Source organism: Virgibacillus carmonensis, from assembly GCF_057836705.1.
Genome location: NZ_JBYQFJ010000010.1, coordinates 1 through 56,756, shown reverse-complemented (window position 1 = coordinate 56,756; position 56,756 = coordinate 1). Strand labels below are relative to the sequence as shown.

At 37.2% G+C, this 56,756-nt stretch carries 61 protein-coding genes, 9 tRNA genes and 1 riboswitch (1 of these 71 running past the window's edge); of the genes, 49 read left to right on the top strand and 21 right to left on the bottom strand.

Features of this window, described 5'->3' with window-relative positions; translation table 11 throughout:
- On the bottom strand, positions 1-310 hold the start of the coding sequence (locus AC3G7N_RS10030; protein ID WP_489422009.1) for a PLP-dependent aspartate aminotransferase family protein. 1,436 nt of this gene lie to the left of the window's left edge; only the first 310 of its 1,746 coding nucleotides appear in the window; the start codon lies at positions 308-310; its stop codon lies beyond the left edge, outside the window.
- Between the two features lie 114 nt (positions 311-424).
- Positions 425-542, bottom strand: a riboswitch (SAM riboswitch).
- 152 nt (positions 543-694) lie between these two features.
- Here AC3G7N_RS10030 and AC3G7N_RS10025 point away from each other — a divergent pair.
- From AC3G7N_RS10025 to treR, 4 genes are all read left to right on the top strand, one after another.
- Positions 695-1,732, top strand: a complete 1,038-nt coding sequence (locus AC3G7N_RS10025) for a PQQ-dependent sugar dehydrogenase (protein WP_489422008.1) — start codon at positions 695-697, stop codon at positions 1,730-1,732.
- Positions 1,733-1,975: 243 nt separating this feature from the next.
- Complete coding sequence (treP, locus tag AC3G7N_RS10020) at positions 1,976-3,871, top strand: PTS system trehalose-specific EIIBC component (protein WP_489422007.1); 1,896 nt, start codon at positions 1,976-1,978, stop codon at positions 3,869-3,871.
- Between the two features lie 23 nt (positions 3,872-3,894).
- On the top strand, positions 3,895-5,550 hold the full coding sequence (gene treC / locus AC3G7N_RS10015; protein ID WP_489422006.1) for an alpha,alpha-phosphotrehalase: 1,656 nt from the start codon (positions 3,895-3,897) through the stop codon (positions 5,548-5,550).
- A 12-nt stretch (positions 5,551-5,562) separates the two neighbouring features.
- Positions 5,563-6,279 (top strand): trehalose operon repressor, encoded by a 717-nt coding sequence (gene treR / locus AC3G7N_RS10010; RefSeq protein ID WP_489422005.1) that lies wholly within the window; start codon positions 5,563-5,565, stop codon positions 6,277-6,279.
- A gap of 69 nt (positions 6,280-6,348) precedes the next feature.
- Here the strand turns inward: treR and AC3G7N_RS10005 are convergent, their stop codons facing one another.
- The 4 genes from AC3G7N_RS10005 to AC3G7N_RS09990 all read right to left on the bottom strand — a co-directional run bounded on the left by AC3G7N_RS10005 (position 6,349) and on the right by AC3G7N_RS09990 (position 9,099).
- Positions 6,349-6,531 (bottom strand): hypothetical protein, encoded by a 183-nt coding sequence (locus tag AC3G7N_RS10005; protein WP_489422004.1) that lies wholly within the window; start codon positions 6,529-6,531, stop codon positions 6,349-6,351.
- A gap of 389 nt (positions 6,532-6,920) precedes the next feature.
- Positions 6,921-7,871: an ABC transporter permease gene (locus AC3G7N_RS10000; protein WP_489422003.1), complete on the bottom strand. Its 951-nt coding sequence runs from the start codon at positions 7,869-7,871 to the stop codon at positions 6,921-6,923.
- Complete coding sequence (locus tag AC3G7N_RS09995) at positions 7,864-8,784, bottom strand: ABC transporter ATP-binding protein (protein WP_489422002.1); 921 nt, start codon at positions 8,782-8,784, stop codon at positions 7,864-7,866. The genes AC3G7N_RS10000 and AC3G7N_RS09995 overlap by 8 nt, the downstream gene beginning before the upstream one ends.
- Positions 8,785-8,952: 168 nt before the next feature.
- Complete coding sequence (locus AC3G7N_RS09990) at positions 8,953-9,099, bottom strand: YfhE family protein (protein WP_489422001.1); 147 nt, start codon at positions 9,097-9,099, stop codon at positions 8,953-8,955.
- Between the two features lie 237 nt (positions 9,100-9,336).
- Between AC3G7N_RS09990 and AC3G7N_RS09985 the strand changes: the two genes are divergently transcribed.
- The 6 genes from AC3G7N_RS09985 (at position 9,337) to AC3G7N_RS09960 (ending at position 16,085) form a co-directional block, all read left to right on the top strand.
- Entirely contained in the window at positions 9,337-9,903 is a 567-nt protein-coding gene (locus AC3G7N_RS09985) for an RNA polymerase sigma factor (RefSeq protein ID WP_489422000.1), read from the top strand.
- On the top strand, positions 9,893-10,684 hold the full coding sequence (locus tag AC3G7N_RS09980) for an anti-sigma factor (protein ID WP_489421999.1): 792 nt from the start codon (positions 9,893-9,895) through the stop codon (positions 10,682-10,684). The genes AC3G7N_RS09985 and AC3G7N_RS09980 overlap by 11 nt, the downstream gene beginning before the upstream one ends.
- 265 nt (positions 10,685-10,949) lie before the next feature.
- A complete protein-coding gene (locus AC3G7N_RS09975) occupies positions 10,950-12,302 on the top strand; it encodes a copper amine oxidase (RefSeq protein ID WP_489421998.1) in 1,353 nt (450 codons plus the stop codon).
- Between the two features lie 37 nt (positions 12,303-12,339).
- Entirely contained in the window at positions 12,340-13,017 is a 678-nt protein-coding gene (locus AC3G7N_RS09970; protein ID WP_489421997.1) for a class F sortase, read from the top strand.
- Positions 13,018-13,579: 562 nt separating this feature from the next.
- A complete protein-coding gene (locus AC3G7N_RS09965; RefSeq protein WP_489421996.1) occupies positions 13,580-14,869 on the top strand; it encodes a DUF2254 domain-containing protein in 1,290 nt (429 codons plus the stop codon).
- Between the two features lie 40 nt (positions 14,870-14,909).
- Positions 14,910-16,085, top strand: coding sequence for a CapA family protein (locus AC3G7N_RS09960; protein ID WP_489421995.1), 1,176 nt, complete (start codon positions 14,910-14,912; stop codon positions 16,083-16,085).
- Between the two features lie 37 nt (positions 16,086-16,122).
- Here the strand turns inward: AC3G7N_RS09960 and AC3G7N_RS09955 are convergent, their stop codons facing one another.
- Both AC3G7N_RS09955 and AC3G7N_RS09950 read right to left on the bottom strand, forming a co-directional pair.
- Complete coding sequence (locus AC3G7N_RS09955; RefSeq protein ID WP_489421994.1) at positions 16,123-16,722, bottom strand: DUF1129 family protein; 600 nt, start codon at positions 16,720-16,722, stop codon at positions 16,123-16,125.
- A 75-nt stretch (positions 16,723-16,797) separates the two neighbouring features.
- Positions 16,798-17,142 carry a PadR family transcriptional regulator gene (locus AC3G7N_RS09950; protein WP_489421993.1) on the bottom strand — a complete coding sequence of 115 codons (345 nt, stop codon included), beginning with the start codon at positions 17,140-17,142 and terminating at the stop codon, positions 16,798-16,800.
- A gap of 164 nt (positions 17,143-17,306) precedes the next feature.
- On the opposite strand from AC3G7N_RS09950, the gene AC3G7N_RS09945 reads away from it, so the two are divergent.
- Positions 17,307-18,122 (top strand): DUF368 domain-containing protein, encoded by an 816-nt coding sequence (locus tag AC3G7N_RS09945; RefSeq protein ID WP_489421992.1) that lies wholly within the window; start codon positions 17,307-17,309, stop codon positions 18,120-18,122.
- A gap of 69 nt (positions 18,123-18,191) precedes the next feature.
- The gene (locus AC3G7N_RS09940; protein WP_489421991.1) at positions 18,192-18,512 is read left to right on the top strand and encodes a thioredoxin family protein; all 321 of its coding nucleotides are present in this window, start codon (positions 18,192-18,194) and stop codon (positions 18,510-18,512) included.
- Between the two features lie 39 nt (positions 18,513-18,551).
- Here AC3G7N_RS09940 and AC3G7N_RS09935 read toward each other — a convergent pair whose 3' ends face one another.
- Positions 18,552-19,199: a VOC family protein gene (locus AC3G7N_RS09935; protein ID WP_489421990.1), complete on the bottom strand. Its 648-nt coding sequence runs from the start codon at positions 19,197-19,199 to the stop codon at positions 18,552-18,554.
- 251 nt (positions 19,200-19,450) lie between these two features.
- On the opposite strand from AC3G7N_RS09935, the gene AC3G7N_RS09930 reads away from it, so the two are divergent.
- The 3 genes from AC3G7N_RS09930 (at position 19,451) to AC3G7N_RS09920 (ending at position 22,194) form a co-directional block, all read left to right on the top strand.
- A complete protein-coding gene (locus AC3G7N_RS09930; protein ID WP_489421989.1) occupies positions 19,451-20,131 on the top strand; it encodes a response regulator transcription factor in 681 nt (226 codons plus the stop codon).
- Positions 20,128-21,477, top strand: coding sequence for a HAMP domain-containing sensor histidine kinase (locus AC3G7N_RS09925; RefSeq protein WP_489421988.1), 1,350 nt, complete (start codon positions 20,128-20,130; stop codon positions 21,475-21,477). Before AC3G7N_RS09930 ends, AC3G7N_RS09925 begins: the two co-directional genes overlap by 4 nt.
- 93 nt (positions 21,478-21,570) lie before the next feature.
- Positions 21,571-22,194, top strand: a complete 624-nt coding sequence (locus AC3G7N_RS09920; RefSeq protein ID WP_489421987.1) for a PepSY domain-containing protein — start codon at positions 21,571-21,573, stop codon at positions 22,192-22,194.
- Positions 22,195-22,380: 186 nt separating this feature from the next.
- Here the strand turns inward: AC3G7N_RS09920 and AC3G7N_RS09915 are convergent, their stop codons facing one another.
- The 5 genes from AC3G7N_RS09915 to phnD all read right to left on the bottom strand — a co-directional run bounded on the left by AC3G7N_RS09915 (position 22,381) and on the right by phnD (position 27,725).
- Positions 22,381-23,952 carry a bifunctional metallophosphatase/5'-nucleotidase gene (locus AC3G7N_RS09915; RefSeq protein WP_489421986.1) on the bottom strand — a complete coding sequence of 524 codons (1,572 nt, stop codon included), beginning with the start codon at positions 23,950-23,952 and terminating at the stop codon, positions 22,381-22,383.
- 231 nt (positions 23,953-24,183) lie between these two features.
- Complete coding sequence (gene phnE / locus AC3G7N_RS09910) at positions 24,184-24,984, bottom strand: phosphonate ABC transporter, permease protein PhnE (RefSeq protein ID WP_489421985.1); 801 nt, start codon at positions 24,982-24,984, stop codon at positions 24,184-24,186.
- Entirely contained in the window at positions 24,984-25,802 is an 819-nt protein-coding gene (gene phnE, locus AC3G7N_RS09905) for a phosphonate ABC transporter, permease protein PhnE (protein WP_489422103.1), read from the bottom strand. Before phnE (AC3G7N_RS09905) ends, phnE (AC3G7N_RS09910) begins: the two co-directional genes overlap by 1 nt.
- On the bottom strand, positions 25,796-26,572 hold the full coding sequence (phnC, locus tag AC3G7N_RS09900; protein ID WP_489421984.1) for a phosphonate ABC transporter ATP-binding protein: 777 nt from the start codon (positions 26,570-26,572) through the stop codon (positions 25,796-25,798). The genes phnE (AC3G7N_RS09905) and phnC overlap by 7 nt, the downstream gene beginning before the upstream one ends.
- A 223-nt stretch (positions 26,573-26,795) precedes the next feature.
- Positions 26,796-27,725, bottom strand: coding sequence for a phosphate/phosphite/phosphonate ABC transporter substrate-binding protein (phnD, locus tag AC3G7N_RS09895; protein ID WP_489421983.1), 930 nt, complete (start codon positions 27,723-27,725; stop codon positions 26,796-26,798).
- A gap of 248 nt (positions 27,726-27,973) precedes the next feature.
- Here phnD and AC3G7N_RS09890 point away from each other — a divergent pair, with 248 nt between their 5' ends.
- The 6 genes from AC3G7N_RS09890 (at position 27,974) to AC3G7N_RS09865 (ending at position 32,408) form a co-directional block, all read left to right on the top strand.
- Positions 27,974-28,876 carry a diacylglycerol/lipid kinase family protein gene (locus AC3G7N_RS09890; protein WP_489421982.1) on the top strand — a complete coding sequence of 301 codons (903 nt, stop codon included), beginning with the start codon at positions 27,974-27,976 and terminating at the stop codon, positions 28,874-28,876.
- Between the two features lie 93 nt (positions 28,877-28,969).
- Positions 28,970-29,818, top strand: coding sequence for a DUF1206 domain-containing protein (locus AC3G7N_RS09885; protein ID WP_489421981.1), 849 nt, complete (start codon positions 28,970-28,972; stop codon positions 29,816-29,818).
- A gap of 51 nt (positions 29,819-29,869) precedes the next feature.
- Positions 29,870-30,466: a DedA family protein gene (locus AC3G7N_RS09880; protein WP_489421980.1), complete on the top strand. Its 597-nt coding sequence runs from the start codon at positions 29,870-29,872 to the stop codon at positions 30,464-30,466.
- A gap of 341 nt (positions 30,467-30,807) precedes the next feature.
- Positions 30,808-31,095 (top strand): glutaredoxin family protein, encoded by a 288-nt coding sequence (locus AC3G7N_RS09875; RefSeq protein ID WP_489421979.1) that lies wholly within the window; start codon positions 30,808-30,810, stop codon positions 31,093-31,095.
- 78 nt (positions 31,096-31,173) lie between these two features.
- Positions 31,174-31,530 carry a YppG family protein gene (locus AC3G7N_RS09870; RefSeq protein WP_489421978.1) on the top strand — a complete coding sequence of 119 codons (357 nt, stop codon included), beginning with the start codon at positions 31,174-31,176 and terminating at the stop codon, positions 31,528-31,530.
- 176 nt (positions 31,531-31,706) lie between these two features.
- The gene (locus AC3G7N_RS09865; protein WP_489421977.1) at positions 31,707-32,408 is read left to right on the top strand and encodes an alpha/beta hydrolase; all 702 of its coding nucleotides are present in this window, start codon (positions 31,707-31,709) and stop codon (positions 32,406-32,408) included.
- 43 nt (positions 32,409-32,451) lie between these two features.
- Here AC3G7N_RS09865 and AC3G7N_RS09860 read toward each other — a convergent pair whose 3' ends face one another.
- Both AC3G7N_RS09860 and AC3G7N_RS09855 read right to left on the bottom strand, forming a co-directional pair.
- A complete protein-coding gene (locus tag AC3G7N_RS09860) occupies positions 32,452-33,303 on the bottom strand; it encodes a DegV family protein (RefSeq protein WP_489421976.1) in 852 nt (283 codons plus the stop codon).
- Positions 33,304-33,385: 82 nt separating this feature from the next.
- Positions 33,386-34,303 (bottom strand): DMT family transporter, encoded by a 918-nt coding sequence (locus AC3G7N_RS09855; RefSeq protein ID WP_489421975.1) that lies wholly within the window; start codon positions 34,301-34,303, stop codon positions 33,386-33,388.
- A gap of 239 nt (positions 34,304-34,542) precedes the next feature.
- Here AC3G7N_RS09855 and cshA point away from each other — a divergent pair, with 239 nt between their 5' ends.
- From cshA to AC3G7N_RS09840, 3 genes are all read left to right on the top strand, one after another.
- Positions 34,543-36,024 (top strand): degradosome RNA helicase CshA, encoded by a 1,482-nt coding sequence (cshA, locus tag AC3G7N_RS09850; RefSeq protein ID WP_489421974.1) that lies wholly within the window; start codon positions 34,543-34,545, stop codon positions 36,022-36,024.
- A gap of 336 nt (positions 36,025-36,360) precedes the next feature.
- Positions 36,361-36,840, top strand: coding sequence for a PH domain-containing protein (locus tag AC3G7N_RS09845; RefSeq protein ID WP_489421973.1), 480 nt, complete (start codon positions 36,361-36,363; stop codon positions 36,838-36,840).
- Complete coding sequence (locus AC3G7N_RS09840) at positions 36,833-38,251, top strand: PH domain-containing protein (protein ID WP_489421972.1); 1,419 nt, start codon at positions 36,833-36,835, stop codon at positions 38,249-38,251. The genes AC3G7N_RS09845 and AC3G7N_RS09840 overlap by 8 nt, the downstream gene beginning before the upstream one ends.
- An 84-nt stretch (positions 38,252-38,335) precedes the next feature.
- Here AC3G7N_RS09840 and AC3G7N_RS09835 read toward each other — a convergent pair whose 3' ends face one another.
- The 3 genes from AC3G7N_RS09835 to AC3G7N_RS09825 form a co-directional block, all read right to left on the bottom strand.
- Positions 38,336-38,491 (bottom strand): YqaE/Pmp3 family membrane protein, encoded by a 156-nt coding sequence (locus tag AC3G7N_RS09835; RefSeq protein WP_489421971.1) that lies wholly within the window; start codon positions 38,489-38,491, stop codon positions 38,336-38,338.
- 48 nt (positions 38,492-38,539) lie between these two features.
- Positions 38,540-38,698: a hypothetical protein gene (locus tag AC3G7N_RS09830; RefSeq protein ID WP_489421970.1), complete on the bottom strand. Its 159-nt coding sequence runs from the start codon at positions 38,696-38,698 to the stop codon at positions 38,540-38,542.
- A gap of 167 nt (positions 38,699-38,865) precedes the next feature.
- Positions 38,866-39,630: a rhomboid family intramembrane serine protease gene (locus AC3G7N_RS09825; protein ID WP_489421969.1), complete on the bottom strand. Its 765-nt coding sequence runs from the start codon at positions 39,628-39,630 to the stop codon at positions 38,866-38,868.
- Between the two features lie 144 nt (positions 39,631-39,774).
- Here AC3G7N_RS09825 and acpS point away from each other — a divergent pair, with 144 nt between their 5' ends.
- Positions 39,775-40,131, top strand: coding sequence for a holo-ACP synthase (gene acpS / locus AC3G7N_RS09820; RefSeq protein ID WP_489421968.1), 357 nt, complete (start codon positions 39,775-39,777; stop codon positions 40,129-40,131).
- A gap of 328 nt (positions 40,132-40,459) precedes the next feature.
- Complete coding sequence (locus AC3G7N_RS09815) at positions 40,460-40,564, top strand: NAD(P)H-hydrate epimerase (RefSeq protein ID WP_489422102.1); 105 nt, start codon at positions 40,460-40,462, stop codon at positions 40,562-40,564.
- A gap of 223 nt (positions 40,565-40,787) precedes the next feature.
- On the opposite strand, the gene AC3G7N_RS09810 is transcribed toward AC3G7N_RS09815, so the two are convergent.
- On the bottom strand, positions 40,788-40,925 hold the full coding sequence (locus AC3G7N_RS09810; protein WP_489421967.1) for a hypothetical protein: 138 nt from the start codon (positions 40,923-40,925) through the stop codon (positions 40,788-40,790).
- A 509-nt stretch (positions 40,926-41,434) separates the two neighbouring features.
- Between AC3G7N_RS09810 and AC3G7N_RS09805 the strand changes: the two genes are divergently transcribed.
- Positions 41,435-42,454 carry a LolA family protein gene (locus tag AC3G7N_RS09805; RefSeq protein ID WP_489421966.1) on the top strand — a complete coding sequence of 340 codons (1,020 nt, stop codon included), beginning with the start codon at positions 41,435-41,437 and terminating at the stop codon, positions 42,452-42,454.
- Between the two features lie 80 nt (positions 42,455-42,534).
- On the opposite strand, the gene AC3G7N_RS09800 is transcribed toward AC3G7N_RS09805, so the two are convergent.
- Positions 42,535-43,134: an STAS domain-containing protein gene (locus AC3G7N_RS09800; protein WP_489422101.1), complete on the bottom strand. Its 600-nt coding sequence runs from the start codon at positions 43,132-43,134 to the stop codon at positions 42,535-42,537.
- A gap of 409 nt (positions 43,135-43,543) precedes the next feature.
- Here AC3G7N_RS09800 and alr point away from each other — a divergent pair, with 409 nt between their 5' ends.
- The 12 genes from alr (at position 43,544) to AC3G7N_RS09740 (ending at position 52,961) form a co-directional block, all read left to right on the top strand.
- Positions 43,544-44,671, top strand: a complete 1,128-nt coding sequence (alr, locus tag AC3G7N_RS09795) for an alanine racemase (protein WP_489421965.1) — start codon at positions 43,544-43,546, stop codon at positions 44,669-44,671.
- A 184-nt stretch (positions 44,672-44,855) separates the two neighbouring features.
- Positions 44,856-45,140, top strand: a complete 285-nt coding sequence (locus tag AC3G7N_RS09790) for a CopG family ribbon-helix-helix protein (RefSeq protein ID WP_489421964.1) — start codon at positions 44,856-44,858, stop codon at positions 45,138-45,140.
- Between the two features lie 4 nt (positions 45,141-45,144).
- The gene (locus AC3G7N_RS09785; protein WP_089534079.1) at positions 45,145-45,495 is read left to right on the top strand and encodes a type II toxin-antitoxin system PemK/MazF family toxin; all 351 of its coding nucleotides are present in this window, start codon (positions 45,145-45,147) and stop codon (positions 45,493-45,495) included.
- A gap of 217 nt (positions 45,496-45,712) precedes the next feature.
- Positions 45,713-46,582: an RsbT co-antagonist protein RsbRA gene (locus AC3G7N_RS09780; protein WP_489421963.1), complete on the top strand. Its 870-nt coding sequence runs from the start codon at positions 45,713-45,715 to the stop codon at positions 46,580-46,582.
- A 7-nt stretch (positions 46,583-46,589) separates the two neighbouring features.
- A complete protein-coding gene (locus tag AC3G7N_RS09775; RefSeq protein WP_489421962.1) occupies positions 46,590-46,946 on the top strand; it encodes an STAS domain-containing protein in 357 nt (118 codons plus the stop codon).
- Between the two features lie 2 nt (positions 46,947-46,948).
- Positions 46,949-47,350: an anti-sigma regulatory factor gene (locus tag AC3G7N_RS09770; RefSeq protein WP_489421961.1), complete on the top strand. Its 402-nt coding sequence runs from the start codon at positions 46,949-46,951 to the stop codon at positions 47,348-47,350.
- A 68-nt stretch (positions 47,351-47,418) separates the two neighbouring features.
- Positions 47,419-48,423, top strand: a complete 1,005-nt coding sequence (locus tag AC3G7N_RS09765; protein ID WP_489421960.1) for a PP2C family protein-serine/threonine phosphatase — start codon at positions 47,419-47,421, stop codon at positions 48,421-48,423.
- A gap of 102 nt (positions 48,424-48,525) precedes the next feature.
- Positions 48,526-48,858, top strand: coding sequence for an STAS domain-containing protein (locus AC3G7N_RS09760; protein ID WP_489421959.1), 333 nt, complete (start codon positions 48,526-48,528; stop codon positions 48,856-48,858).
- On the top strand, positions 48,858-49,334 hold the full coding sequence (gene rsbW / locus AC3G7N_RS09755; RefSeq protein WP_489421958.1) for an anti-sigma B factor RsbW: 477 nt from the start codon (positions 48,858-48,860) through the stop codon (positions 49,332-49,334). Before AC3G7N_RS09760 ends, rsbW begins: the two co-directional genes overlap by 1 nt.
- Positions 49,306-50,091, top strand: a complete 786-nt coding sequence (sigB, locus tag AC3G7N_RS09750; RefSeq protein WP_489421957.1) for an RNA polymerase sigma factor SigB — start codon at positions 49,306-49,308, stop codon at positions 50,089-50,091. The genes rsbW and sigB overlap by 29 nt, the downstream gene beginning before the upstream one ends.
- Positions 50,092-50,093: 2 nt before the next feature.
- Complete coding sequence (locus tag AC3G7N_RS09745; protein ID WP_489422100.1) at positions 50,094-50,687, top strand: protein phosphatase 2C domain-containing protein; 594 nt, start codon at positions 50,094-50,096, stop codon at positions 50,685-50,687.
- Between the two features lie 102 nt (positions 50,688-50,789).
- Positions 50,790-52,961 (top strand): Tex family protein, encoded by a 2,172-nt coding sequence (locus tag AC3G7N_RS09740; RefSeq protein ID WP_489421956.1) that lies wholly within the window; start codon positions 50,790-50,792, stop codon positions 52,959-52,961.
- Between the two features lie 51 nt (positions 52,962-53,012).
- On the opposite strand, the gene AC3G7N_RS09735 is transcribed toward AC3G7N_RS09740, so the two are convergent.
- The gene (locus tag AC3G7N_RS09735; protein ID WP_489421955.1) at positions 53,013-54,473 is read right to left on the bottom strand and encodes a catalase; all 1,461 of its coding nucleotides are present in this window, start codon (positions 54,471-54,473) and stop codon (positions 53,013-53,015) included.
- A gap of 468 nt (positions 54,474-54,941) precedes the next feature.
- On the opposite strand from AC3G7N_RS09735, the gene AC3G7N_RS09730 reads away from it, so the two are divergent.
- The 10 genes from AC3G7N_RS09730 (at position 54,942) to AC3G7N_RS09685 (ending at position 56,671) form a co-directional block, all read left to right on the top strand.
- Positions 54,942-55,394 (top strand): SprT family protein, encoded by a 453-nt coding sequence (locus AC3G7N_RS09730; protein ID WP_489421954.1) that lies wholly within the window; start codon positions 54,942-54,944, stop codon positions 55,392-55,394.
- 317 nt (positions 55,395-55,711) lie between these two features.
- Positions 55,712-55,786, top strand: a tRNA-Asn gene (locus tag AC3G7N_RS09725).
- Positions 55,787-55,789: 3 nt separating this feature from the next.
- A tRNA-Ser gene (locus tag AC3G7N_RS09720) sits at positions 55,790-55,880 on the top strand.
- A 7-nt stretch (positions 55,881-55,887) separates the two neighbouring features.
- Positions 55,888-55,959: transfer RNA gene (locus AC3G7N_RS09715), tRNA-Glu, on the top strand.
- 110 nt (positions 55,960-56,069) lie between these two features.
- Positions 56,070-56,146, top strand: a tRNA-Asp gene (locus AC3G7N_RS09710).
- A 6-nt stretch (positions 56,147-56,152) separates the two neighbouring features.
- Positions 56,153-56,227 (top strand) — tRNA-Gln (locus AC3G7N_RS09705).
- Between the two features lie 22 nt (positions 56,228-56,249).
- Positions 56,250-56,322, top strand: a tRNA-Lys gene (locus AC3G7N_RS09700).
- A gap of 23 nt (positions 56,323-56,345) precedes the next feature.
- Positions 56,346-56,428, top strand: a tRNA-Leu gene (locus tag AC3G7N_RS09695).
- An 83-nt stretch (positions 56,429-56,511) separates the two neighbouring features.
- Positions 56,512-56,588 (top strand) — tRNA-Arg (locus AC3G7N_RS09690).
- 6 nt (positions 56,589-56,594) lie between these two features.
- A tRNA-Pro gene (locus AC3G7N_RS09685) sits at positions 56,595-56,671 on the top strand.
- The last annotated feature ends 85 nt before the right edge of the window (positions 56,672-56,756 follow it).

Here is a 56,756-nt window from a genome sequence, read left to right as displayed (position 1 = left end):
CACCTGCACCAGCAATATTTAAAATTGCGAGTGTTATTGCTGCCATTCCAGATGAAGTCGCTACTGCAGCAACACCATCCTCAAGTAATGCAACACGTTGTTCGAAAACATCAACGGTAGGGTTGCCAATCCGTGAATAAATGTTCCCAGGCTCCTTTAATCCGAATAAGTCTTGTGCATGTTCCGTATCGCGAAATGAATAGGAAGTTGTTTGGTAAATAGGTACAGCCCGAGATCCTGTTGCTGGATCAGGCTCTTGACCACCATGCAGTAGTACAGTTTCTGGATTGTGAAGATTGAAATTTGACATTAATAATTCCTCCTTTTGTAGTTGGCCTATTATTAATGGTCTGGTAGGTTAGAAAGGAGGGAAAACAAAAATCCCCCTTCCTAAGAAGAGGGCGTTTATGTAACGACGATCCTCCCCTTATCTTCCAGATCATAAATGACCTGTAGGATTTAGCACCTTTCAAGGCTAGAAATCTAGCTTGATGGTTGCCGGGCATCACAGGGCCTATTCCCTCCGCCACTCTTGATAAGAGTTATTTAAATTTAATGACAATTATATATCTAAAAATGTTCATCCGTCAACAGTTATTTGAAAAAATATTTAAATTTAGTTTAAGTTTAATTTGAAAGCAATCTAGATTATCGATAAACTGGAGCAAATAAGTCTGATAAGAGGTGTTCCAATATGCGAATGTTTTTAGTAATGTCTTGTCTGTTTTTCCTATTAGTTGGATGTTCTGAAAAACATAAAGTGAAAACCCCGACTCCTAATGAACAACGCAAGGTGGTTGCTCAAAATCTAGACGAACCCTGGGAAATACAACTTGCAAATGGTACGTTTTATATCAGTGAGCGAACTGGGGCAATTGTAACTGTAAAAAATGGAGAGCAATCGAAGAAAACCGTTAGCTTTGAAAAGAATATATCAAATCAGCCTGAAGCTGGTTTATTAGGCATTGCTATGCCAGCGAATTTTACAAAAACAAAAGAGGCTTTTGCTTATTATTCATACCAAGAAAATGGGGAATATTATCAACGTGTCATTAAAATGAAAGAAGCTTCGAACAATTGGAAGGAGATAGAAGTATTGCTAGATAAGATTCCAGGTGGGAAATTTCATCAAGGTGGCAGAATCGCGATTGGACCAGATGACAAGGTATATATTACAACTGGTGATGCCACTGTAGAAAGTAATGCTCAAGTCCTGGACAGCCTGTCTGGTAAAATTTTGCGAATGAACTTAGATGGATCTATTCCGAAAGATAATCCGTTTGAAAATTCCTATGTATATACGTATGGTCATCGTAATCCACAAGGACTTGCCTGGGATGAAGAAGGGGCGTTGTATGCAATGGAACATGGATCAAATGCTCATGATGAAATTAACCGAATTCAAAAAGGTAATAATTATGGATGGCCAATAATTCGTGGTGATCAATCAAGGGAAGGGATGATTGAGCCAGTTGTTCATTCAGGAGAATCAACATGGGCTCCCTCAGGTATGGCATATATAGATGGGGAATTTTATTTCGCTTCTTTACGCGGAGAAGGTGTACGTGAATTTGATCCTTTCAGTAATGAAGTGAAACTATTAATAGATAATCTGGGTCGTGTCCGTGACGTACTGGCTACAGAAAAAGGGTTGTATGTTATAACAAATAACACGGACGGACGTGGCGACCCTGCTGAAAATGATGACCGTTTAATCTTTATACAGCAATGAACATAGAAGAGGCTGTTCACTAGCAGTCTCTTTTTGCATTTAATAATAATTGATTTTGCCATTCTAAGATAAATCCCCTAATCCAAAAATTATTGTAAGCAGTAGTGAATGTTTTCAAAATAAATGGTTAAATTAAACAGTTGAATGTAAGCCCTTGCATTACATGTATATACAAGTTATACTATTTCAGTAAACATGTATATACAAGTTTAAAAGAGAAATAGAAATGAGGGAGCACTTACTATGAGTAACAATGAAATCATATATGCACCGCTTAGTGGTGAAATTAAGCAGCTTAATGCTGTTCCAGACCCAACATTTTCTGAAAAGATGATGGGTGATGGATTAGCAATAGAACCAAGTGACGGAAAAGTTGTAGCACCATTTGATGGTAAAGTTGTACAGATATTCCCAACTAAACATGCGGTAGGTCTTGAAAGCAAATCAGGTATTGAGGTTTTAATTCACATCGGTTTGGAAACGGTTTCTCTTGATGGAGAAGGTTTCGAAGCGCATGTAAAACAAGGCGATCAGGTTAAAACTGGAGACCCACTCGTAACTTTTGATTTAAATTTTATTAGAGAAAAAGCGAAAAGCACAATAACACCAGTAATTATGACAAATGGTGAAGCGCTTGAAATGCTTGATAAGACTGAGGACAATGTGGTGGAAGCAGGTAAATCAGTATTATTTCACACCGCACTGAAACGTAAAACCAAGAGCATCAAGGAAACTGGCTATGCAAAGGAAGCGCAGGATATTGTAGCTTCACTTGGTGGGGAAGATAACATAAATGTGGCAACACATTGCGTCACTCGTCTTCGTTTCGCATTAGTTGACCAGGATAAAGTAGATAATGAGGCATTAGAAAATCTTGATATTGTTAAAGGATCTTTCTTGTCAAGTGGTCAGTTCCAGGTCGTAATTGGTCAGGGTACAGTTGATAAGGTATATGCAGCAATACTTAAAGAAACAGGTATAGAGGAAGCAAGTAAAGATGAAGTGAAAGCAGCCAGTGCACAAAAACAAAACCCACTCCAACGTGGAATTAAAACGTTAGCGGATATATTCATTCCTATTCTTCCGGCTATCGTAACGGCTGGTTTATTACTTGGTATCAATAATATTTTAGTAGGAAAGGGAATATTTAGTGAGACACAGTCACTAATTGAAATGTACCCTGAATGGGCTGGTATTGCGAGCATGATTAATATTATCGCAAATACAGCATTCACATTCCTGCCAGCGTTGATTGGTTGGGCAGCAGTGAAGCGATTTGGTGGAAGTCCAATCCTAGGTATTGTACTCGGATTAATCATGGTACACCCCGATTTGTTAAACGCTTATGCATATGGTGACGCATTGAAAGCGGGAACTATTCCTACATGGAACTTATTCGGATTCGAAATTGATAAAATTGGTTACCAAGGTCAAGTTCTTCCAGTATTATTTGCTTCCTACGTATTAGCAAAAATTGAAATCTATTTGAGGAAAAAAGTAATGGATTCGTTACAATTGTTAATCGTGCCACCAATTGCATTACTTGTAACAGGGTTCTTGACCTTTATCTTAATTGGTCCAGTTATGTTTGCAGTAGGAAACTTTATTACGGATGGTATTGTTAATATATTCGATGCATTTCCTATTATCGGTGGACTATTATATGGAGCAATCTATGCACCACTTGTAATAACCGGTATGCACCATACATTATTAGCAGTAGACATTCAATTAATTGGTTCAACGGGAACCACATTCTTGTGGCCGATATTGGCACTTTCCAACATAGCGCAAGGTGCAGCAGTATTTGCAATTTGGGCAGCTGCTAAAAATGAAAAACTAAAAGGACTCTCGTTAACATCTGGAATTTCGGCGTGGCTTGGAATTACAGAACCCGCAATGTTCGGAGTGAATTTACGCTATAAATATCCGTTTATAGCTGCAGTAATCGGTTCTTCCCTGGCTGGTGCAATTATTATGATGCAAGGTGTAACCGCTCATTCAATTGGAATTGGCGGTGTTCCGGCTCCCCTTTCTATTGAGAGTGGATTGACAGCTTTCTGGATCGGAATGGCTATTGTAATAGTTATACCATTTTTGATTACGTATCTTATCGCTATACGTAAACTAAACAAATAAATCAATCAACGAGGTGTTTTCTTATGACAGAACCATGGTGGAAAAAAGCAGTTGTCTATCAAATTTATCCGAAAAGCTTTCAGGATACCACCGGAAATGGTGTAGGTGATATTCAGGGGATAATCAAACGACTTGATTATTTACAAAAGCTTGGGGTTGACGTTATTTGGTTAACGCCGGTTTACCAGTCACCACAGAAGGATAACGGTTATGACATCAGCGATTATTTTTCAATCGACAAGATGTATGGAACGGTGGATGACTTTGATCGATTGCTTCATGAGACGCATCAGCGTGGAATGAAGTTGATTATGGACTTAGTAATAAATCATACATCCACTGAAAATACGTGGTTTGTTGAATCTGCTAAATCAAAGGATAATCCGTATCGTGACTTTTATATCTGGAAAGATGCTGAGGGTGGTGAAGCGCCATCCAACTGGCAATCGAAATTTGGCGGATCAGCATGGCAATATGATGAAAATACGAATCAATATTATTTGCATCTGTTCGATCGGACACAAGCCGATTTAAATTGGGAGAACGAAGCGGTCCGTAAAAAGTTATATGACATGATGCACTATTGGGCGGAGAAAGGTATTGATGGATTTCGTTTAGATGTGATCAACCTTATCTCAAAAGATCAACGGTTCCCGGATGATTATGAAGGTGATGGACGGAAATTTTATACGGATGGTCCAAAAATTCATGACTATTTAAACGAAATGAATCAGGCTGTTTTCTCCAAGCATGACATGATGACGGTTGGAGAAATGTCATCAACTACGATTGAAAATTGCATCCAGTATACAAATCCTGAACGCAATGAACTGGATATGACCTTTCAGTTTCATCACTTGAAAGTGGATTATCCGAATGGAGAGAAATGGGCAACGTCTCCGTTCGATTTTCAGGCTTTGAAGCAAATATTATCCAACTGGCAGGTGGGGATTCATAAAGGTGGTGGCTGGAATGCATTATTCTGGTGTAATCATGATCAGCCCCGTGCCGTATCAAGATTTGGTAACGAAAACAAATACCGTGTAGAGTCAGCTAAAATGCTGGCAACCACGATTCATTTGATGCAGGGTACTCCGTATATCTATCAGGGTGAAGAAATTGGGATGACTAATCCTAAATTTTCAAGCATAAATGATTACCGTGATGTAGAGTCATTAAATGCGTATGAGTCATTAAAACAACAAGGTAAATCAGAGGATGAAATCATTGCTATTCTGCAACAAAAGTCACGCGATAATGCACGTACTCCTATGCAATGGTCGACTAGTGATCATGCGGGATTTACGAAAGGCACACCTTGGATTTCTGTAGCCAAAAATTATCCTGAGATTAATGCGGTGCAAGCCTTGCAGGATGAGAATTCTATTTTTTATCATTACCAAAAACTAATTGAACTTAGGAAAAAACAAGATGTAATCACATATGGCGATTATCAACTACTAATGGAAGATCATCCACAGGTGTTTGCATATACACGCAACTGGCACGGTAAAACATTGTGTGTTGTAAATAATTTTTATGAAAAAGAGGTAACAATTGAACTGCCTTATCCAGACGGAAATGTGTTACTATCTAATTATCAGGATTCGGATACGTGCCTCCAAGAACAAGAACTTACGTTAAGGCCATATGAATCGATTGTCTATGATATAAACTAATGGGGAATGAGTATGCAGAAAAAATACTTTACTATCTATCAGGATTTAGTTTTAAAAATACAAGATAATTACTGGCCAAAACAAACGATGCTACCATCAGAAAATGAACTTACCGAGATGTTTATGACATCAAGAGAAACCATTCGAAAGGCATTGAATTTATTGGCGCAAAATGGCTATATTCAAAAGATAAGAGGTAAAGGCTCTGTTGTAATTGATATCAATAAATTTGATTTCCCTGTCTCAGGGATAGTAAGCTTCAGCGAGTTAGCGAATAAATTAAATCTGGAGACTCAGACGATTGTGAATGAGCTGATTCTGTCTGAAGCAGATCAACGTCTTCAAAACACGTTACATCTAAACCCAATGGACAAAGTTTGGAAGGTAATACGATCGAGAGAAATTGATGGAGAAAAGGTTATTTTAGATAAAGATTTTCTGGATGAAAAAGTTGTACCGACACTTACAAAGGAAATTTGCGGGGAATCCATCTATCGTTATTTAGAAAATGAATTAGGATTGACAATTAGTTTTGCTAGAAAAGAAATTGTTGTTGAGGAACCAACTGAAGAAGATAGACGATTCTTAGATCTTGAGGGTTATTCAAACGTTGTTGTGATAAAGAGCTTGGTCTATTTAGATGATGCAAGTTTGTTTCAATATACGGAATCAAGACATCGACCTGACAAATTCCGTTTTGTGGACTTTGCTCGTCGGATCAAGGAATAACTCCTATTAATAAATAAGTAAACAAAAGCTGTATGCACCAATTTGGTCATACAGCTTTTATAACTAAATTTAATTATGATTTTTTTGTTTCTTCTCATTTGGAATATACTTAGTAAAATAAACCGCAAAAATTAAACTAACAAACGATAATCCCCATGATAGGATTCCATTCCAGCGGAAGTTGATTTGTAAACCAACAAATAAAATAATACCACTAAGTACAATAAACAAGGTTGTTAAATAACGCTTCATTCCTAACACCTCGAGTAATATGGTATAAACAGTATCCTTCTATGTTTAGCTGCAGCGGCCACTGTCCGAGGTTACTGAAAAAGTGGTGGATTTTTAAAATGTAACTTTTCACCTTAACTTAGCATCTCGAATATACGGAGACTCCTGCGGGAAGTAAGAGATCGGCGAGACCCCGCAGGACGGCAGTCCGAGGAGACTCGACACTCGCCCGCGGAAAGCGCAGTATATTCAAAGATGCGATGGTAGATCCACATATTTTGTACTATATTTAACTTTTTCAGCGGCCTTCCACTATCCTTCCTGTGGGCACTTATACTTATCTTATTTATATCATAGATATAGAAGAATTAGAATGCAAAATAAAAAGTTTTAACAATACCGTAATGTTATTAGTTTCCTGCAACGTCCCTTTTTGTGAAAAACAGCCATGTAATAGCAAGAAAAGCTACATAGTATACAAGTAATACTATGATCGAAAAGCCTAATGTCATACCTTCAATAAAAGGGGTTCCAGTTACATATTGACTTAAATCAGTGTTAGCGAACAGGATATATTTTGACCATGCCTTATCCGCAAAGTACCCTACAATGGAAGTACCTGCAAACATAAGGAAAATTGCTGTTCCGATTGCGAGTGCACTTTGACGGAAAATAGCGGATATCATGAAGGCAAAGGTTGCCATCATTAATAATGTAACTAGTTGAAGTCCATATCCTGCAATAATTTGTTTGATAACAGAAACCTGTTCATAAGAATCACCTTGATTTGTGACAATCTGTGGATCGAAGCTATTAATGCCGAAGAATATTGTTCCCACTATAAAAGATAATACTAATACGAATAGTAATGTCCATAATGCGAATAACAATACGGAAATATATTTAGATAGTAAGATTTTCGTCCGTGATATTGGGCGAATTAATAAAAGTTTGATAGTACCCCATTTAAACTCATTGGCAATAATACCCGCAGCAACAATGATTGTAAATAATGTTACTAATGATAATAGGAATTCATTTTCTGAAACGAACTGCCAAGCGTCATATCCAACCGGCATAATGTCCTGCTCCAGATGGTAATTGTTCTTTTCTATAAGAGATGAGTTATAACTAGCCATCATCTCTTCCTTTTTTATGTCCTCTGCATATTGTTGATTCTCTTCTTCAAGCGTTTGACGCCATGTGTCTTCATCATAAGTTGTTAAAGTTCCTTCGTAAAAGTTTGTCATAAAACCGATTCCCACTATAATCAGGGCTAATATAATATACATCGACCACGTAGACTTTCGTATATATGTTTTAATTTGTTCATTTATCAAAAGCTGAAAGAAGTTACTCAATTGTATTCTCTCCAATCAAATCAAAAAATTTATCTTCTAATGTAGTTTTGGATACACCAACTTGATAGATTGACAGTTGGTTTTCAACAAGCGTTTGAATGTATAATGGTATATTCTTTTTATCGCTCTGGAATGTAATGGCATCCCCGGCAATGGTTCCATCTATATCGTGATGTGTTTTTAGTAGTTCTTGGGCTTTACTTAATGGCTCTACCTCTATCTGAATTTGGTGAGATTGGGTTTCTCCAGATGCATCCTGTAAATGCTGTGTAGATATTAGTTCGCCATTTTTAATAATTCCGATACGATCACACATTTGCTCCACCTCTGCAAGCATGTGGCTAGAAATAATAACGGCAACATTTTCAGCTTGTGCTAGATTTCGTATGTATTTACGAATTTCCCGTATCCCTGCAGGATCAAGTCCATTAGTAGGTTCATCTAGGATTAACACAGATGGTTTATGTAATAACGCTTGAGCTATTCCTAAACGTTGGCGCATTCCAAGTGAATATTTTCCGGCCCTTTCTTTGATTGGCTTTTCTAACCCTACTAATTTAACAACCTCATCTATACGATCCTTTGTTACACCAGGGATCATTCGAGCATAATGTTGAAGGTTTTGCCATCCACTCATGAATGGATACATTTCTGGATTTTCAACAATTGCTCCCACTTCCCTAATTGCTGCCTTATGATCTGTTTTAATACTATTTCCTAAAATCTGAATGTCGCCTTCTGTTATGTTCATCAAACCAACCATCATTCGGATAGTTGTTGTTTTACCTGCCCCGTTTGGCCCGATAAACCCAAAAACTTCTCCTTTATTAATGGTAAATGTAAGACCTTTAATGATTTCTTTCTTGCCAATTGTTTTTTTGACATCCGTCAGTTGCATTGCTGGTTCTGTCATTCCTATGACCTCCTTTATCTCTCTATCCGTTTGTATTACGAAAACTGTATAAAAATGTTTCAGTTATTTATTATTTTCCCATATTGTTTAAGATGCAGGAAGTCATTTCACAAAATAAGCCCCTTTCATTTTTGTAAGAAAGGGGCTTTATATCTCCAAGTATTAGTATTAATTATCCTGTTTCGCTTGTTTCACTCTTGGCTTTCGATAGCCTCCAGCCATATCAGCATGCTTGAATTCCTTTGTATAGGAGACTTCTTGTGCATCTGAAAGCTGTTTGTTTCTTGTTGGCTGATACTGTTGCGTACTACGCATTAGAATCGATCCTTTCTACTACAATAAATTTTCATGCAACAAATCACTTTCCCGCTATGTATAGATTAAAACATGGAATTCTAATATTTTTACCATTAATAAGTGGAAAAGTGATCCATTGGTTATTTTCAACCGTATACTATATAGAAGCTTCATTTCAAATGAAAGCTTTACATCTCTCCATTTGGGGTAATTATGATATGATAAGTCTATATATCTTTTCAAAAGGAGAATGTTATGCGGGAGCAAGATATTGAACTATTCAATCGAACACAAGCACAAGATGAACAAGCGCTCGAACAGTTATATGATCGCTATGAAAAGCTGTTATTTTCTTTCTCGTTTCGCATGACCAAGAATAAATTTCTTGCCGAAGAAGTTGTGCAAGATGTTTTTACAAAAATTTGGTCAAAACAACGAAACTTTGATGAATCAAAGGGCAAGTTTTCTTCTTGGTTATTAACCGTTACGCGTAATGCAACGATTGATATGTTAAGAAAACAGAAGGAAACACCATATGAAATAGATGAACGGGATGCACTTCATGATTCAACTCCTTCTACTGAAGAACAGGTAGAATGGAAAGAACGTAGCGAAGAGGTTCGCGTGGCAGTTAAACAATTAACAGGTGAACAACAGGAAATAATCGAGTTGTTTTATTTCAAAGGGTTATCACAGTCTAAAATAGCTGAAACATGTGATATACCATTAGGTACAGTAAAAGGGAGAGTGCGTTTAGCATTGAAGCATTTACGCGGTATAGTGTCTCCTACGAATGAAAGGGGGGTTCAGGATGATGTCTAATACCTGTGATTTGTTGCTTGATTATTTTAATAACCAACTAACAAACGAACAAAAAGAAGAATTCGAATTACATCTGTTAGCGTGTGATGAATGTCAAGAAGAGCTTGAAGAGCTACAACAATTAACGGAAGACCTTCCATATAGCAGTGAAGCTATAGACCCGCCTAGTGGTATGAAGGAACGTGTACTATCTAGTATAGTGAATGGCACAAATATTTCTGAGACTGAAACTGAACCAGAAGTGGAACAAATGGAAAGTAGAAAGGTGACTTCTATAAAAAGCAGGAAGGAACCACGAAAGAAGAAAAAAGGATGGTATAAACCATTAATTGCAGCTGTTTTAACGCTATCATTAGTAGGAAATGGGGCAGCGCTAATTTATCTGTCTGACGAACCAGAGGCAACAAAACCTACTAAGGAACCGGAAGAAACTTCACTTGATACCATTCAAAAAACGCTATCATTAAGTCCTTCTGAAGGAATAGGTGCAGAAGCAACTGCAATGATGATCGAACAAAACAGTAAAACGAACTTGGTTATTCAAGCAAGTGATCTTCCACCACTTGAAGGTGAAGAAACGTACCAGGTATGGGTACTTGAAGATGGGAAGCCATATCGCGCAGGTACATTTGTCTCAAATGAAGAAGGTAATGGTGCTGTATCCTATATTATGAATTATGAAGGTGAACACAAGTGGGATACGGTCGCAATCACAAAAGAACCAAATGCAGATAGCCAAACACCACAAGGTGATATTTTATTAAGCTCACCGATTTCATAAGAAAAGCACAGGAATTTCAGCTAGACAAAAATAGAAACTGGTATGCATGATCATGCATACCAGTTTTTTTAATAGAAATTATTAAAAGTATTAAAAAATTGTTCTTTCTAAAAACGTTGGTGTGTAGGCCTTTAACACGGTTTCGAACTCTCTTAAAAGAGATACTATCAAAACTTTCCCTGAGAAAAAGTGATCCAAATAGAAATCATCTTCGTTAGCTTAGTAGAATCACATAATAAAAAAACTAAAAGGAGATGTTATTAAGATGAATTGGAAAAAAGCATTAGTAGTAGCACCAATGAGTGCGGCATTGTTATTCTCAGCAAACGGAGGTTTAGTTAGCGCAGAAACAGCAGAGAAACCGACAGTAACGAACGCAGCGGTTGATCTTAGAGCAACACTAGGTTCATTGTTATCTGAACACGGTAACTTGGCAATCATTACAATGCGTAAAGGAATCGAAGGAGCAGAAGATTTCGAAGCTGCAGCAGCTCAACTTGGTGAAAATACACAAGCATTATCTGATGCTATAGCTTCTGTATATGGCGAAAAAGCAGGTCAAGGATTTCATGATATGTGGAGTGCACACATTGGCTACTTTGTAGACTATGTAAATGGAACTGCAGCTGAAGATGAAGCAGCAAAAGAAGCAGCACTAGAAGAACTGTCTCAGTATCGTAAAGACTTCTCAGCATTTCTTGAAACAGCAACTGAAGGTCGTGTTGAAGCAGATGCTCTAGCAGAAGGATTACAAACACACGTTAATCAATTAGTTTCAGCATTTGATTCTTATGTTGCTGGAGATTATAAAACAGCATTCAGCAAACAAGCAGATGCAAGATCACACTTGTTTATGACAGCGAAGGGTCTTTCAAGTGCAATTACAGCTCAATTCCCAGAGAAATTTAATAATCAAATGGCTGTTACACCAGCAGCAGATCTTCGTTTAGCATTAAATGATATTCTTTCAGGACACGTAGCATTCGCTGTAACAGCTATGCAAAACGGAATTGAAGGCGAAGAATCAGCAGAAATCTTTGCAGCAAACGCAGCACAATTATCTGCAAATACAGATAAACTTTCTGCAGCAATCGGCTCTGTATATGGCGATGAAGCAGCAGCTAAATTTAAAGAAATGTGGGCTGGACACATTGGTTACTTTGTAGACTATGTAAAAGCAACTGCAGCTGAAGACGAAGAAGCTAAGCAAGCAGCACTTGATGAATTAGAACAGTATCGTGCAGACTTCTCAGCATTCATGGAAACAGCTACAGATGGTAATGCTCCTGCAGATGTAGTATCAGAAGAATTACAAGATCATGTTAATCAACTAATTGGTTCATTTGATGCTTATGCAGCTGGAAACTATGAAGAAGCTTATAACCAATTTCATGAAGCATATGCTTATGCAAATGACATTTCAAAATCACTATCTGGTGCTATTGTAACTCAATTCCCTGATAAGTTTGCTGCTGAAATGCCATCTGAAATGCCAGAAACTGGCTTCGCACCAGCAAATAATAACGACATGATGATGTTATGGATCTTAGGTGCAAGTGCATTTGCTTTAGCAGCAATTGTAGCAATCCGTAAGTATCAAACATCAGAAAATAAATAATAATAAAAGTGTCTGGAAAAGGTAGGGGGTCAGTGTGATGCGGAAGATAATGAGTTTACTAGTCTTAACAGTATTAGTTGGTTGTGGTCAGATGCAGAGCACTGACTCAACCCAACCTGAACCAAAAGATACACAAGAAACTGCTACTGAAAAACAAACGATAGAACAACCAGATAGGGAAACAAAAGATGCTAGCGTTAAAGAAGAGTCTAACAAAGTAAAAGAAGAGACTTTTTATTCAGATGCTTTCGATGAACCTGCAAAAGGCTTAGTCCCTGCTACGATTAAGATAGAGAGTATTGGAGTGGAAGCTCCGGTAGAACATGTTGGCTTACAAGCAAGTGGTAAGATGGATGTTCCGGAAGATTATCGTAATGCAGGTTGGTATAAATCGGGTGCTAAACCTGGTGAACAAGGAAGTGCAGTTCTTGCAGGTCATGTAAATGATCCAAAGGGTAAAGGTATATTTTGGGACCTGAATGAGCTTGAAGCTGGTGATGAAGTAAAAATATCCGATGAAAATGGAGACACACTAGTTTTTAAAGTTGTTGGTAAAAAAGCCTACGATCTTGGTGAAGCTCCTATTGAACAAATATTTGGGTATACCCCAAGAAGGATGCTTAATTTAATTACATGTACTGGTGATTATATTCAAGACATTGGTACTCACAATCAACGCTTGGTTGTCTATACTGAATTAGTAGATAAAAAATAGTAATAGGTTTATATAAAACTGGTCTGACACGACATGAACCGTGTAAGGCCAGTTTTTTAATGGTGTTAATTAAAGGAATGATTGAAGCTTGATATGTGGGAACGAGTGTTGATATTGAAAAAAGGTTGATACCCCAGCGGCAACCGCTGACTTTAATGCTTAATTATTTCAGATTATGAAATAATTAAGCATTAAATCGGTCACACTTTAAATATACTTAAAACTTCTTTATCGTTAAACATGTAAAAGGTATACTGAAAGCACAGGGATGAAAGCGATGCGTGAAGCTGTTATTGTTGATAGTTGAGAATATTAAATTGGAAGCAACAATCAGATCAATTGTTCTAAATGACTCAGTCAGCCGTACTAATGTAAACTAAACAGGTGTTGTGGATGTTATTCGCGATGGATAACACGAGTAAGGGAGCAAGATGGAAATATTGTACGGAAAGCTTTACGGATTTGCTGGTATCTCATGTACTGGGATAGCAATCTAATGTGGTTGAAGTCAGCAGGTTTACCCAATTTATGGGATTATCATATCATCAGAAGGAGCACTTGCATGAATCAAACTAAGTTTTTGATCAAGATTCGCGATAGCTTTTGGTTTATACCAGCACTATACGGGGTTATATCTATCCTATTAGTTATTCTCATAACCATTACAGATAGTTGGCTAGTTGATAGCTTTAAAAATAGTATACCTAAGCTATTGCTAACAACAAATAATATAGCTGTTGATTTATACGCATCACTTGTTACGGGTATTTTAACGATGACCACTATTAGCTTTTCCGTTATTATGGTAGTTTTAACAACGTATTCTACTCAATTTTCTCCACGGACCTTACAGGACTTTATGAAAAGTCGAACAACTCAACATGTCTTAGGAGTATATTGCCTAGGCTTTGTTTTTGCATTGATTCATTTATTGACAGCAGGGAAGGAATCCTCCGTAGTTGGCCCGATTGTCATGGTAATCGTTGCCATCATTAATCTTGCGTTTTTCGTTTATTTTATTCACCACTCTGCACGATGGATTCAAGTGAATAATTTAATTGCCAAAATTCGAAATGACGGTTCACAAGTAATTAAAAGTACTTATAAAGACTATAATTTTTTCGAGTATGACGACTGGGATGAAGTTGAACTAAAGGATTTGCAAACGAAAAGTAAACGGGTCATTTATGCTTATGATTCAGGTTATATCCAAAAAATTGATTGGGAAGAGCTTGTGAGACAGGCAATCAGACAGGGATGTACATTGCATGTTCACGCACAAATTGGTGATTTTGTAACGAAAGGTTTACCAGTTATGAGTGTAATTGAAACGGAAGAATGTGATGATAATCATGAGTTTAAACAGTTCCTAGTAATTGGCAATGAACGAACGGATCTACAAGATGTGGAATTTATACTTCAAAAACTGGTGGAAATTGCATTGCGGGCTATTTCACCGGCAATAAATGATCCTCACACTGCAATAAATTGTTTAAATCGAATCGGCGCATTACTAAGTGAGATTGGTTCTATTTATAATGAAAATCGATATTATGCAGATAATAACAAGCAACTACGACTTATCTGTGAGCCAAAACAATTTGAAGATTATCTTTATAAATCATTTTACCAAATCCGACATTATGGAAAAGATGATGTTTCCATGCTTTATGCGATGATTGAAGTACTCTATAAAACCGCAGTTGTCAGTGATAAACCAATTAAGCAAAAGATATGGAATTTTCATTATTACATAATGGATGTAGTAGATTGGGAAAGTTTATCTGATTTAGACCATGAACATCTACAAAAAATGTATAATAAATTCGAAACATATTGTGCTGTTCAGTAGCGAGTAAGGATGTACGATAGGAAAAAAGGAGCGACATTTCATGTTACATTATAAAGCCAGCATTCTATTATGCCTTTGTACTTTTTTGTTAACTGCATGTATGAATGCTGATAATAGTCGTGATGCGGTCGATCACGTAAAAAGTGAAATTGGTTTTCAGAATAAATCAACTAACACAGACTTTCTTACAACAGAAATACATGAAATTACACTTTCAGCGATTGGTGATTTATTAATACATGAAACGGTATACCAAGATGCCTTTAATGGAAATCACTATAATTTTAGTCCGATGCTTGATAAAGTTGCACCTTTTTTGCAGCAATCCTCGATTACAATGGCTAACCAGGAAACGATGATCGGTGGAGTAGACATTGGATTATCAACCTATCCTGCCTTTAACACCCCACAAAAAATGGGGAATGCACTGAAGGAAGCTGGGATTGATGTTGTGACCATTGCAAATAATCATACATTAGACCGTGGGGAGACAGCGATACAGAACGCTATCGCGCATTGGGAAACTATTGATATGATGTATACGGGTGCATACAAAAGTAAGGAAGATCAGAATGAAATCCGCGTATTTCAGACTAACCAGGATATATCGGTTGCCTTTCTAGCCTATACATATGGCACAAATGGGATTCCTGTTCCAAACGGGAAAGGGTATCTGGTGAATTTGATCGATAAAAATAAAATAGCTGCTGATATTAGCGAGGCAAAAAGGTTATCGGATGTTATTGTATTAAGTCTTCATTATGGAAACCAATATGAACGGATGCCTAGTCAGAAGCAAAAAGATTTGGTGCAATTTGCTGCAGATCAAGGCGTACAGGTTATCATTGGGCACCATCCACATGTTCTGCAGCCAGTTGGCTGGATTGAAGGCAAAAATGGGAATAAAACGTTTGTCGCCTACTCGCTTGGCAACTTTCTATCTGGTCAGGATGAATTTTACCGCCGAATAGGTGGGATGGTGCAGTTTACTATTCGAAAGACGGTTAGCGAAGATGCAGAAGATAAGATAGAAGTTGTTTCACCGAAGTTTTTACCAACCTTTGTGGATTACCAGCGCGGAGAAACGCATTTTGAGGTGATTCCCATGTATCAGCTGACAAACAAAACTCTTCCAAATGCGAAAGAGCATTACAAGGAAACCAAAGCACATCTGTCTCAGTGGATGCCTGAGCTTGAGTTTATTGAGGGAGAATAGGTTTTCTGCTGAAAAGAAAATCTATTCTCCGCACCAATTATTTTGTTAGTCTAAACTTCTTGTTTAACGGATAAGAAATGAGATACAAAAGTATTCCTATCCCAGCAAAGGCTATCGTTGGAAACGTGATTTTCGTTCCGAAACCTGGCATGAAATAGAAATCTGCAATGAATAATAGAATCATAACTACACTAATCAACCATAACTGAAGAAATTCTAGCCATTTGTTTGGCTTTTTATCTGTAGATCGCTTTATCCATTTAAATATAACAGTAATAAATAGGTATAGTAAAAACAGATTAATACAGACAATAAGAAATCCCGATCCAAGCGAAATGACTGTGGTAGTAGAGCCCAGTTCAAAAAAGTAATGCATTCCATAACCAACGACGCCGTTTACAAGACTAATAATGGCTAAGAATTGGATGATAATATATGCAATAAAAGGTATTCTTACTGTATTTGATTCATTTGGCACTTCTTGGATGATAGCATTAGAATAATCTTTAGAATCGTCCCCAAAAATAGCTGCAGCTGATTTTCCTGTTTCCTGAGCCTGTATCAAATGTTCAAGCAGTTCCAAGAGTACTTCCTCTGTAGCTTGTTCAGATTTCTTTGCATTTAGACGAATATACACAAGCATCTCCTCATAATACGCAAGGTTTTCCTCGTTCAGAAGTATCTTTTTTCATTATTCACCTTGATAATATCCTTAGAATTCATTATGACACGTTTCCCCCTTTTCAATAATTCGATCTACGGGACCTTTTAATCCATTCCAGTGATTCGTAAACTCAGCCAATGCAGAGCTTCCACTTTCTGTTAAGTGGTAATACTTGCGTTTAGGGCCCGTTTGCGAGTCTTTCATCACGCCTTCAATTAACTTTTCCTTTTGCAATCGTAATAGTATCGGATAAATTGACCCCTCGCTTACGTCGCTTAGGCCATCGTGTTGTAATTTAAGCGATAATTCATAGCCGTAAGTTGGTTCACGTTTAATGATGGAAAGAATACATCCTTCTAAGATGCCTTTTAAGAGCTGACTTTTTAATGACATTTCCACACCTACCTTGTTATGCAAGATACCTAGACTAAAAATGACCACCTTGCAATACAAAGTAGCTTGCTTCCAGTATATAACTTTATATATAATTTGCAACCATTATTTGATATGATAACGGTATGTTTTATAAAATGTGTTTGCACAAAGGAGTTCAATAAATGGAGTGGAAAAATATTTATCGAGGTATGTTAATGGGGGCAAGTGATGTAATTCCTGGTGTTAGTGGTGGTACAATCGCTGTTTTGTTAGGTATTTATGATCGATTAATTGCAGCGATTAACGGGGTCATCAGCAAGGACTGGAAAAAACATCTTGGATTTTTAATACCACTTGGAATTGGTGTTGGCACAGCAATTCTTCTCTTAAGCCGTTTAATAGAATGGTTATTTGAACACTATGCTGGACCGACACAATTCTTTTTTTTAGGCCTAATTATTGGTATTCTGCCTTATTTATTTCATGAAGCGGATGCTAAGCGAACGTTTGAGATGAAGCATTACTTTTTACTGGTGATTGGCGCTATCACTGTCGGATCAATGGCGTTTATTCAATCCGGTGAACCAGGAGTTATAGAAAACATTTCGATGTCTACTTACATATTGTTATTTTTTTCTGGAATTATTGCAAGTAGCGCCATGATTTTACCAGGGATTAGTGGTTCATTTATGCTGTTAATAATTGGTGTGTATCCTACCATTATAGGTGCCATTAGTAATTTACAGCTTGATATAATTGCTGTGACTGGTGTTGGGATCGTAATTGGTATCCTAGTTATGAGTAAAATCATCAATTTCTTTTTGCAAAATTATCGCCATGCAACATTTGCGCTAATCATCGGATTGGTAATTGGATCCATTTTCGTTGTATATCCAGGATTTCCAAGTGCTACTTCATCTCTATTCTTAAGTATTGTGACTTTTGCTGGTGGATTGCTAGTTGCCTATATTCTAGGTCGCGTCGAATACAAAGCCTAAACAGAATATGAGACAATTGGCCAGATAATCAGTAGAATAGAGGTAGAGATGAAAAAGGAGTGTTAATGAATGGAAAGTATAAAAAGTGTAGAAAAATTTAATGAGGTTATCCAAAGTGAAAATCCTGTAATTATAAAGTTCTTTGCTGATTGGTGTCCGGACTGTAAACGTATGGATATGTTTATTGGTGATGTTACCGAAGAATTCAACGGTTACAACTGGTATGAGGTAAATAGCGATGAAGTAAAAGGACTTGCTGAAAAGTATGAAGTAATGGGAATACCTAGCGTCCTGGTTTTCAAAAATGGTGAAAAAGTTGCTCATCAACACAGTGCACATACAAAATCACCTGAATCAGTAAGTGAATTTTTACAAGAGCAACTTGGTTAAACATCAAAAGCACCCATGATTGGGTGCTTTTATAATGGATTAAACCAAATCAAATTCCAGCTTTCTACTATTGGTAAATTGAATTTTACTATTTTGTAGAGGGAAGTGGTTTTTATTTAATTTTTTTGGTTTCAGTTGATAGATTTTTGTGAAAGTCTCTTTATCTATTCCCCCAAAGTTGATCTGTCTAATAGTCTGGATATTTAAAAGACTTGTATCTGGATAAGCTTCTTTTGGATCTTCCCACTCGATTAAAAACGGCAATACTTCCTCTTCATAATTATATTCTGGAAAAAGCATTCGCCACTTTATGATGGATCCATCAGGCTTTTCTCTTGTTGCATGGACTGGACCTACAAATGGGATTTCGTTTTTTTGGAAATGCTCTATATATCTATCCATTTGTGTTGTACGTAATGCAAACTGAAATGGGCCAGGTATATTTTTTTCCAAAACATGTGTGAGATGTTTTATTAATGGATTATCTGCTTTAGTCATTTTCTCGTTATCGTACGTTCCTAACCATTCTATATAACTATCATTTGAGAAGTAAGATAAATAATTATGCGTACCCCATTCGTTATGTTGGCCACCCTTAATGGATTTTATGGTGAACTGATTGCCGTATTGGGCACTTAATTCTTCAGCATTATTAGCAGCTACAACAACATGATCAAGTGCTAGCATTTACGCATCACTCCTTAAATTTAATTCGGTTTTCCTATTCATTGGATTTAAGGATTACTCCAATACACCATACCCTTATGAAAAAGACTTAACCATTATTTAAATCAATTTATATGGGTAAATCATAATTCATTCTTTACATTATCGACTTCTATTACGTATTATGCAAAACATATGTTTGAAAAAATCCGTACAGCGTGATGATTATTTGATATAGTACATAAAAAGAGACTGTAAAGTAGGTGATCATATTGAATCAACCAGCTATTTTAATTGTGGAAGATGAAAAAAAGCTTAGTAGGGTGCTGCAACTTGAACTTGGATATGAAAATTACGATACGCAAATTGCAAATGATGGAAAAGAAGCGCTGCATTTATTGAAAACAAAACAGTGGGATTTAGTGTTACTCGATATCATGTTGCCTGAATTAAGTGGACTTGAGGTTCTACGGAAGTTTCGGCGAAGTGATCAACAAACTCCAATCATTCTTTTGACTGCTAGAGATGAAATCCATGATAAAGTAAGCGGATTAGATCTAGGTGCAAATGATTATATAACGAAACCGTTTCAAATTGAAGAATTATTGGCACGCATAAGGGTGCATTTACGGCAACAATCGAAACGGAATGAGTTAGTTAATGGTGAGCTATATGTAGATATAAATACACGACAAGTAAAGCGGTCTACTGTAGAGATTGAGTTGACACCTCGTGAATATGATTTACTTATATATTTATTACAAAACAAAAATATTGTGCTTACTCGTGAGCAGCTAATCGAAAAAGTATGGGGATATGATTATTTTGGTGATACGAATGTGGTTGATGTCTATATTCGATATTTAAGGCAGAAGATTGATAAAGAATTCGATACTAAATATATTCAAACGATTCGTGGGGTAGGGTATATGATAAAGGATCAAACTAGATGAAGCTTCGTACAAAAATTCAACTGTTTTCCAGTCTGTTTATGTTAGTGTTAATTTTATTAATTAATACGTCTATCTATTACTTTTTTTATAAAACATCTGCAGAAAATGAGCTAGACCAGTTAAATGCACAAACCGAAACAATTATACGCACATTGAATGAGAATCCAACTATTCCAAAGGATCAACTATTGCGTGCTTATCTCCCAAATGAAGGTATGATTCGGGTGATTGACAAAAAAGAAAAAATCCGTATTACCTTAACAAAACACAGTTCATATACAAGCCTTCCTATTACTTTTTCATCAAATGAGATACAAGAAGTAAGGTCACTTGATGATCATGTCAATGTTGCGGTCGTCGCACAACCAATTATCTGGAGTGATGGCAATGTTGTTACATTACAGGTTTCCAAGCATTTAACAGGACTCGGCGAGACAATGCGAACCTTATTGTACGTTGTTATAGGTGCATCGATTATTATGCTCCTCCCAACTATTTTTGCGGGTAGAATATTGACCGGTTTTCTATTAAAACCTATTCAGGCTTTAATTCAAACAATGAATGCTAATAAAAAAGAGGATACCTGGGAAAAGATTCCGGTACGTAATCATTCTAAGGATGAATTGCATCAAATGGAACAAACATTTAATGAAATGATTGACCATCTGAGAGAAAGCTTCAGCAAACAAGAACAATTTGTTTCCAATGCATCACATGAACTAAAAACACCAATTGCAATTGTAAAAAGCTATGCACAACTTCTAGAACGGCGTGGAATAGACCGTCCTGAGATTTTTCAAGAATCAATTGGAGCTATTGAAGCGGAAGCAGATCGAATGCAGAAGTTAGTAGAGCAATTACTTTTTCTTGCCAAAAGTAAAAGTGAAGGTGTGTTAACTGAAGTAAACATAGTCAATTTGTGTTTAGATGTTGTTGCTGTTTTTAATGGTGCCTATAATCGTTCCATAAAGGTCAATAAGGAGCATGTGAATGTACTCGTAAAAGCAAATGCAGAACAGCTTAAACAAGTGGTTTATAGTTTAATTGATAATGCATGTAAGTATAGTGATGCAGAAATCATTGTAACCATTTCAGCTGATGATAAGAATGTTACGGTTAAGATTCAAGACTTTGGCCAAGGCATTACAGAAGAGGAGCAAGCAAAAATTTTCGATCGTTTTTACCGAGTAGATAAGGCCAGGAACAGGGATAGTGGCGGAACAGGGCTCGGGCTTTCTATCGCCAAATCAATTGTCGAGGCGCATAAAGGAAAACTTACGGTATTAAGTGATATAGCAGAAGGCAGCACTTTTACGGTAATCCTCCCGATTGTAATAGATCGTTAATCACTTTCTCATCGAATTCTAATCTTGTTCACCATGTTCTTTCATTTATGAGGGATATGATAGGAGTAAGAAAGAAACAAGGAGGAATTAAAATTGAGTAAAACGAAGAAAATTGCAGTAGGCGGGGTAATTGTAGCAGCTGTTTTGGGGTTAGGTATATATCAAGCGACGTCATCTCAGGCAGAGGCATCCCTATCAACGGATGATGTTAGAAAGTTGGTAGCTGATCAATATCCTGGTACAGTTACGGAACTAGAGCTAGAGGAAAAAAAGAATAAAGCGGTTTATGAGGTTGAGATTTTAGGTGACGAAAAAAAGTATGATCTTACGCTTGATGGAAGTACTGGTGAGGTGCTTCATTTAAAAGAAAAGCCGTTATCCAAAAAAGCCAAGAACAATTCGAGTGATGATGCAGATGATAATAAAGACGATGATTTAAAGAATGCTTCTGATGATAAAAACGTAGAAAAGCAACAAACAAATGCAGAAAAAGTAGTAATTGAGGCTAAGAAGGCAGAGGGAATTGCATTAAACGAATTCGATGGGACAATAAAAAGTATTGAACTTGATGAAGATGATGGTCGTTTAACGTATGAGATTGAAATTGAAAGTAGCAAAAAAGAGGCGGACATCGAAATTGACGCCTATACTGGAGAGGTGATTGTAGTTTCACTTGAAGAAGATGATGACGATAAAGATGATAATGACGAAGATTAATTGTAAACCCTGCCAAAGATTGGTAGGGGTTTATTTATTAAGAGCAAAGAAATTTTGGCGATTATCTGTCTAGCTCCAGCACCTAGACACTCGAGACATAAGCAGTTCGCTTCCGCGCGAGCGAAGCACCACAGTGCACCGCTCTGCTTATGCTTGTCGTGTCTTTCAGGGCGTTCTGAGCATTAATTATCTTTTTACTTCGAAGTTTTTTGTTACGCTTGCCTTAACCGTTGGGTATTGTTCAAAATACCATCTAATAAGCTCAACTGTATCTTGTTGTACTTCTTTGACAATTGGCTTATTTTGAAACATATGATAATTACCTCCACCATTTGCACGATAATTGTTTAAGACAACATGATAGATTTCATCTGAATCAATGGGTATTCCATCTTTAGTAACATATTCGATGCGTGATCCAATTGGGTATTGTACATTAATCGTATATTCGATTCCTTCCCACATATCGTAATTATAATGTTGGGGTTTAGGTTGACTAAAGGTCGGATTAACATCGATGTCTCCAGATTCATTAATGATAAAATAGGAAGCTGTTTTTTCAAGCGCTGCAAGGATATCAGCTCCGGTTAATGCTAGTACAACTAATGTGTTCGGATACATATAATTTGCTACCACATTACGCATAGTCACTACTGGATCAAACCCTGTTGATTTATTACTGAGTAGAGAGGTAACAGAAATATCCACACCGGTTATTTCCATTTGTACATGCTGTATGAATTCAATAAAAGGATGCTTACTAATCCTTGCTTGAAGTGGGCTTTGAATGGTCATATCACCCATAATATACCCAATAGGTTGGTCTAACCATTGTTGTGTAGATTTCTCTAACTCCTCCATGTAATCCATTATCTCAGAATCAGCAGGGACTCCATCAAGATCATGTACACTAGCACACTTCTTATTTATATACCAGTTGTCTTCTTCTCTAGTGAATTCAACTTCTATCTCACCATATCTTTCTGCGTTGGATCCTGGTTGTATAACCAATACGTTATTTAGCATACCAGTTAAATTACGATGCTGATGACCTGTCAAAAGCACATCAATACCATCAATTTCCTGGCACATCTGATAACCTTGGTTTTCTCCTGTTAATACTTCAGTTGCTTCTCCTGATTCGATATCACGTTCAAATCCCCCGTGATAGGATGCAATTAATAAGTCGGGCTTTTCGTATTGATGAATATGTTTGACCCATTCCTGCAGGGAGATGAGAGCATCCTGAAAAGTAATTCCTTCTACATGAGCTGGTGATTCCCAATTAGGAATGTAGTGGGTTGTAACCCCAATCACAGCTATTTTAATACCATTATCTAACTTTTTTATATAGTACGGCTGGCCAAAGTAGGCTTGATTGGTGGTTTGATCTACTGTATTTGCAGATAACCACGGAAAATTTGATTGACTTACTGCATTTCCTAAGATTGTTTTTCCGAAGTTAAACTCATGGTTTCCGATGACGCTGGCTTCAATTCCAACTTTATTCATAATGCCAATCATAGGATTTTCTTTTGCGCTATGCTGTTTCACGTAATGTGTCATGAGTGGTGTACCTTGAATCAAATCACCGTTATCAAGAACGAGAAGATTATTATTTTGTTCCCTTGTGCGTTTAACAATCGTTGCATATTTTGCAAGGCCAATATCCGCAGGCTTATTGGTACCATATGTGATTGGCAAGGCATTTCCGTGAACATCACTTGTATATAGAATAGTTAACTTTGCTGTATCCATTTGTAGGTAACTCCTTTGTTTAAAAATCAGTAAACGAAATCAAAGTCGATAACTTTAATTTCGTTTACTGATGTCATTGTCCAAGCTTCAGCACCCAGCGACTAGGGAACTTCCTTCACCTCCGTGTGATAAGTCAACATCGGTTCGCTTACGTTCATCGTATTTCCTTTATTTCCTGCGGTTCAATCCGGTCCATACGTCGCTAAACGGGCAGTTGCGCTTTTCTTATAACTATACAATTTTGCGGCGAACTCTTGCAGATATAAAGTCGATTATGGTTACAACAATAATAATTGCCAATAGGATAAGTCCCATTTCACTCCAGTTACGGTTATTGGCAGCAAATATAATCATTGTACCAATACCACCAGCACCAACAATACCTAGTATGGAAGATGCACGAACATCGATTTCAAACCGGTAGATGGCGTAAGATAAAAACTCAGGAATGATTTGAGGCAGGACAGCATAGAATAGCATTTGCACCTTATTTGCACCGTTTGCTTCCATAGCTTCAACAATTTTCATATCAATTGACTCCACTACCTCAGAGTAAAGTTTTCCAAGCATTCCTGTTGATCCAATCGCGATTGCCAGAACACCTGCAAATGCATTCGGTCCTACTGCTACAACAAATAAAATCGCAAGGATAATATCTGGAAAAGCACGGATAGCAGATAGGATCCATTTACCGATATTGGATAAAAATTTACTGCGAGACATATTTTTTGCAGCGAGGAATCCAAGTGGAATAGCTAAAATAGAAGCCATAAAGGACCCAGCAAATGCAATGAACACCGTCTCAATTATTTTTACTGTGACTTCACCAGTTGCTGCCCAATCAGGGCTAAACAGTTTTGGAATAATGACTCCAAAGTTACTGATAGCACGTTCAACGGCGCGAGCCCAATCAATATCAATACCTATAAAGGTCCATACGTAAACCCCTAGGAGGGCTAAAAGGATTAGAAGTTTTTTAATTTTTTTAATGCCTGATTGTGCTTGTTTTGGAGGTAATGAATAGGATTCCATTAAATCAATGCCTCCCTTAATTTATTGCTTATATACTCAATAACTAATACAACAACAAAAATTAGAATGATAATTGCCATTACGTTCGGATAATTGTAGAATTTTAACTGTTGGTCCAATACGAGTCCAATACCACCCGCACCAACAAGCCCTAGTACAACTGACGCCCGTATATTAATCTCAAATACATAAAGGACAAATGATGTGAATTGTGGCAAGACTTGTGGAACTAATCCATAAAAAATTACTTGAAGTACACTACCACCTGATGCTCGCATCGCTTCAAGTGGGTCCATGTCAACAGATTCTATTGTTTCACTAATCAATTTCGCCAAAATACCTAATGAGAATATGATGAGTGCAACGATACCCGGAAACAGACCAACACCGAATAGTCCTACGAAAATAACAGCCAAAACTAAATCTGGAATAGTACGTAAAATGTTGAGTAGTGTTCGTGTTGTAATGTAAAGCGGTTTAATTGAAGTAATATTTTGTGCTGATAAAAGAGCCAATGGAACAGTTAGAATAGCTGCAACCGTTGTGGCTATAATTGCCATTTGGATGGTTTGTGCCATAGGCCCCCATACTGCAGTAATAACACTCAAATTTGGAGGGAAGAACTTTTCTACAACTGTCAGAACATTACCGAATGCATTGCCAAATCCGCCAACCATTTTTTGTTGTGTCCAAAACATACTAAATAAGTAAAATCCTAATACAACAACTAAAATGGTTGTAAGTTGAACCTTCGTTTTAACCGGGTAGATAGGTGGTGTCTTTTGTAACGATGGGGAATTAGATTGTTTGGTCACGATTCATTTGCCCCCCCACGCAAGTCATCCTCACGTATTGTACGGCCATAAATTTCTTCAAATGTTTTTTCCGTAACTTCTGACACTGGTCCATCGAAGACGATTTCTCCAGCGCGCATGCCGATGATACGATCAGCATATTCCATAGCCATATCAATAAAGTGTAAGTTTACGATTGTTGTAATATTATCTTCCTTATTAATCTTTTTTAGGTACGTCATAACCTGATGGGATGTTGGTGGATCAAGTGATGCCACAGGTTCATCCGCAAGAATATAAGAAGGTTTCTGAGTCAACACACGTGCAATACTAACACGCTGCTGTTGACCACCACTAAGTTCATCCGCACGATTATACAATTTTTCATCAATGTTTACACGCTGTAAACTTTCATAAGCCAGTCCAACATCTTCTTTCTTGTAAAGGTTTAAAATGGATCGTAACGTACCAGTATGTCCTAGTCGCCCAGCTAAAACGTTTTTTAAAACATTGGACCGTTTTACAAGGTTATAATTTTGAAAAATCATGCCGATTTTTGTACGGAGTTTTCGTAGATTTGAACCACGGTAAGTAATAATATCCTCATCATCAATTAAAAGGGATCCTGCTGTTGGCGTAACGAGGCGATTAATACTGCGAATAAACGTAGACTTTCCTGCTCCAGATAACCCTACAATTACAACAAACTCGCCATCCCTAATGGTGGTATTTATGTTTTTCAAGCCTTCCGTTCCATTAGGGTATACAAGGCTAACATTTTTAAATTCAATCATAATATGTATTTTCCTCCATTAGTTACAAAGTTGAGAAAAGCGCAAGCGCCCGTTAATTGCCGTATGTCCTGACGGACCCGCATGAGATAAAGGAAACACGAAGAGCGTAAGTGATTCGATGTTTCCTTATCGTACTTAAAACAATCTACACCCGAGAAAAAGGGAGAGATAAATACCTCCCCCCTCTGTAAATGTAGTATATAAACTTAATTAATTGCTGCTCTTATAATTCAATATTATCTTTGAATTCCTGGTACGTATCTTTTACTACTTGATATTCTTCATCAGAAGCTTCATCGATTGCATCCCAGTTGTATACTTCATTCATAATTTTGATCATTTCCTCATCATCATTAAACGAAAGGAAGGTTTTTTTGATATTCTGTACTAGTTCTTCATCTAACTCTTTCGTTACAGAAATCGTATCATTTGGGATTTCATCGGTATACCCAATAACTTTTAATTCTTCCATGATATTAGGATGTTCTCCTTCAAGCTCCGTGCGAACATCATCAAATGTAGTCGCAACATCTGCGTCACCTTCTAATACAGCAAGTGCAGCATTATCATGCCCGCCTGCTGGAACAGTGTTAGAGAAAAATTCAGTCTCCACTTCTGGGGCACTGGCGTAATCAAACTTCTTCATTAATTGGCTGGCAGGGAAAAGATATCCAGAAGTCGACCCTTTATCAGCATAAGCCCAGACTTTCCCTTTCAAATCTTCAAGGTTTTCGATACCAGAATCAGAACGAACTAAGTATTGTGCTTTATATGTACCTGATCCAAAACGGATTGATTTTAAAATAACTTCTGCACCGTATTGCTCATTTGCTAGAACATAACCAAAGGCCGGAATAAATCCTACGTGTACTTGGTTAGCGCCCATAGCCTCAACTAATGAGTTATAGCTAGTCATTACTTGACCTTTTACTTCAATATCCAACTCTTCCGCTAAACGATCAGCTAAAGGCTGTACTGTATCTGCAATTGTATCTGAGTCTTGAGATGGTACAAAACCAATTACAAGTGTCTCTGGTTTAAGGCTACCTTCTTCTTTGTCGCCACCTTGTGCTTCTCCTTCATCCGAACCTCCACAAGCTGCAAGAACAAAAGCTAAACTTAATACAAGCAATAGACTGTAAATTTTCTTCATTTTGACCCTCCTGTGTAATTAGAAAATTATAATTCCTACTACTACATTAAATAACATTTCAAGTAAAAATGCTAGACAATTTTAAATAATTTACATCAAATTCATAATATAAATAACTATTTCGACCTTAATTGTGTAACATATTTAAAATAAGTATGTACCAAATTGTGTGCTAGATTTTATATAGGTTTTTTTATTTGATAGTATAGGGTATAAATAAGTTAGAAGGTTTAATAGGAGGAAACGGTATGGTTCGTTACGAGAAAGGATTATTCTTATATAATAGTAATGCTGGAAGTGATGATTTAGAACAAAAACTTGCACAAACACTACCAACTATTACGAAAGCAATAAAGAAACTTACCATCATTCAAACAAGCACCATTGATGAAGCAAAAGAGACGTGTGTAAACTATGCCGATAGTGTGGATATTATTGTTATTTTAGGTGGTGATGGCACAATCCATGAGTGTATAAACAGTATTGCACCACTCGAAAAACGGCCGATTATTGGTATTTTGCCAGGAGGAACCTGTAACGACTTTAGTCGGATGCTGGGTACATCCCAAAACCTCAAGCAAGCTGCAGAAGGTATTGCGAAAGGCGACATTGTTGATATCGATCTAGGTAAGAGTGAGGAAAGTTATTTTCTTAATTTCTGGGGAATTGGCTTTGTTTCAGAAGCGTCGTTAAATATTGATCCTGATCAGAAAAAAAGCTTCGGCGTGCTAAGTTATTATATGAGTACATTACGAACCGTTAATCAAGCGGAACCCTTTACTTACAAAATTAAAACAGGAGTTGAAACGTACAACGGTGAGGCGGTGCTCATATTAGTACTGAATGGCCGGTTCATGGGTACAAAGGAGCTGCCGATAACTACCGCTCATCCCAGTGATGGGAAAGTGGATGTGTTAATCATAAAAACATCGAACCTTGCTTCCTTTCGTGAATTTTTATCAATGAATAAACCAACAACCAATTCAGATGACTTATCTGAATTAATTCATTTTCAAGCTGAGTCGTTAGAAATTGAAACAGATCGTGAAAAAGAAGTTGACATGGATGGGGAAGTAAATGGCACTACCCCTGCTTCCATAACGATATTGCATAACTATATGAAAATGGTTAAAGGAACAGAAGTCATCTAAATGGAAGTAATTGTTAGCAATCAAAATGTTTCTAAGTAGGGCTTTAAAGGAATATACCCTTATTACGTGTTCCTTATAAGGGTTGAGTGACTGATGGAAAATATACTGATTAAGATAAGCGGCTTTCTTAAGAGGAAAGATGCTGATAGCAATGTAAAGACTTGGGTTAGATGGTATTCAAGGATTGGGTTTTCTGCAAAAGGCTCTGTGTATGTATTAATCGGTCTTATTTCCATGATGGCAGCGATTGGTATTGGCAAGAAGAGTGACAGTCAAGGAGGCATTGCTGCGATTGCTGGTAAACCATATGGGGAGTTAATATTGTGGCTGGTAGTACTTGGCCTCACTGGTTATATAACATGGTTACTAACACAAGTTTTTATTGAAGGAGACCATGGTGGAACAAAGATTAAAGATTTTTCTATTCGGATTGGTTACTTTTGTACAGCTATATTTCATATTGGTTTAGGGGTTAGTTTTGCTATCCTTGCAATTAACTCAGGACAGACGGGTAACTCTAAGCAATTTTGGATGGGGAAAATGATTGATATGCCACTTGGACGATTGGCGATTGGTATAACTGGGATTAGCATTTTTGTTTTTGCCGTGATTCAGGTAGTCAATGGTATTAGAGGAAGCTATGCGAAAAAGTTAAATGTTAGTCAAATGAAACAAAAGGAATGGATGTTTACCAAACTGACAGGAAGAATTGGGTTTATTGCAAGAGGAGTTACTTTTGGTGTTCTTGGTGGATTTTTCATTCATGCAGGTTGGACAGCTGAATCAAGTCAGGCAACTGGAATAGATGGAGCTTTGGCTCAAATTGCGCAAGAACCACATGGGCAAGCATTGCTTGGTATTGTGTCGCTTGGACTTTTTCTTTATGGCATTTTTGTGGTTTTGGAAGGAAAAAACCGCAATATTAAAGTGAGTGAAAAATAATTGTAGTAGATGTACAACTGGAGATAATCCATTTAAAGGAGAGTTCATTCTATGTTAGAGGTTGTAGTTGATGTTATTAAAGAGTTTGGAATATGGGGATTGCTTGCTAGTCTTGCAATAGAGGCATCATCTCTTCCGTTTCCTGGTGGATTAGTTACTTTAGTATTTGGTTATATATTAAATCTATCTATGACAGAAGTGGTCTTATATGGTCTGTTGGCAAGCGGGGTTTATACAGGATTCAGTCTTATCCCATACTATATAGGCTATAAACTTGAGGATAAATTAAAAGAAAAAACAAGTCGTAAAAAAATTGAAAAAGCACAAAGTTGGTTTAAAAAATTTGGAGTATGGAGCATAGCTTTCGGCAGACCACTCGGGTTAGGAAACTATATTTCATATGTTGCAGGTGTGAGTAAGATTAATAAGTGGACGTTTTTATCATTAACGTTGCTTGGAATTCTGCCTTGGACAGTTGGTGTTTTATGGCTAGGCAGTGTAGGTAATTTAAAATCAGTGAAATCTTTTATGGAAGAGTTTCAGCTCTATGCAATTATTGCCCTTGTAGTAGGTATTATCATATATATAATTTATCGAAAGAATAAGAAGCATAGACACGCAAAAGTGCAAGAGAAAGCATACGAATAATGGGAATGGGTTCACAGTAGATAGTGAGTCTTCTTTCTTCCTGTTACCTTTTTGAAACTTTTCTCCACAATTTCCGTAATGATAGTACGAGACGTATGATTTAGATGACCAATTTTTAGTTTTCAAACAAAAGATTCAAGCAATTAATCTATTAAAGAAACTTGGAACGGCGATAAAAAAGTAACTGTTTACCACACGATTTCAGGTCGTGTTTTTTTGTGGTAAAAGTATAAAGTTTAACCCAGATGTAACCATATTGTAATACGTCTTTAATAAATACGTTTAAGAAGTAAAGAAAAGGGAATAAATTTATACAATGCTATTTTAGGAGGGTGACACCAATGATTAGACAGAACGTGATTATTTATACGAGTGATAACTGCTCAGAGTGTAAACAGGTAGTAGACAGAATGAACAAGTGGGGAGTAGATTATGTAGAGAAAAATTTATCAGAGAATGAGGGCTACTTAAAGGAGCTGCAGGATAGAGGGATATTTGGTACGCCTGCAACATTTGTCGATGATTATTCAGTCTTAGGATTTCAAGAAAGTAAGTTGAAGTATGAATTAAGCATAATCGAAAGCCAAGATTATTTCAGGAATTTTTATGAAGAATATGATAGCAGGTAATTTTTAACCTGTGTTATGACACAATATCTCTTGGTTTGCATATTCTAAATACAAACAGATGCAAAAGAGGTGTGTCGCATGTTTAACAGACCAAATTACTATCAGGAACCATTTATTGATAATCCGAAACGACCACAATACCATAAGCAGCAATGGCAACAACCAACTATTCCACCATACAATCCTACACCTTATCAAGTCTATGCAAAGCCAAAACAGCCAGCAAATTGGCATACTTTCTCACAATCCAACCAAAATCAATACACTACATTCAATCAACCGCCACCAAGTAACATGTTAACCTATTTTCAAAATAAAAAAGGTGAAGTTGATTTTGATAAAATGTTATCAACGGTGGGTCAAGTAGCCAATACATTCCAACAAATTTCCCCAATGGTAAAACAATTTGGTTCCATTATGAAAAGTTTTAAATGATAACGATAGAAAAGCGGATGGTGTGAAAAGTGTGCTAATCATCGGCTTTTTTTAATGAAAAAATAAATACAAAATAGCAAAACCAGCCATTGTTGGAAATAGAAAATCCTAACCATCTGTAATAGGTAGACAAAAAAAGGGTAATTAATAAATAGATGGACGAAAGGGGGATGATTATGATCGCATGCTTACTCCTTCATGGATATACAGGAGGGCCCTATGAAATTGAGCCGTTATCAAATTTTTTGAGAGAGGAAACGAACTGGCACATAGAAGTGCCGACCCTTCCAGGACATGGGAGAAAGCTCGCTCTTGAAAATGTGTCACATAAAAAGTGGATCTCTGCTGCTGAAGATTGTTTAAAGCAGCTATTGGCAAAATATGATGAAGTGTATCTAATTGGCTTTTCAATGGGAGGTATGATTGCGTCTTATTTAGCTGCAAAATACAAAGTAGATAAACTTGTATTGTTAGCTTCGGCAAGAAAATATCTTTCATTCAAACAAATTGTTCTTGATATCCGTCAGGTGTGTGCAGACGGCTTAAAAGGGAATATAAAAAAGAACAAGTTATATATCCATTACAAGAAAAAACTTGGGGGAGTTCCGTTTAAGTCTAATCTGGAGTTCTTAAAGCTAGTTAAATTTACCAAGCCTTATTTAAAGGAAATAGACTCAAGCGTGTTAATTGCACAGGGACAAAAAGATGGAATGGTTCCTTATAAGACAGCGTATTTTTTGGATAAAGAAATCAATTCGGAAGAAAAGGAAGTTGTCTTTTTTGAGCGTTCCAGACATCTAATTTGTCTTGGAGAAGATAAGGATACATTAAATCAAATGATTTATAACTTTTTATCCAAAGAAGTTGCGCACCCATGAAAGAGGAGTATGGCTGATAATAATATCAGAAGACTCCTCTTTTTTATTTGTAGAAAGAAATCACTATCCCACCCTCACCAGCATAAGTCGAAATTAATGGTCCCATGTCTGTTAGATAAGAATCTTTGAAAGGGTACCTTTCCATAATTTCATCAAGAACAGTCTTAGCGCGGCTTTCTGCATTGGAATGGGACATGACAATAATTTTTTCTTCAACGTTCTTCGTATACTCACCGATTTGCTCAATTAGTCTTCTAATCGATTTTTTATCCCCACGAACTTTCTCCGAGACCTCAATTTTTCCTTCTTCACTTGCATGCATCAAAAGCTTGATGTTTAGCGTTTTTGCAATGGTACCTCTAACTTTATCAAGCCTTCCACCACGGATCACATTCTCAAGAGTTTTCAGTGCAATTAATGTCGTTGTATCTTTAACGCGGTCATTCAAATAATCCTCTAATTCTTCAAACGTATAGCCTTCCACTATTTTACTATTTGCTTCATGGAGACAAAGTGCCATTCCGCAAGATGCTGTTCTTGTATTAATAACGGCTATTTTTCGATCTGGTTCTTCTTCAAGTAGCATCTTTTGCGCTAATACCGCATTGTCATACGTTGAACTTAGTCCTTTTGTAAGGCTGATGTTAAGAATTGGCGTGTCAGGGTCCACTTTTTTATAAGCCTCATAAAAGTCATTTGGGCTAGGAGCAGATGATCGTGGTAACTCATCATACTCCTCAATCTTCTGATAAAATTCTTTTAAGTTTAATGTTACACCACTGACATATTGCTTTTCTTTAAAATGTAAATACAGTGGTACGACGATAATATTTAATGCATCTGTTAGCCGTGTTGGAAGATCCGCCCCGCTATCTGTCATAAGCTGGATACGCATGTCATCACCTCTTTTTAGTTTGATTTCATTATACCAGTGTATTGCAGCTTGAAGGGTAGCATAGTCCCACTGAATTATGGTACTAGGTCATATCTTTCTTTGTTTGGGAAATCGTGACTTTTCTTTTTTTGGTAGTACTCATGATAAACAGAAATAACCCAAATAACACGATTGTTCCACCAAGCCATTGCGCCCAAGTAACGGTTTCACCTAATATAATATAGGCTAAAAGTGTTGCACCAATTGGTTCAAGCACAATCGCCATCGAAATGGTTGAGGTACTTAGCCATTTGAGAGCCCAATTGAACATGGTATGTCCTAAAAATGTTGGTACGATAGCGAGTGTTAGGAAGATCCACCAATAGCTAATTGGATAGCCAACAAATGAATAACCAAGAATTAAATTATAAACAACTAAGGTTATTGAGCTGATTCCATAAACAACAAATGTGTATGTCATAAGGGACAATCGTCTCCTTATGTTTTGTCCGATTAAAAAGTATGCTGTAACCATCATTGCACCAAGTAATGCTAAGATATCGCCAAGCAGAGCTAAACCACTTATTTGGAAATCTCCCCAGCTAATGATCAAGCTTCCAAAAAGTGCGATGACCATACTTATTACTGCTCCTGGTGTAAATCGTTCGTGAAAGAAAAAATATGTACCAAGAAAAGCAAAAATCGGCTGCAGTGTAACAAGTACTACAGAGCTTGCTACTGATGTATAATTTAAAGATTCAAACCAAAGTATGAAATGGAATGCCAGGAATATTCCGGCAAACATGGCAAGAATCCAATCCCTTTTTTGTATCTGTTTAAATTCATGTCGATAATATAAAAGAATAATGGGTGACATAATAAGAACAGCGAATAGCAATCGATAATTCGCTATAATTGATGCTGGTGCATCACCGGCTAACTTGACTAATATAGCAGATGTAGAAACAGCGAGAACGCCGATGACAACCGCAAAGTGTGGGTTGAACGGAGGCATACGCATAAGAACCCTCCCTTTACATTTATGTTCATCATATCTAATTAATACAGTTTATCATGCTAGAGGTAAAAAAGTCATTTAAGTACTTTTGATATATAGTGGATAACTATGTGGATTGTATGTTATGATGTAAGAACTATTATTTAGTGCATGAGTGAATAAAGTGAGGCCTCTTTCCACGAATGGGGGATGCCTTTTTTGTGCGAATAAATTTTTGAAGAAAAAAGGAGTAGACTATTAAGGTGACAACATTTAAAGAATTAAGTATATCAAGCCCCATTATGAAAGCTTTAGAAAAAATGGGATTTGAAGAAGCAACGCCAATTCAAGCAGAAACAATTCCTCTTGCGATGCAAGGGAAAGATGTAATCGGACAAGCTCAAACAGGTACAGGTAAAACTGCAGCATTTGGAATTCCGATGATCGAAAAAATTGATAAAACAGCAAAAACGATTCAAGGACTTGTGGTAGCTCCAACAAGAGAGCTTGCAATTCAAGTAGCTGAAGAAATAAATCGTTTGGGCAAATTCAAAGGAATCCGTACGCTTCCTGTATATGGTGGTCAGCACATGGATCGACAAATTCGTGCATTGAAAGACGGACCACATATTGTCGTAGCAACACCAGGACGTTTATTGGACCACATGCGTAGAAAGACAATTCGTATCGATAACGTTCAAACTGCAGTATTAGATGAAGCAGATGAAATGTTAAACATGGGATTCATTGATGACATTCGTGACATCCTAAAAGGAATTCCGGAAGATCGACAAACATTGTTATTTTCAGCTACAATGCCAAAGGAAATCCGTAATATCGCGAATACGTTGATGAAATCACCACAAGAGGTAAAAGTTAAAGCGAAAGAAATGACAGTAGAAAATATTGATCAATTTTTCGTTGAAGTACCAGAAAGATTAAAGTTTGATACGTTAACCAACCATATCGATATTCATGCACCAACCTTAGCAATTATTTTCAGTCGTACAAAGAAGCGTGTAGATGAAATTGCTGAAGGTTTACAAGCAAGAGGATTCCGTTCAGAAGGAATTCACGGTGACTTGACACAAGGTAAACGTATGTCAGTTTTAAACAAGTTTAAAAGCGGACGTATCGAGATCCTGGTTGCAACGGATGTAGCTGCACGTGGTCTAGATATCTCAGGTGTATCGCATGTATATAACTTTGATATCCCGCAAGACCCAGAAAGCTATGTACACCGTATTGGCCGTACAGGCCGTGCTGGACGTACTGGTGAAGCAGTCTCATTTATTACACCAAGAGAAATGGCACACCTTCATTTAATTGAGAAAGTTACAAAGAGTAAGATGAAGCGTTTAATGCCACCAACTAATCAAGATGCACAGCGTGGGCAACAACAAGTTACAGTGGATAAGTTATTAAAAACACTTGAAAGTGATGATCTAAAATCTTATCATGAAACGGCTAATGAGCTACTGCAAGATAATGATTCTATTTCCGTTATTGCTGCTGCGCTAAAAATGTTGACTAAAGAGCGAAGAGATACACCAGTTTCGATTTCCTCTGTACAGCCGATTAGTGTTAAAAAGGCACAAGGACAACGAGGCAAAGATAACAATCGTCGCAATAATCGTAATTATGGACAGCGTAGTCAAGGTGGACGTAATAACCAAGGTGGACGAAATCAACAAGGCGGGCGTAACCGCAAAGGAAACTTTCAGAAACGCAGAAACCGCGACTAAGACTTAAATTCGCGACTAAATAATAGACACCAAAACAAAGCTCCTTAGCGCAAAGGGAGCTTTTTAATTTGTAGAGAAAAGCGTAGGCGCCTGTTTATTGGCGTATCGCAAGGAAGACTCTTCTGAAGGGCACTATAGCCAATAGGTGCCGAAGCTAGACAAGAAAAGCGGAGACGCAGTCAGAGTCTGTTCACTGCAGCACTTGTGTGAAATACTGTCCGTTATATGTAAAATACGATCCAATTTGTGAATTTTACTGCTCAACCGCTAAAGAATGACACCTTTTCATCGATGAATCGTATATACAAATAGAAAATATAGTAGGGGGGGACTACAATGCGACAACCACCAATTAATACAATAGCCGAAGACGCAATCAAGGCTTGGAAAATATCTGCAATGATACATATTTCAATTTTATGGCTTATCATTGTTGTGGGACTCGTATTATCAATTATTTTTAATTTTTCATTGTGGTATATGTTAATTGGTATCTTGATAAGTGGACTTTTGCATTATTTTTTTGTTTATTTATTGCCAAAGGTAAGATGGATGCGTTGGCGTTATGAAGTGTTTGAGCAGGAGATATATATCCAGCACGGCATTTTAATTGTGTCTAGAACGCTCGTGCCGATGATCAGAGTGCAGCATGTGGATACACAACAAGGACCAATATTGAAGAAGTATCGGTTAGCTAGCGTAACTATTTCTACTGCAGCCACAACCCATGAAATTCCTGCACTATCAGAGGAGGATGCAGATAGTCTTCGTGATCAGATTTCTAGACTTGCAAGGGTGGATGAAGATGATGTCTGAAAAACAACGACTCCATCCGGCAGCAATATTTTTCACATTGCTAAAAACGTTTAAAGAATTGATTTTTTCGATTGGAATAGGGTTCTTTGCTTTTAAAGATGCTGGCCTTATCTATTTTGTGATTGGGGCCAGTGTATTAATCTTTGGTGTGGTACTATTTAGTATTTTATCTTGGTATCGTTATACATATCGGGTGGAAGAAGAAGAGTTCCGAATCGAGTACGGGATATTCATACGGAAAAAACGCTACATATCGAAAAATCGTATACAGTCTATTGACCTAACACAAAGTGTTGTACATCGTGCTTTGAAATTAGTCAAAGTGAATATTGAAACTGCTGGAAGTGGATTTGGAACGGAGGCTTCATTAAAAGCAGTCAAGCTACAAATTGGTGAAACACTAAGAGAAGAATTAAAAACAGTTCAAAAGACAACGACAGAAACGGATGAACATATCACGGGAAACGAACATCACTTGCCTCAACAAAAGATAACTGCTAAGCGTTTATTTTTAGCGGGGACAACATCCGGTAGCATTGGAATTCTCTTTGTAATTATGACGTTTCTGGTTTCGGAGCTTGAACAATTTATTCCGGATGCATACTATGAGCAAACATTTCAAGCCATTATCAGCTTTAGTATTATAATTATAGTGGCTCTGATTTTGGCCCTACTATTACTGCTCTGGTTTCTTGGTATCGCTGGGACAATGATAAAATTTGGGAAATTTACCATTATAAAAAATAATCAAGAACTATTTATTACTCGAGGGCTACTGGAGAAAAAACAAACTACGATACCAATACGCCGAATTCAGGCTGTGGGTGTTGAAGAGAGTTTACTCCGACAACCATTTGGATATGTAACAGTTTACGCAGAAGTAGCTGGGGGGGCTATTGAAAAAGGTGAGGATCGTTCAACGATTCTTTTCCCCATTATGAAAAAATCAGAAGTTGATGGTTTTTTAAACAAATTTCTACCCGAATATGTTTCTGATCGAAATAACCTGAAAGGCTTACCAAAGAAGGCAAGAACATTTTACGTAGTACGGTCTACCATGTTGCTACTTGTAGCAATCATTGCCATGCTGTTTTTTATTCCACAGTATAGTTGGGTACCAACTATACTACTTATATTTTGTTTTTACATGGGTCTATTACGTTTTAAGGACGCAGGCTTTCGAATTGATGAGGAGCAACTTACATTAAGGAACCGTGTAGTAAATCGAAAAACGGTAATTCTATTTCACAAACGAATTCAATCCTTTGAAAAGAAACAACATGTCATACAAAAAAGGGCTTCACTCGCCACGATAAAAGCATCAATTGTGTCAACATCTGGATATAAAATAAAGGATTTAGCGGTAAAGGATGTCATGGATTTAGCTTCTTGGTATTCTTATCGCGACTAGAACCTGAAAAAGGTAAAGGTTGCAACAGTGAAAAGCCGTTCTGGAATTAATTGATTCCAGAACGGCTTTTTTCTACAAACACTATCACGCTTTTTTTGACCCATGGACAACAAACATAGCATGAATCACTCCTGGTACCCAGCCAATAATTGTTAACAATACATTAAGTAACACTTGTATCGGTCTTCCTGTCATTAATACAGCAACTGGCGGAAGAAGAATGGCTAATATATATAACATAAACGTTTTGCCTCCTTTTGTACGTAAGCATTGTCGAGATCTTTTTATCTACATCATGACCCATAGTAATAGCATCGTAACAAGTCCTATTGTTGCGACCCCACTTAACATGATTAAAAAATCTGTGACACTTATTTTGCCTATATTTTCAGTTTTTGTCTCATTCTCTTCATAATAGTCCAATTCCATTTGGTTATCTTTTTTCATCTTCGTAAGCTCCTTTTAATTCATGGATACATATGTGATGAGTAATGCGAAAAGGAATTTTCTCTTATATATAGTTACCCTTTCCCTGTTTTTTAAAACTAAATTGACAAGTTAGCAATGCCTAAATTAAAAAAGATAAGGAAATTAATCCTTATCTCTACTAACCTTTATAGAAACCTTCCAAAGATGCCAAGGACTACAAGAATTGCAAAGGCAGTCCATAGTACGATTTTTAAAATCTTCTTGTTGGTTCGTTTTTTCTGCCATCGGTTGGGATTAAATTGAACGGAACCGTCGTTATGTTTTGTTTGATTTTGCCAAATGGAAAAAGGCTGAACGTTTGTCAGCACTATTGGACCGAGTGCAAGTCCTCCAAGAAATCCAAATAGATGTGCAGAAATGTTAATACCTGGGCGTATAAAGGTCATTATTAAACCAATTACAATGATTGTAACCACGATACGGGCATTTTGACTATCAATGAGGTGTTTGCGAAATAGCACCATGAATAGATAAAGGCCAAATAAACCATAGATTGAACCAGATGCGCCAACATATGAGGTGAAATACGAAGCGGGTTCAACTAAATATGTTCCTAAATTACCTGCTAACCCAGCCAACAAATACGTAATAATGAACTTAGGCTTTCCTAACATTTGCTCCAGCGCTGGACCAAATAATACCAATGCAAGTGAATTGAAGAGTGCGTGACTAAGGCCTGCATGAAGAAAAATGGATGTGAATAACCGCCAATATTCACCTTGCTGGATATAAAGATTATTACCAACACCCCATTGGTAGATTATATTTCCAATGGGTAATGATAAAATATCAACAATTAATAATAATACGAGATGAATAACTACGATTGTTGAAACGATAGGGTAGAATTGAATAAATTCTTTTAAACTTTTTTCTGATCGTATAAACATTGAAATCCCCCGTTAGATGAATTTTTGAATACGTAACTTTTCGGGTATTATTAGTATAATAACGTTTCATACATAGTATGACCATTAAAAAGATAGGGAAATAACAAATTATAATCTATACGTGCTAGGAAAGGAGTTAACAAAATGATTAAAGGGATTGGAATCGATATAATTGAATTAAAACGCATAAAAAAAAGTTTAGAAGAAAGCAATCGATTAGTAAAACGAATTTTAACCAAGCATGAGCATGAGACATATGAAAATTTAACCAGTGCATCACGCCGAGTGGAGTTTATAGCAGGTAGGTTTGCAGCTAAGGAAGCATTTGCGAAAGCAACAGGTACGGGTATCGGAAAATTAAGCTTTAAGGACATAGATGTCACATCTACTAAATCTGGAGCGCCAATCCTTCATGTACAAGGATTTGAAAGTTATACGATTTTTATTTCGATTACGCACAGCAAAGATTACGCTGTTGCACAAGTAATTATAGAAGAATAGGCGATTTTGTCTAGCGCACAAGCAGTCAAACGGTTCGCGGCATAAGCACTATATACTCCTGCCCTAAAGGAGGAGGTAGGGTAGTTCGACGTTGCCAAAGGACATGGCAACCTTAGTCGAACCTCATTGCTTGTGTTCTACGGTCTCTTGCTAATGCGTGATACCCCTGAGCAAGGCGCTTCTGCTTTTCTTGCATATTTGGAGAGTTTGTCTCATATATTTTAGTGCGGGTAGAGGAAATGGTAATGTTTATAATCACCGCAAAAGAGATGTACGATGTAGACAGTTATACCATGAGAAAAAATCAGGTGTGACGGAAAAACTATTGATGGAGAATGCTGGTAGAGCTATTAGCGAGAAAATGAAATCGATCCTTTCTGAACATGACAAATTTTGTATTTTAGTTGGATCAGGAAACAATGGGGGCGATTAAGTATGTAATTGCCAGAACATTGCTAAATGAAGGTTATAACACATTTGTCATCCAAATCGTTCCAGATGAAAGTAAAAGGGGTGCATGGTAAAACAAGGATATCTTGAAAATGTGGTGGTTTCGTAAACGTTGTGCAATCAGCATGATGCGATCGACACGATATATACAGTAAGCAGTTGTGGTCGTAGATGCTATACTCGGCATCAGCATGAAAGGTAAGCTCCTACCGTTGAATTCGATTGTCTACGCGTAAATCAAAAAAGGGAAAAGCAATTGCAATAGATATCCCGACAGGATTACGAGCGGCGAGGGCAGTGAGTTTCATGCGACGAAAGCTGATTACGTTTATCGCCTGAAGCACCCAAATAAAGTGTACTTGTGCAGCATTCTATCATGGAAGAACGGAAATGATTTCGATTGGCATTCCATCGCACGTTTTTTCATATGTATCAGAGAGGATACATGGGAAGAAAATGATCTTGGGGGAAATTCTGCCAGAACAAAACACATTCTACACAGCATATCGGGTAGTTACTGATAGTGTACAAATGCTAATTGTCCTGTAACCATTGATGCAGATGAGTTACTACATGTTGAAAGCAGACCGATAACCTTATTGGTAAGCCAGGTCCTGCTAAAGGCGGAAGTAACGATGTTCTCACAAGAATGCAGGATCAACGGGCTTCGTAATGCATGCTAGTTACAAGGTAAAGTAGCAGACGCAGGCATCGGTCAAGGGCATTCGTATTACGATTCACTAGCTCTAGATATTATCAATGGTTTTCCATCTGTTTTTCGTACATGATATTAAACGGTAAGCGGTGATTACATTTCTTTTTCCTTGGAATCGAGACAAGGGGAGATATGTCCATGAAAAAAAGTATTAGTATTTGGTTAGCACTTGCCATAGGATTGGTTTTATTACTTTCCGCTTGCGGGGAAAAGTCACAAGAGGACGTTGTACAGAAGTTAGATGAAAAGCTTGAAGATATGGAAGGTTACAAAGCAACAGCTGAAATGAAGATGGATACTGGTCAGGAAAGCCAAATGTTTAACATTGATATTTGGCACAAGAAAAAGGATTTATACCGTGTTAAATTAAAAAATGATCAAGACGAAAAAGGGAGTCAAGTAATTTTAAAGAATAAAGAGGGTGTATTTGTGTTAACGCCTTCTTTGAATAAAAGTTTCAAATTCCAATCAAAATGGCCGGAAAATGGAAGCCAACCTTACTTGTATAAATCACTTATAAATGACATTAAAAAAGATAGTGATTCCGAATTTAGTTCAACCGATTCACATTATGTGTTCAAGACAAAAACAAACTACCAAAGTAATAATAACCTTCCATTTCAAGAAATCTATTTTGATAAAAAGACCTATGCACCTGTGCAAATAAAGGTGATGGATAAAGATAAAAATGCAGTGGTGGAAGTTAAATTTACAAGCTTTAAGACAGATCCTAGTTTTAAAGAAGATGACTTTTCAATGGATAAGAACATGACAAGCAGTACTACTTCAGATGTACCTGTATCTGCAGACACAGCATCTGATACATTTACACTTGAGTTCCCATTAAATACTGCTGGTGCTGAATTAACTGAACAAAAAACAATCGAGTTAGAAAATGGTAAGCGTGTCATTATGACATTTGAAGGCGAGAAAAACTTTACTCTAATTGAAGAGACAGCTGAAGTTTTACCGACAATGGCTTCACCACAAGCGGTTGAAGGCGAGATAGTTAACTTAGGTTTTGCTATTGGTGCATTATCAACGAACTCCATCGAATGGCAAAATAGAGGAATGAATTTTTATTTAGCCAGCGATGATCTGACAAAAGAAGAATTAATCGAAGTAGCAAAATCTGTACAAGGAAAAGAAATTAAATAAAAATTGTAAGCAGACTCACAAAAGAAGGGGTCTGCTTTTTACTTTTTTTTAAGGAGAAAAGTAACAACCGGTTTAGATTGTTACTTTGAAAATTTAAATCCTAAGAAAGTTAGAGCTTGTTCAAGGTTAGCGCAATACGTCGCATTATTTAAGTCGTCAAATGAACTGGTTTTTAATGCTAATTCTGGACGGATTCCGGTGAAAATCGTCTCCACTCCAAGCAATTTCAATGTTTTTACTGTATGTAACAATGCATGGACATCCTCCGATGCAATATCATGGATCCCTGACAAATCAATCACCAGATGTTCCAATTCCAGTCTTTGGCTTTCTTTCAAAGCAACTCCTGTAATCATTTCTGCACGACTATGGTCTACTTTGCCAATGATTGGCAAGGCTGCAATTCCTTTTGAAATGGGTACAATAGGAGCAGATAAACTGAATATGCTCTGATAAGCATCATCTAGTTCAAGTATGTACTCAATTAATGAAGCCATGCTTTTGAACATTTGAATGTGTTGGGCTTCAAAGTCGAATGGTCTGTTATCCATCCCACAAAGCGTTCCAAACTTCTTGCCATTTTTATATCGCAGTGGAATACCAATGAGACAGCCTCCACCGAAGTCTTTTGTGATAGGTAAGTTTTTTGTTAATTCATTCTGATTTAAATCATTTATGATTAATGGTTCCCGACCATTATCTACAATAAGTAGTCAGTAGGAATCCTGAAAGTCTATTGTAAATCCCTCTTTCAAAAGGGGGAAATCACGGTTTATAGATTTAACAACATCGACTGTGGATTCGTCATTTTTTGCAATGAAAAACGTGTTAATCTCTATAAATTCACTCAATACTTGAAAAATGTGTGCGGAGGCTTCCTCAAGACTCTGAAAATCTTGTAAAGACATTTGCATCACTCACTCTCACTTCTATATTTTCGTACTACAACACGAGACTATTTCGTCATTATAGTTGATATTACATTCGAAAAAGCATTTTGGCAAGACGCTTACGATTTTATTGACAGGTAATAATGAAAACGAAATAATAGAGTATACGGATATTTTGAACGGAAGGAGATATGTAATTTTGTCAGACCTATTTTACCGAGCAACATGGGCAGAAATTGATCTGGATGCCGTTGCTTATAACATAAAACAAATGAAACAGAAGTTATCTCCGAGTAGTAATATATTTGCTGTGGTGAAAGCAAACGGATATGGTCATGGTGCTGTTAAAGTAGCCAGAACTGCCTTAGAAGCAGGTGCAAGCGCACTTGCTGTAGCTCTCTTAGAAGAGGCGCTTGAACTGCGTCAGGCAGGAATTGATGCCCCGCTTTTAGTATTAGGCTGGGTTGCGCCGAACGATGCAAAAATTGCTGCGGAACACGATATCACACTGACTTTTTTTCAAAAAGAATGGCTACAAGATCTGCAAACACATTTGTTTTCAAAAGAATTGAAGCTTCATATGAAGTGGGATACTGGCATGGGGCGAATTGGTATTCGAACAAACGTAGAGTTACAATCCCTGGTTTCGGCTGTTAAATCAACCGGAAATATCCAGTTAGCAGGCATATACACCCATTTTGCTACAGCTGATGAAACAAATTTTGCTTATTTTCATGAACAACAGGAACGCTTCGGGCAGCTTTTAGGTGTGTTTGGAAAAATTTGGGATGCACCAGTTGATATTCACATTGGGAATAGTGCTGCTTCAATTCGTTTTCCTTCAGAAATGTACCATTATATTCGATTTGGTATTGCTATGTATGGTCTATATCCTTCCGTACATGTACGAAACGAGAAGTCAATTGACCTTAGACCATCTTTTTCACTGTATAGCCGTTTAATTCATGTAAAAAAACTTGCGGAGGGTGAGCCCATCAGCTATGGTGGAGCCTATGTAACGAGCGAATCAGAATGGATTGGTACGATGCCGATCGGTTATGCTGACGGTTGGATACGGAAATTACAAGGTATGGAAGTGTTGGTTGAGGGAAAACGAATGCCAATAGTGGGACGGATATGCATGGATCAAACGATGATTCGTCTGGATAAGGAATATCCTGTAGGAACAAAGGTAACACTAATTGGGAAAAGTGGAAACGATGAAATTGAAATGGATGAATTAGCAAGATACTTGGATACTATTAACTATGAAATTCCCTGCATGATAAGTGAGCGCATTCCGAGGGTTTATAAAAAGAATTTCTAATGAAACATGTCATAATTTTATAATCCGTAAATAAGTATATATACCACAAGAGATTATATCTAAACAGGACTCATACATTTTTTAGACAAAAATCTCTGAAATCCTTTGCAATGAGAACGGTACAATGATATTATTAAATTAAATTTGATATTGTTCGTTCAACAGTTGGCGGAGGTGTATGGTTTTGTCAGAGAGCTTACAGGAGATTTTAGTACGATTACCAAAAAACCTATTAAATGAGGTGGATGGATTAATGAAGTATGATAATAGAGATCTTAGCGATTTTATCTGTCAAGCAACAAAGAATTATCTAGAGCAAAAGAAATATGACCATATTCAACAATTTCGAGAATCCATGCAAAGAGGCTACGAGGAAATGGCTCGCATTAATCTAACAATTGCGTCGGAGGCTTTTCAAGCCGAAGAGGAGGCTGAAAACACCCTTGAGCGTTCTGTGATCGGGGTGTAATAATTTGATCGTTCAACGTGGAGAAGTATATTTCGCTGACTTATCCCCTGTGGTAGGATCAGAACAGGGAGGTATACGTCCAGTACTGATTTTACAAAATGATATCGGGAATCGGTTTAGTCCTACTGTAATTGTTGCAGCAATTACTGCTCAAATCCAAAAAGCAAAGCTACCAACACATGTTGAGATTAATGCGAAGCGGTATGGATTTGATCGTAATTCTGTTATATTGCTAGAACAAATTCGAACGTTAGACAAACAAAGATTAACAGATAAAATTACAAAGTTAGATAATGAAATGATGAAAAAAATAGATCAAGCATTGGAAATAAGTCTTGGGCTTAAAGATATGTGAGATTATGAAAACGACAACCCTTGTTAAACACTTTAACAGGGGGTTTTTAATGTTTCATACTTACACGATGTTTATGGTATAATAATCGCATACACTTACAATGAAGCAGGTAGTTTTGTGATTCCTGCATTTTTTGATGAATGATGTAAAAGTTTGCACATTATCTATATATAAATGAAAATACAAAATATAACGAGAGAATATCGGGGGCATATCCGTGGATAAAAAGTTTAAAGAAATTGCATTAAAAAATAGTGACACAATTGTTCATATGTGGCTTGATGAAGTTGATTCTCTAAAAGAAGAAAACTATACTGCGACAGTTTCTGATGAGTTATTTAAAAGCACAAACAGAGAGTTTGTAAATGTTATTTTTACTAGTATTAAAGGACAAGGGTCGACCAAGACACTAGAGGATTTCTCTGAAAAACTTATTAACCTAGGATGGCCGTTAAGTTACATTACAGATGGTCTTCAAGTGTTTAGACGAGTAACAGTTGAATTTATCCTTAGTCAATCTGAACAGGTCGATTCCGATTATTTTTCAAACGTATTAAAAAGTGTGGATAAATGGGTGGAACCAATTATTCGTCAACTTGTCAATGAGTATTCTGGTAGTTGGGAACACATTGTATCGTTGCAACGTGTTGCTTTACAAGAACTATCCGCACCGTTAATTCCTGTTATGGATAATATTACAGTTATGCCTTTAATAGGTACAATCGACACGGAGCGAGCGAAATTAATCATGGAGAATTTACTTGAAGGGGTAATTAAGCACAATGCGGATGTCGTATTAATTGATATTACCGGTGTACCAGTAGTGGATACAATGGTTGCGCATCATATCATACAAGCAGCAGAAGCGGTTCGTTTAATAGGATCCACATGTATCCTGGTGGGTATTAGACCGGAAATTGCACAAACTATTGTTAACCTTGGAATTGATCTTGGGAAGTTCCCAACAAAAAGCTCTCTAAAAAAAGGATTCCAAAAAGCATTAGAAATGACAAATCGCAAAATAGAAAATATAGAAACAAAAGACGAAGAAATCGAAACTATTTTAAACTCATTAACTGGGGAGTGATGAAGACATGCGTATACCAATTCTGAAGTTGCATAATTACTTGTTAATCTCTATTCAAACAGAGCTTGACGATAATACAGCTATTCAGTTTCAAGAAGATCTACTAAACAAAATTCACAAAAGTGGAGCAACTGGTGTTGTGATTGATTTAACTTCTGTTGAAATTATTGATTCATTTATCGCAAAAGTATTAGGTGATGTGGTTACGATGTCAGATTTAATGGGAGCAAGAGTAGTTTTAACCGGTATTCAACCAGCTGTAGCGGTGACACTAATTGATCTGGGAATTCATTTGAAGGGTGTGCCTACAGCTTTAGATATTGAACAAGGGTTAATTAAACTTTATCAAGAATTGGGGGTATAGGAATGAACCTTCAATCCTGTGTAAATATTAAGAAAGAATGGGATATCGTTGGGGCAAGGCAAGTGGGGCGCGATATTGCAAGGAAAATGGGTTTTGGAACAGTTGATCAAGCTCGAATTGCTACCGCAATATCTGAGTTAGCTCGCAATATTTATCTATATGCTGGAGATGGAAAGATTTGCTTTGAAGTGATCGACACAGTAAATCAAGAAGGAATTCGCATGATAGCCATTGATGCTGGACCAGGAATTGATGATATCAGTCAAGTGATGGAAGACGGGTATACCACATCAGGTGGGCTGGGCGCTGGACTTCCGGGTGTGAGAAGATTAATGGACGACTTCGATATTCAATCCGAATTAGGTAAAGGTACAGAGATAAAAGCTACCAAATGGAAACGGTAGCAATGAACAAAAAGGTTAAGCTTATCGTTTAAGTTAGCCTTTTTGTCTTTTTAAGAAGGTGGGACAGTATGGATACGATGAAGTTAGACGCTGCTAATTATAAAGATCTATTGAAGAATTATATTGAAACACAAGATGAACAATCCTTATACGGTGCAGAACAGATAAGTAAAACATTTATTAAAAATAATATACTGCCTGAGGAAATTGTAAGTTTACACAATCAGGCATTAGCAGAAATATATCCCGATTTATTTGTAGACTTTCAGCGGTCAATGGATTTTTTAATGGAATCAATGATTTCGTATGGTCTTGCACACCAAGAGTATCAAACGTTGCGTGAAAACCAAATTGAATTGAAATCTGAAATATCTGTTGCTGCAGGTATGCAGGATACATTATTAGCGACGTCGAAGCCCGACATAAGTGGCTTAGATATCGGCGCTATTAGTGTCCCTGCTCACCAATTGAATGGTGATTATTATCACTTTATAAAAGGGGAAGATGGTTCACTTGGTGTGGCAGTTGCTGATGTAATCGGAAAAGGTATTCCTGCTGCCCTTTGCATGTCGATGATTAAATATTCAATGGACAGTTTTCCGGAAGAAACAATGAATCCAAAAACTATTCTTGGGAATTTAAATCGTGTTGTAGAAAGAAACGTTGACCCAAGCATGTTTATTACGATGTTTTATGCACAATATAAGCCTAAGGAAGGTAAATTTTTATATTCAACTGCTGGTCATGAACCAGGTTTCTTTTATAGTGCTAAAACAAATACATTTAAAGAAATTGAAGCAAAAGGTCTTGTGTTAGGTGTATCTAAAGAAACGAAATATAAACAATATGAAAGTTTCATGGAAGATGGGGATATGGTCATTTTACTTACTGACGGTGTCACTGAATGTCGCCAAGGCGATCGTTTTATTGAGAGTGAAGAAGTACTGGATGCCATCAGGCAACACGTCCATTTACCAGCGCAAAAAATGGTTGAACTTGTGTACAAATACTTTGAACGACTTCAAAACTTTCAGCTTCGTGATGATTTCACTTTAATTATATTACGGAAGTAAGTTTATTCTACTAATTAATCGGGTATTAGAAACTTATTAAAGTGTATGAATTAGCACCAGTTTTTTTAGTAGAACTGGGCTTTAACTATAGGAGGATATGTAATGAACTTAGTGGTTGATGTCGTAGAAGGAAATGAAAAATCAAACGTTATCCTATCAGGTGAAATTGATGCGTATACAGCACCTAAATTAAAAGATGCACTATTGCCATTAACAAAAGTAAACGGGAAAACCGTTGAAGTTGATTTAGACCAAGTTGGTTACATGGATAGTACAGGCCTCGGTGTGTTTATTAGTGCTTTAAAATCAACTAAAGAATTTGACGGTCATTTAAGACTAATAAATTTACAGGAACGTGTGTTGCGTTTATTTAAAATAACGGGTTTGGATGAAATAATTGAAATTAGTGACGGAATAAGAGGTGGGCAAGAATAATGGAAAGATTTGATTTTATTGAAATGAAGGTTCCCGCGAAAGCTGAATACGTAGGGGTTGTTCGTTTAAGTATATCTGGTATCGCCAATAGAATGGGTTTTTCCTATGAAGACATTGAGGATTTAAAAGTATCCATTTCAGAGGCTATTACGAATGCAGTAAATCATGCTTATGATGATGATGATGATGGTGAAGTAACAATCGGTTTTGGCGTTTATGACGATCGTCTAGAGGTAATGGTTGCTGATCACGGAGGCAGCTTTGATCTGAATGAAATAAAGGGGGGTATTGGTCCTTATAAGCATACAGAATCTGTAGAGACCTTACGCGAGGGAGGTTTCGGACTCTTTCTGATCAATGCCTTGATGGATAAGGTGGAAATTAACAATAATCATGGTGTTATTGTTTTAATGACTAAGTACCTTCAGGAAATAGAGGTGGATTACGATGGCAACCAAATCTCGTCCACACAATAGAGATGAGGTTTACCAATGGATAGAGCATTTAAAAGAAAATCCAGATGATAGTGAAGTCAAAGAAAAAATCGTTCTGACTTATAAGGATCTTGTGGCATCTATTGCTCGGAAATATTCGAAAAACAGTACCATACATGAAGATCTTGTTCAGGTTGGGATGATTGGTTTATTGGCAGCTATTCGAAGGTTTGATGCGAGTTTTGGTAAATCATTCGAGTCTTTTGCAATTCCAACTATAATTGGAGAAATTAAGCGATTTATTCGTGATAAAACGTGGAGTGTTCATGTTCCCCGTCGAATAAAGGAACTTGGACCAAAAATAAAGAAAGCAGTAGATGAACTGACAATCATGGACCAGAGATCACCGTCTGTTCGAGAAATTGCCGAGTACCTGGAAGTATCTGAAGAAGATATTTTAGAAACCATGGAAATGGGCAAAAGTTATAAAGCTTTGTCTGTTGACCGGAAAGTGGAAGCTGATTCAGATGGAAGTACAGTAGCAATTCTGGACTTAGTGGGAAGCGATGAAAACGGTTATGATAACATTGATCAGAAAATGTTGCTTGAGAAGATCTTGCCGGTTCTTACTGAAAGAGAACAAGAAATCTTACGTTGTACGTATTTTGATAACTTAAGCCAAAAGGAAACTGGTGAACTATTGGACATTTCTCAAATGCATGTTTCGAGGTTACAACGACGAGCACTGCTTAAACTTCGTGAAGCAATTCAGTCCGAGAGTTCGGAGGTTTTTGATTGAGTATAGAAGAAAAAAAGGTTGAAGTGTCTTCCTATCAAAAGGCGAAAAAAGGGAATTATTATTGTGGAGACAGTTATTTTTACAAAGAGACTGAAAATGAATTTGTCTGTGCGTTGGCAGATGGTTTGGGTAGTGGTGAATTCGCAAGGGAATCATCACAAGTAGTTGTTGAAATTATTAAGAAAAATATTCATGCACCGATTGAGCAAATTATAAAAGAATGTAATGAAAAACTATCAGGAAAACGTGGTGTCGTGCTGGGTATTTTGAAACTTGACTTTAGTTTGAAACGCTATTCATTTTCCTCTATAGGGAACATTGGTGTTATAACGATTATGGAGAGTGGAAAGAAAAAGCGTAATATCCCTAATGCAGGCTATCTTGCAGGATACCATCGCAAATTTAAAGTTGAAAATGGTACACTGGATCAGGCAATGAACTTTATTATGTTTTCAGATGGAGTTTCCGATACAGAGCTAGCACAACGTTATTTTCTAAATGAAAAGGTTAATGAAATTGTTGCAACGTATGAGTATAGAAAAGGTCAATCCAAAGTCGATGATACCACATTAATTGCAATGCGTTATACAGGATAAAGAGGATCAGCACACTATGGCTGGTCTTTTTTTATGAGGGCATTATGCTTTATGGCTGAATTTTGGTAGAATTATTGTAGTGTAATTATGGGAGGTAGTAAGATGTCAGCAGAAGTTGATCAAGATATAATTAGGTGGGTTGCAAAAGAAACAACAGTGAAGGCAAATGTAGTAAACACTGTAATTGCTTTAATGGAAGAAGGGAATACAGTTCCCTTTATAGCTCGTTACCGTAAAGAAGTAACCGGTGGCCTAGATGAAGTGCAAATAAAGTCAGTCCAGGATAAATGGCATTATGCAGTTAATTTAGCGAGCAGGAAAGAAGAAGTAATTCGCCTGATTGATGAACAAGGTAAATTAACGGATGAACTTGAAAAGGATATTACAAACGCTGCACAGTTGCAGCGAGTAGAAGATTTATACCGGCCTTACAAACAAAAGCGTCGGACCAAAGCAACGATTGCAAAAGAAAAAGGGCTAGAGCCATTTGCTGAGTTAATTTGGAATCAGGGTGAAATAGATTTAAAAGCAGAAGCTGAAAAGTATTTGTCAGAAGAGCATGACATACATACGGTAGAAGACGTTCTAGCTGGTGCTAACGATATCATTGCAGAGTGGATATCGGACGATCCGGAATACCGAGACTTCATCCGTGACCTAACCTTTAAAAAAGGCACCATTGAGTCAGAAGTAAAAGACCGTGCTAAAGATGAAAAGGGTGTCTACGAAATGTACTATGACTACAATGAAGCGGTACGTTCGCTAGTATCTCATCGGACATTAGCATTAAATCGTGGTGAGAAAGATGATGTGTTAAGGGTTTCGGTTGAACCACCTACAGATCGAATTTTGAGCTATTTACAAAATAAAGCGATAAAATCTGCGAGCCAAGATGAGGTTGTTACCTTCTTACAAACTGTAATAGGGGATAGCTATAAGCGTTTAATTCAGCCATCTATTGCAAGAGAAATCCGTAATGCATTATCAGAAACAGCAGAGGAACAGGCGATAAAGATTTTTTCCGAAAATCTGAAGAACCTGTTATTGCAGCCTCCTTTAAAAGGAAAAACAGTATTAGGAGTTGACCCAGCGTTTCGTACAGGCTGTAAGTTAGCCGTTATTGATGAAACAGGAAAAGTGCATACGGTTAATGTTATATATCCGACGGCACCTAAAAATGACTTTGTCGGATCAGAAAAAATGGTGATGAAATATGTGAAAAAATATGATGTGGAACTAATTGCAATAGGTAATGGTACAGCATCACGTGAAACAGAACAGTTTATCGCCGATGTGATTCAAAACAATAAGTTGGATGTTCCATATATTATTGTTAATGAAGCGGGGGCAAGTGTCTATTCTGCTTCAGCATTAGCCCGCGAGGAGTTTCCTGATTTGCAGGTTGAGGAAAGAAGTGCGGCTTCTATCGCGAGACGTGTTCAGGATCCATTAGCAGAGCTTGTAAAAATAGACCCTAAATCAATCGGGGTTGGGCAATACCAGCATGATGTTAGTCAAAAAGAATTAAACGAATCCTTATCGTTTGTTGTGGAAACTGCAGTGAACCAGGTTGGTGTAAATGTGAACACTGCTTCATCCAGTTTATTACAATATGTATCAGGACTAAGCAAAACGGTTGCGAATAACATTGTAACGAAGCGAAACGAGGAAGGTAAATTTTCTAATCGTAAGCAATTAAAGAAAATCCCGCGATTAGGTGCAAAAACATATGAGCAAAGTATAGGTTTTTTAAGAATTTTTGATGGTGAACATCCACTGGATCGTACGCCTATACATCCTGAAAGTTACCCACATACAGAAAAGTTATTAACGATGTTGGGCTGCAAAGTAACCGATATCGGTTCTAATGAATTGCAGGAAAAACTTAGGGAAGTTGACAAAAAAGAAGTAGCAAAACAGTTGGATATAGGGGAGCTAACTTTACAGGACATCATGAAAGCATTAATTCGTCCGGAAAGAGATCCTCGTGATGATCTGACTAAACCGTTATTGAAGCAAAATGTATTGAAAATGGAGGACCTGCAACCAGGCATGGAAATGCAGGGAACGGTTAGAAATGTAGTTGATTTTGGTGTCTTTGTTGATATCGGAGTGAAACAGGACGGACTAGTGCATATATCAAAAATGGCCAACAAATTTGTCAAGCACCCAATGGATATTGCATCCGTAGGCGATGTTGTGACAGTTTGGGTAGAAAACTTTGATGCAAATAAAGGTAGAATTGCTTTATCGATGGTAGAAAACAAAAGTTAATATAAAAAAGGAAGGATCGCGACTGCGCAGATCCTTCCTTTTTTAATAGTATTACTTAACGCTTTCTGGTACAGATAAACCCAATCCTTCTGCAACTCGGGCACCGTAATCAGGGTCTGCTTTATAGAAATGTTCAATTTGACGAAGTTTGATCTCGTCTTTTTCAACAGGCTTCATGTGATTGACTACCGCTTGAATAAGACGGTCTTTTTCATCTGAACTCATTAGTCTGAATAAATCACCAGCTTGTGTGAAATGATCATCATTTTCATAAACTACGCTATCAGCTTCTCCATGTACTTCAAATGGATTGATTTTTGATGGTGCATCTTCTCTTGGTCCATCAAAACTGTTAGGTTCATAGTTTACAGAACCACCGCCATTATTATCTACTCGCATTTGTCCATCACGTTGGTAACTTTTTGCCTCGTTTAATGGACGGTTGATTGGTAGTTGTTGATGGTTGGCGCCAATACGATAACGATGTGCATCAGAATAACCGAATAAACGTCCTTGAAGCATTTTATCTGGTGATGCCTCAATACCAGGTACAAAGTTTCCTGGTGAAAATGCTGCTTGTTCTACTTCGGCAAAGTAATTTTCCGGATTGCGATTTAGAACCATACGACCTAATTCAATACGTGGATAATCTTCTTTGGACCAAGTTTTTGTAACATCAAACGGGTCCCATTTATAAGATTTTGCATCTTCAAAAGGCATAATTTGAACGTATACCTTCCAAGCAGGGAAGTCACCTTCTTCAATCGCGTTGAATAAATCCTCTGTATGATAATCAGGGTTATCTCCTGCAATTTCAGTAGCAACACTTTCATCTAATGCTTTAACACCTTGTTCAGCAATAAAATGATATTTAACCCAAACGGCTTCTCCTTGATCATTTACCCATTTGAATGTATGGCTGCCATATCCATTCATATGACGTAATGTAGCTGGGATACCGCGATCACCATGTAAATAGGTTACTTGGTGAAGTGATTCTGGTGATAAAGACCAGAAATCCCAAGTCATGTTAGGGTCTTTTAAGTTTGTTTTAGGGTTACGTTTTTGTGTATGAATGAAATCAGGAAACTTAATTGCGTCTTGGATGAAGAAAATAGGTGTATTGTTTCCTACTAAGTCATAGTTTCCTTCTTCTGTATAAAATTTCAAAGCAAACCCACGCGGATCGCGAACAGTTTCAGCTGAACCTAATTCTCCTGCAACTGTAGAAAAACGTGCAAACATTGGTGTGCGTTTACCTACTTCACTTAAGAAAGAAGCCTTTGTATGTTCTGATAAATCATTGGTTACTTCAAAATAACCATGTGCACCTGCGCCTTTTGCATGAACAACACGTTCTGGAATGCGCTCTCTGTTAAAATGTGCAAGCTTTTCTAAAAGGTGTACATCTTGAATCAACACTGGACCACGGTGACCTGCAGTGATGGAATTTTGATTGTCACCAACTGGAGCTCCTGATGCGGTTGTTAATCTGTTTTTATTATTACTCATTCGTGAAAACACCTCTCCTTTTTGATTAAAAGCAATTTATATTAATTATAATATAAATCTATTAAAAATCAATATCTATTTATAATAATTTTAAATAAGACTTGTATAGAGTTGTTAAACTGCTATATTAACTAGTTTACTTGAAAAAATAATAGAATTCTAATTCTATGCTCATGTATCATTTGCAACTTCTAAATGAGTATTTTGATTTTTTGCAATTAATGAACCTGTAAGATCCCAAGAAAAGTATAAAGGAAACAACGGTATTCACCATTAAGGAAGAAAGCATAAGTTTTGGTCTGTCACACGTGTTTAGTTGTTATTGCATCATTCGAGAAAAGGGTTGAGTTTATTAGATGTTTCTCTAGCTGAAACAGGCCTTGACGGCTATCCGGTTTTTCTAATAAGTTGTAAGAAATCATCAGTGTTATGTTAAAATTAAATTAGCACATTAAAAGGATGTATAGTATGAATCTACTGAATGAAAATGAATTATATGTACTTGTACATGATATTTCTTCAAACTATTTCAATAAACCGTTTAAAGATCAGGTTCGATTTAATCCAAGATTACGCACAACTGGAGGCAGGTATATTCCGACTAAAAGGACAATTGAATTAAATCCTAAATATGTATTGGAGATGGATGAAGAGGAGTTTATTGGAATTATTAAACATGAGTTATGTCATTATCATCTTCATATAGAAGGAAAGGGGTATAAACATAGAGATTTGGACTTTAGAAAGTTATTAAAAGAAACAGGCTCACCAAGACATTGCAACCCACTACCTTCATCTAAAAAAGAAAGAGGACATCATTACATTTGTAAAAGTTGCGCACACGTATATAAAAGACAACGAAGGGTTAACGTTAATAAGTATAGATGTGGGAAGTGTGGTGGAGGGCTGAAGGTACAATAAAAAGAAAGTGGAAGTTATTATGCAAAAATTTGCGAAAGACAGAATATGGTTAAAGGATAAAAACCTAAAGGAAATCCATTGACGAAAGTAGGCTTCCGTGTTAAATTAAATAAGCCCTAGAAAAAGGGGACATAATTTTACATAAAGCAATTGACAACAGGTTGAAGTTATTGTAATATATTTCTCGTCGCAATGATTCTAAGATAAATACTATTTTAGATTATTCTACAGTAGCTTGATCGAACGTGCTTTTTGAAATCATGCGAAGAGCCAGCCAAAGTCAGATTGTATTACTATGATTCATTATTTTAGATTATTCCACAGTAGCTCAGTGGTAGAGCTATCGGCTGTTAACCGATCGGTCGTAGGTTCGAATCCTACCTGTGGAGCCATATGGAGAAGTACTCAAGTGGCTGAAGAGGCGCCCCTGCTAAGGGTGTAGGTCGTGTAAGCGGCGCGAGGGTTCAAATCCCTCCTTCTCCGCCATACATATGGCCCGTTGGTCAAGTGGTTAAGACACCGCCCTTTCACGGCGGTATCACGGGTTCGAATCCCGTACGGGTCATCATTTATACTTTAAGAAAGCATAGAGATCTTAAGGTTTAAAGTATAAGAAAAACATCACATTAGTATTAGTGCTTGTATAAACTAGTTTTTCTAATACTTATTTGGACTGGTCCGGTAGTTCAGCTGGTTAGAATGCCTGCCTGTCACGCAGGAGGTCGCGGGTTCGAGTCCCGTCCGGACCGCCATTTTAATGGGCTATAGCCAAGCGGTAAGGCAGCAGGTTTTGATCCTGTCATTCCCAGGTTCGAATCCTGGTAGCCCAGCCATTTTTTGTTGGTAGTATATAATGAGCCATTAGCTCAGTTGGTAGAGCATCTGACTTTTAATCAGAGGGTCGAAGGTTCGAATCCTTCATGGCTCATCCTTAATTCTATTATATTCCTTGCGGTCGTGGCGGAATGGCAGACGCGCTAGGTTGAGGGCCTAGTCGGGGCAACCCGGTGGAAGTTCGAGTCTTCTCGACCGCACTCGATTTAAAAGGTAATCATTTTAAAAAAAACTATTGCATTCATATTGAGAACGTGGTATATTAGTAAATGTCGCTTCAAAAGCGCCCGTAGCTCAATTGGATAGAGTACTTGACTACGAATCAAGGGGTTAGAGGTTCGAGTCCTCTCGGGCGCACCATATTCTCGGGAAGTAGCTCAGCTTGGTAGAGCACATGGTTTGGGTCCATGGGGTCGCAGGTTCGAATCCTGTCTTCCCGACCATCGGAACGTGAAATTTTCATTAACTTTATATGCGGGTATAGTTTAGTGGTAAAACCTCAGCCTTCCAAGCTGATGATGGGGGTTC

Excerpts from the sequence above, each read along its gene's own strand:
- AC3G7N_RS09740 (WP_489421956.1), top strand. The coding sequence starts at position 50,790 with ATGTCAGCAGAAGTTGATCAAGATATAATTAGGTGGGTTGCAAAAGAA.
- phnC (WP_489421984.1), bottom strand. The coding sequence starts at position 26,572 with ATGATTGAATTTAAAAATGTTAGCCTTGTATACCCTAATGGAACGGAA.
- AC3G7N_RS09915 (WP_489421986.1), bottom strand. The coding sequence starts at position 23,952 with ATGGATACAGCAAAGTTAACTATTCTATATACAAGTGATGTTCACGGA.
- AC3G7N_RS09875 (WP_489421979.1), top strand. The coding sequence starts at position 30,808 with ATGATTAGACAGAACGTGATTATTTATACGAGTGATAACTGCTCAGAG.
- phnD (WP_489421983.1), bottom strand. The coding sequence starts at position 27,725 with ATGAAGAAAATTTACAGTCTATTGCTTGTATTAAGTTTAGCTTTTGTT.
- AC3G7N_RS09885 (WP_489421981.1), top strand. The coding sequence starts at position 28,970 with ATGGAAAATATACTGATTAAGATAAGCGGCTTTCTTAAGAGGAAAGAT.
- AC3G7N_RS09815 (WP_489422102.1), top strand. The coding sequence starts at position 40,460 with ATGGAGAATGCTGGTAGAGCTATTAGCGAGAAAATGAAATCGATCCTT.
- AC3G7N_RS09995 (WP_489422002.1), bottom strand. The coding sequence starts at position 8,784 with ATGACAGAACCAGCAATGCAACTGACGGATGTCAAAAAAACAATTGGC.
- treC (WP_489422006.1), top strand. The coding sequence starts at position 3,895 with ATGACAGAACCATGGTGGAAAAAAGCAGTTGTCTATCAAATTTATCCG.
- acpS (WP_489421968.1), top strand. The coding sequence starts at position 39,775 with ATGATTAAAGGGATTGGAATCGATATAATTGAATTAAAACGCATAAAA.
- AC3G7N_RS09840 (WP_489421972.1), top strand. The coding sequence starts at position 36,833 with ATGTCTGAAAAACAACGACTCCATCCGGCAGCAATATTTTTCACATTG.
- AC3G7N_RS09830 (WP_489421970.1), bottom strand. The coding sequence starts at position 38,698 with ATGAAAAAAGATAACCAAATGGAATTGGACTATTATGAAGAGAATGAG.
- AC3G7N_RS09890 (WP_489421982.1), top strand. The coding sequence starts at position 27,974 with ATGGTTCGTTACGAGAAAGGATTATTCTTATATAATAGTAATGCTGGA.
- AC3G7N_RS09940 (WP_489421991.1), top strand. The coding sequence starts at position 18,192 with ATGGAAAGTATAAAAAGTGTAGAAAAATTTAATGAGGTTATCCAAAGT.
- sigB (WP_489421957.1), top strand. The coding sequence starts at position 49,306 with ATGGCAACCAAATCTCGTCCACACAATAGAGATGAGGTTTACCAATGG.
- AC3G7N_RS09770 (WP_489421961.1), top strand. The coding sequence starts at position 46,949 with ATGAACCTTCAATCCTGTGTAAATATTAAGAAAGAATGGGATATCGTT.
- AC3G7N_RS09730 (WP_489421954.1), top strand. The coding sequence starts at position 54,942 with ATGAATCTACTGAATGAAAATGAATTATATGTACTTGTACATGATATT.
- AC3G7N_RS09835 (WP_489421971.1), bottom strand. The coding sequence starts at position 38,491 with ATGTTATATATATTAGCCATTCTTCTTCCGCCAGTTGCTGTATTAATG.
- treR (WP_489422005.1), top strand. The coding sequence starts at position 5,563 with ATGCAGAAAAAATACTTTACTATCTATCAGGATTTAGTTTTAAAAATA.
- AC3G7N_RS10005 (WP_489422004.1), bottom strand. The coding sequence starts at position 6,531 with ATGAAGCGTTATTTAACAACCTTGTTTATTGTACTTAGTGGTATTATT.
- AC3G7N_RS09935 (WP_489421990.1), bottom strand. The coding sequence starts at position 19,199 with ATGCTAGCACTTGATCATGTTGTTGTAGCTGCTAATAATGCTGAAGAA.
- AC3G7N_RS09965 (WP_489421996.1), top strand. The coding sequence starts at position 13,580 with ATGAATCAAACTAAGTTTTTGATCAAGATTCGCGATAGCTTTTGGTTT.
- AC3G7N_RS09855 (WP_489421975.1), bottom strand. The coding sequence starts at position 34,303 with ATGCGTATGCCTCCGTTCAACCCACACTTTGCGGTTGTCATCGGCGTT.
- AC3G7N_RS09870 (WP_489421978.1), top strand. The coding sequence starts at position 31,174 with ATGTTTAACAGACCAAATTACTATCAGGAACCATTTATTGATAATCCG.
- AC3G7N_RS09775 (WP_489421962.1), top strand. The coding sequence starts at position 46,590 with ATGCGTATACCAATTCTGAAGTTGCATAATTACTTGTTAATCTCTATT.
- AC3G7N_RS09990 (WP_489422001.1), bottom strand. The coding sequence starts at position 9,099 with ATGCGTAGTACGCAACAGTATCAGCCAACAAGAAACAAACAGCTTTCA.
- AC3G7N_RS09765 (WP_489421960.1), top strand. The coding sequence starts at position 47,419 with ATGGATACGATGAAGTTAGACGCTGCTAATTATAAAGATCTATTGAAG.
- AC3G7N_RS09880 (WP_489421980.1), top strand. The coding sequence starts at position 29,870 with ATGTTAGAGGTTGTAGTTGATGTTATTAAAGAGTTTGGAATATGGGGA.
- AC3G7N_RS09825 (WP_489421969.1), bottom strand. The coding sequence starts at position 39,630 with ATGTTTATACGATCAGAAAAAAGTTTAAAAGAATTTATTCAATTCTAC.
- AC3G7N_RS09985 (WP_489422000.1), top strand. The coding sequence starts at position 9,337 with ATGCGGGAGCAAGATATTGAACTATTCAATCGAACACAAGCACAAGAT.
- AC3G7N_RS09960 (WP_489421995.1), top strand. The coding sequence starts at position 14,910 with ATGTTACATTATAAAGCCAGCATTCTATTATGCCTTTGTACTTTTTTG.
- AC3G7N_RS09865 (WP_489421977.1), top strand. The coding sequence starts at position 31,707 with ATGATCGCATGCTTACTCCTTCATGGATATACAGGAGGGCCCTATGAA.
- AC3G7N_RS09970 (WP_489421997.1), top strand. The coding sequence starts at position 12,340 with ATGCGGAAGATAATGAGTTTACTAGTCTTAACAGTATTAGTTGGTTGT.
- AC3G7N_RS09980 (WP_489421999.1), top strand. The coding sequence starts at position 9,893 with ATGATGTCTAATACCTGTGATTTGTTGCTTGATTATTTTAATAACCAA.
- AC3G7N_RS09925 (WP_489421988.1), top strand. The coding sequence starts at position 20,128 with ATGAAGCTTCGTACAAAAATTCAACTGTTTTCCAGTCTGTTTATGTTA.
- AC3G7N_RS09860 (WP_489421976.1), bottom strand. The coding sequence starts at position 33,303 with ATGCGTATCCAGCTTATGACAGATAGCGGGGCGGATCTTCCAACACGG.
- AC3G7N_RS10025 (WP_489422008.1), top strand. The coding sequence starts at position 695 with ATGCGAATGTTTTTAGTAATGTCTTGTCTGTTTTTCCTATTAGTTGGA.
- AC3G7N_RS09805 (WP_489421966.1), top strand. The coding sequence starts at position 41,435 with ATGAAAAAAAGTATTAGTATTTGGTTAGCACTTGCCATAGGATTGGTT.
- AC3G7N_RS09760 (WP_489421959.1), top strand. The coding sequence starts at position 48,526 with ATGAACTTAGTGGTTGATGTCGTAGAAGGAAATGAAAAATCAAACGTT.
- AC3G7N_RS09950 (WP_489421993.1), bottom strand. The coding sequence starts at position 17,142 with ATGTCATTAAAAAGTCAGCTCTTAAAAGGCATCTTAGAAGGATGTATT.
- rsbW (WP_489421958.1), top strand. The coding sequence starts at position 48,858 with ATGGAAAGATTTGATTTTATTGAAATGAAGGTTCCCGCGAAAGCTGAA.
- AC3G7N_RS09975 (WP_489421998.1), top strand. The coding sequence starts at position 10,950 with ATGAATTGGAAAAAAGCATTAGTAGTAGCACCAATGAGTGCGGCATTG.
- AC3G7N_RS09735 (WP_489421955.1), bottom strand. The coding sequence starts at position 54,473 with ATGAGTAATAATAAAAACAGATTAACAACCGCATCAGGAGCTCCAGTT.
- AC3G7N_RS09845 (WP_489421973.1), top strand. The coding sequence starts at position 36,361 with ATGCGACAACCACCAATTAATACAATAGCCGAAGACGCAATCAAGGCT.
- AC3G7N_RS09945 (WP_489421992.1), top strand. The coding sequence starts at position 17,307 with ATGGAGTGGAAAAATATTTATCGAGGTATGTTAATGGGGGCAAGTGAT.
- phnE (WP_489421985.1), bottom strand. The coding sequence starts at position 24,984 with ATGGAATCCTATTCATTACCTCCAAAACAAGCACAATCAGGCATTAAA.
- treP (WP_489422007.1), top strand. The coding sequence starts at position 1,976 with ATGAGTAACAATGAAATCATATATGCACCGCTTAGTGGTGAAATTAAG.